54 protein-coding genes and 1 pseudogene (2 of these 55 running past the window's edge) are annotated in these 56751 nt (G+C 70.1%); 22 read left to right on the top strand and 33 right to left on the bottom strand.

Translation table 11 applies throughout. From position 1 onward, the window contains the following. Together BN1701_RS05960 and BN1701_RS05955 are read right to left on the bottom strand one after the other, a co-directional pair. Nucleotides 1-927, bottom strand: partial view of a Gfo/Idh/MocA family oxidoreductase gene (locus BN1701_RS05960; RefSeq protein WP_197672050.1) — the 5' portion only. It extends 105 nt beyond the left edge of the window; only the first 927 of its 1032 coding nucleotides appear in the window; the start codon lies at nucleotides 925-927; the stop codon falls past the left edge of the window. Between the two features lie 2 nt (nucleotides 928-929). Next, on the bottom strand, nucleotides 930-1922 hold the full coding sequence (locus BN1701_RS05955; RefSeq protein WP_054046247.1) for an IS4 family transposase: 993 nt from the start codon (nucleotides 1920-1922) through the stop codon (nucleotides 930-932). A 257-nt stretch (nucleotides 1923-2179) separates the two neighbouring features. Here BN1701_RS05955 and BN1701_RS05950 point away from each other — a divergent pair, with 257 nt between their 5' ends. Both BN1701_RS05950 and BN1701_RS05945 read left to right on the top strand, forming a co-directional pair. Then, nucleotides 2180-2563, top strand: coding sequence for an SSI family serine proteinase inhibitor (locus BN1701_RS05950; protein ID WP_054046245.1), 384 nt, complete (start codon nucleotides 2180-2182; stop codon nucleotides 2561-2563). A gap of 360 nt (nucleotides 2564-2923) precedes the next feature. After that, entirely contained in the window at nucleotides 2924-4195 is a 1272-nt protein-coding gene (locus BN1701_RS05945) for a nitric oxide synthase oxygenase (protein ID WP_369800498.1), read from the top strand. On the opposite strand, the gene BN1701_RS05940 is transcribed toward BN1701_RS05945, so the two are convergent. After that, nucleotides 4168-6105, bottom strand: coding sequence for a beta-propeller domain-containing protein (locus tag BN1701_RS05940; RefSeq protein ID WP_082859674.1), 1938 nt, complete (start codon nucleotides 6103-6105; stop codon nucleotides 4168-4170). The genes BN1701_RS05945 and BN1701_RS05940 overlap by 28 nt on opposite strands. Before the next feature lie 257 nt (nucleotides 6106-6362). Between BN1701_RS05940 and BN1701_RS05935 the strand changes: the two are divergent. The 3 genes and pseudogenes from BN1701_RS05935 to BN1701_RS05925 all read left to right on the top strand — a co-directional run bounded on the left by BN1701_RS05935 (nucleotide 6363) and on the right by BN1701_RS05925 (nucleotide 8496). Beyond that, nucleotides 6363-6943 (top strand): annotated as a pseudogene (locus tag BN1701_RS05935) (DNA-binding protein). A 33-nt stretch (nucleotides 6944-6976) separates the two neighbouring features. Then, complete coding sequence (locus tag BN1701_RS05930) at nucleotides 6977-7630, top strand: RES family NAD+ phosphorylase (protein WP_054046241.1); 654 nt, start codon at nucleotides 6977-6979, stop codon at nucleotides 7628-7630. An 11-nt stretch (nucleotides 7631-7641) separates the two neighbouring features. Beyond that, nucleotides 7642-8496, top strand: a complete 855-nt coding sequence (locus tag BN1701_RS05925; protein ID WP_054046239.1) for a patatin-like phospholipase family protein — start codon at nucleotides 7642-7644, stop codon at nucleotides 8494-8496. 86 nt (nucleotides 8497-8582) lie between these two features. On the opposite strand, the gene BN1701_RS05920 is transcribed toward BN1701_RS05925, so the two are convergent. From BN1701_RS05920 to BN1701_RS05910, 3 genes are all read right to left on the bottom strand, one after another. Continuing rightward, on the bottom strand, nucleotides 8583-10517 hold the full coding sequence (locus tag BN1701_RS05920) for a S9 family peptidase (protein WP_054046237.1): 1935 nt from the start codon (nucleotides 10515-10517) through the stop codon (nucleotides 8583-8585). Nucleotides 10518-10845: 328 nt separating this feature from the next. Next, a complete protein-coding gene (locus BN1701_RS05915; RefSeq protein ID WP_369800497.1) occupies nucleotides 10846-11175 on the bottom strand; it encodes a GNAT family N-acetyltransferase in 330 nt (109 codons plus the stop codon). 130 nt (nucleotides 11176-11305) lie between these two features. Beyond that, on the bottom strand, nucleotides 11306-12316 hold the full coding sequence (locus BN1701_RS05910; RefSeq protein ID WP_054046235.1) for a TerC family protein: 1011 nt from the start codon (nucleotides 12314-12316) through the stop codon (nucleotides 11306-11308). Nucleotides 12317-12728: 412 nt separating this feature from the next. Between BN1701_RS05910 and BN1701_RS05905 the strand changes: the two genes are divergently transcribed. From BN1701_RS05905 to BN1701_RS05895, 3 genes are all read left to right on the top strand, one after another. After that, on the top strand, nucleotides 12729-15581 hold the full coding sequence (locus tag BN1701_RS05905; protein ID WP_054046233.1) for a CocE/NonD family hydrolase: 2853 nt from the start codon (nucleotides 12729-12731) through the stop codon (nucleotides 15579-15581). 157 nt (nucleotides 15582-15738) lie between these two features. Continuing rightward, entirely contained in the window at nucleotides 15739-16620 is an 882-nt protein-coding gene (locus tag BN1701_RS05900) for an ABC transporter permease (protein ID WP_054055655.1), read from the top strand. A 50-nt stretch (nucleotides 16621-16670) separates the two neighbouring features. Beyond that, complete coding sequence (locus tag BN1701_RS05895; protein WP_054046230.1) at nucleotides 16671-17756, top strand: DnaJ domain-containing protein; 1086 nt, start codon at nucleotides 16671-16673, stop codon at nucleotides 17754-17756. On the opposite strand, the gene BN1701_RS05890 is transcribed toward BN1701_RS05895, so the two are convergent. Together BN1701_RS05890 and BN1701_RS05885 are read right to left on the bottom strand one after the other, a co-directional pair. Continuing rightward, complete coding sequence (locus tag BN1701_RS05890; protein ID WP_067520553.1) at nucleotides 17753-18541, bottom strand: hypothetical protein; 789 nt, start codon at nucleotides 18539-18541, stop codon at nucleotides 17753-17755. The genes BN1701_RS05895 and BN1701_RS05890 overlap by 4 nt on opposite strands. Beyond that, nucleotides 18538-18768 carry a hypothetical protein gene (locus BN1701_RS05885; RefSeq protein ID WP_231949500.1) on the bottom strand — a complete coding sequence of 77 codons (231 nt, stop codon included), beginning with the start codon at nucleotides 18766-18768 and terminating at the stop codon, nucleotides 18538-18540. Before BN1701_RS05885 ends, BN1701_RS05890 begins: the two co-directional genes overlap by 4 nt. A 282-nt stretch (nucleotides 18769-19050) precedes the next feature. On the opposite strand from BN1701_RS05885, the gene BN1701_RS05880 reads away from it, so the two are divergent. From BN1701_RS05880 to BN1701_RS33970, 4 genes are all read left to right on the top strand, one after another. Next, complete coding sequence (locus BN1701_RS05880; protein WP_054046227.1) at nucleotides 19051-20295, top strand: toll/interleukin-1 receptor domain-containing protein; 1245 nt, start codon at nucleotides 19051-19053, stop codon at nucleotides 20293-20295. A 21-nt stretch (nucleotides 20296-20316) separates the two neighbouring features. Continuing rightward, the gene (locus BN1701_RS05875) at nucleotides 20317-21489 is read left to right on the top strand and encodes a TIR domain-containing protein (protein WP_054046225.1); all 1173 of its coding nucleotides are present in this window, start codon (nucleotides 20317-20319) and stop codon (nucleotides 21487-21489) included. 180 nt (nucleotides 21490-21669) lie between these two features. After that, nucleotides 21670-22512 carry a helix-turn-helix transcriptional regulator gene (locus tag BN1701_RS05870; protein WP_082859671.1) on the top strand — a complete coding sequence of 281 codons (843 nt, stop codon included), beginning with the start codon at nucleotides 21670-21672 and terminating at the stop codon, nucleotides 22510-22512. A gap of 6 nt (nucleotides 22513-22518) precedes the next feature. Further along, nucleotides 22519-22698, top strand: coding sequence for a DUF397 domain-containing protein (locus tag BN1701_RS33970; protein ID WP_172803193.1), 180 nt, complete (start codon nucleotides 22519-22521; stop codon nucleotides 22696-22698). On the opposite strand, the gene BN1701_RS05865 is transcribed toward BN1701_RS33970, so the two are convergent. From BN1701_RS05865 to BN1701_RS05855, 3 genes are read right to left on the bottom strand one after another with little or no spacing between them, the layout of a single operon-like run. Beyond that, on the bottom strand, nucleotides 22672-24621 hold the full coding sequence (locus tag BN1701_RS05865) for a VWA domain-containing protein (protein WP_054046220.1): 1950 nt from the start codon (nucleotides 24619-24621) through the stop codon (nucleotides 22672-22674). The genes BN1701_RS33970 and BN1701_RS05865 overlap by 27 nt on opposite strands. After that, nucleotides 24618-26024: an ATP-binding protein gene (locus BN1701_RS05860; RefSeq protein WP_231949499.1), complete on the bottom strand. Its 1407-nt coding sequence runs from the start codon at nucleotides 26022-26024 to the stop codon at nucleotides 24618-24620. Before BN1701_RS05860 ends, BN1701_RS05865 begins: the two co-directional genes overlap by 4 nt. A gap of 52 nt (nucleotides 26025-26076) precedes the next feature. Further along, on the bottom strand, nucleotides 26077-27249 hold the full coding sequence (locus BN1701_RS05855; RefSeq protein WP_082859670.1) for a low temperature requirement protein A: 1173 nt from the start codon (nucleotides 27247-27249) through the stop codon (nucleotides 26077-26079). 84 nt (nucleotides 27250-27333) lie between these two features. On the opposite strand from BN1701_RS05855, the gene BN1701_RS05850 reads away from it, so the two are divergent. The 3 genes from BN1701_RS05850 to BN1701_RS05840 all read left to right on the top strand — a co-directional run bounded on the left by BN1701_RS05850 (nucleotide 27334) and on the right by BN1701_RS05840 (nucleotide 29598). After that, nucleotides 27334-27810: a YcxB family protein gene (locus BN1701_RS05850; protein WP_054046216.1), complete on the top strand. Its 477-nt coding sequence runs from the start codon at nucleotides 27334-27336 to the stop codon at nucleotides 27808-27810. A 39-nt stretch (nucleotides 27811-27849) separates the two neighbouring features. Further along, nucleotides 27850-28644: a hypothetical protein gene (locus BN1701_RS05845; protein ID WP_054055653.1), complete on the top strand. Its 795-nt coding sequence runs from the start codon at nucleotides 27850-27852 to the stop codon at nucleotides 28642-28644. Between the two features lie 384 nt (nucleotides 28645-29028). Then, the gene (locus BN1701_RS05840; protein WP_157367783.1) at nucleotides 29029-29598 is read left to right on the top strand and encodes a hypothetical protein; all 570 of its coding nucleotides are present in this window, start codon (nucleotides 29029-29031) and stop codon (nucleotides 29596-29598) included. Between the two features lie 365 nt (nucleotides 29599-29963). On the opposite strand, the gene BN1701_RS05835 is transcribed toward BN1701_RS05840, so the two are convergent. The 9 genes from BN1701_RS05835 to BN1701_RS05795 all read right to left on the bottom strand — a co-directional run bounded on the left by BN1701_RS05835 (nucleotide 29964) and on the right by BN1701_RS05795 (nucleotide 38311). Beyond that, nucleotides 29964-30986, bottom strand: coding sequence for a ferrochelatase (locus BN1701_RS05835; protein WP_157367782.1), 1023 nt, complete (start codon nucleotides 30984-30986; stop codon nucleotides 29964-29966). Between the two features lie 8 nt (nucleotides 30987-30994). Beyond that, nucleotides 30995-31762, bottom strand: coding sequence for an enoyl-ACP reductase FabI (gene fabI / locus BN1701_RS05830; protein ID WP_054046210.1), 768 nt, complete (start codon nucleotides 31760-31762; stop codon nucleotides 30995-30997). 27 nt (nucleotides 31763-31789) lie between these two features. Next, nucleotides 31790-32494 carry a 3-oxoacyl-[acyl-carrier-protein] reductase gene (gene fabG, locus BN1701_RS05825; RefSeq protein WP_054046208.1) on the bottom strand — a complete coding sequence of 235 codons (705 nt, stop codon included), beginning with the start codon at nucleotides 32492-32494 and terminating at the stop codon, nucleotides 31790-31792. Between the two features lie 627 nt (nucleotides 32495-33121). Next, nucleotides 33122-33601: a GtrA family protein gene (locus BN1701_RS05820; RefSeq protein ID WP_054046206.1), complete on the bottom strand. Its 480-nt coding sequence runs from the start codon at nucleotides 33599-33601 to the stop codon at nucleotides 33122-33124. Between the two features lie 49 nt (nucleotides 33602-33650). After that, nucleotides 33651-34496 (bottom strand): dienelactone hydrolase family protein, encoded by an 846-nt coding sequence (locus tag BN1701_RS05815; RefSeq protein ID WP_054046204.1) that lies wholly within the window; start codon nucleotides 34494-34496, stop codon nucleotides 33651-33653. 133 nt (nucleotides 34497-34629) lie between these two features. Next, nucleotides 34630-35613 (bottom strand): VWA domain-containing protein, encoded by a 984-nt coding sequence (locus BN1701_RS05810; RefSeq protein WP_054046202.1) that lies wholly within the window; start codon nucleotides 35611-35613, stop codon nucleotides 34630-34632. Nucleotides 35614-35683: 70 nt separating this feature from the next. Continuing rightward, nucleotides 35684-36565 carry a DUF58 domain-containing protein gene (locus tag BN1701_RS05805; RefSeq protein ID WP_197672187.1) on the bottom strand — a complete coding sequence of 294 codons (882 nt, stop codon included), beginning with the start codon at nucleotides 36563-36565 and terminating at the stop codon, nucleotides 35684-35686. 65 nt (nucleotides 36566-36630) lie between these two features. Further along, a complete protein-coding gene (locus BN1701_RS05800) occupies nucleotides 36631-37695 on the bottom strand; it encodes a MoxR family ATPase (RefSeq protein ID WP_054055652.1) in 1065 nt (354 codons plus the stop codon). Between the two features lie 70 nt (nucleotides 37696-37765). After that, nucleotides 37766-38311 (bottom strand): molybdenum cofactor guanylyltransferase, encoded by a 546-nt coding sequence (locus tag BN1701_RS05795; protein ID WP_054046199.1) that lies wholly within the window; start codon nucleotides 38309-38311, stop codon nucleotides 37766-37768. 44 nt (nucleotides 38312-38355) lie between these two features. Between BN1701_RS05795 and BN1701_RS05790 the strand changes: the two genes are divergently transcribed. Then, nucleotides 38356-38718 carry a DUF4180 domain-containing protein gene (locus tag BN1701_RS05790; RefSeq protein ID WP_054046197.1) on the top strand — a complete coding sequence of 121 codons (363 nt, stop codon included), beginning with the start codon at nucleotides 38356-38358 and terminating at the stop codon, nucleotides 38716-38718. Nucleotides 38719-38748: 30 nt separating this feature from the next. Continuing rightward, nucleotides 38749-39375, top strand: a complete 627-nt coding sequence (locus BN1701_RS05785; protein WP_054046195.1) for a VOC family protein — start codon at nucleotides 38749-38751, stop codon at nucleotides 39373-39375. A 184-nt stretch (nucleotides 39376-39559) separates the two neighbouring features. On the opposite strand, the gene BN1701_RS05780 is transcribed toward BN1701_RS05785, so the two are convergent. Then, complete coding sequence (locus BN1701_RS05780; RefSeq protein WP_082860273.1) at nucleotides 39560-40795, bottom strand: NlpC/P60 family protein; 1236 nt, start codon at nucleotides 40793-40795, stop codon at nucleotides 39560-39562. Between the two features lie 343 nt (nucleotides 40796-41138). Here BN1701_RS05780 and BN1701_RS05775 point away from each other — a divergent pair, with 343 nt between their 5' ends. Continuing rightward, nucleotides 41139-41600, top strand: coding sequence for a hypothetical protein (locus BN1701_RS05775; RefSeq protein WP_054046191.1), 462 nt, complete (start codon nucleotides 41139-41141; stop codon nucleotides 41598-41600). Continuing rightward, nucleotides 41597-43090 carry a hypothetical protein gene (locus BN1701_RS05770; RefSeq protein ID WP_067520550.1) on the top strand — a complete coding sequence of 498 codons (1494 nt, stop codon included), beginning with the start codon at nucleotides 41597-41599 and terminating at the stop codon, nucleotides 43088-43090. The genes BN1701_RS05775 and BN1701_RS05770 overlap by 4 nt, the downstream gene beginning before the upstream one ends. A gap of 92 nt (nucleotides 43091-43182) precedes the next feature. Here BN1701_RS05770 and BN1701_RS05765 read toward each other — a convergent pair whose 3' ends face one another. From BN1701_RS05765 to BN1701_RS05725, 9 genes are all read right to left on the bottom strand, one after another. Further along, nucleotides 43183-44622 (bottom strand): NAD(P)/FAD-dependent oxidoreductase, encoded by a 1440-nt coding sequence (locus tag BN1701_RS05765; RefSeq protein ID WP_054046189.1) that lies wholly within the window; start codon nucleotides 44620-44622, stop codon nucleotides 43183-43185. Between the two features lie 13 nt (nucleotides 44623-44635). Beyond that, nucleotides 44636-46360 (bottom strand): ABC transporter ATP-binding protein, encoded by a 1725-nt coding sequence (locus BN1701_RS05760; protein WP_054046187.1) that lies wholly within the window; start codon nucleotides 46358-46360, stop codon nucleotides 44636-44638. Beyond that, a complete protein-coding gene (locus tag BN1701_RS05755) occupies nucleotides 46353-47114 on the bottom strand; it encodes a methyltransferase domain-containing protein (protein WP_054046185.1) in 762 nt (253 codons plus the stop codon). The genes BN1701_RS05760 and BN1701_RS05755 overlap by 8 nt, the downstream gene beginning before the upstream one ends. Then, nucleotides 47111-47656: a hypothetical protein gene (locus BN1701_RS05750; protein WP_054046182.1), complete on the bottom strand. Its 546-nt coding sequence runs from the start codon at nucleotides 47654-47656 to the stop codon at nucleotides 47111-47113. The genes BN1701_RS05755 and BN1701_RS05750 overlap by 4 nt, the downstream gene beginning before the upstream one ends. Next, nucleotides 47646-49466: an alpha/beta fold hydrolase gene (locus BN1701_RS05745; protein WP_054046180.1), complete on the bottom strand. Its 1821-nt coding sequence runs from the start codon at nucleotides 49464-49466 to the stop codon at nucleotides 47646-47648. The genes BN1701_RS05750 and BN1701_RS05745 overlap by 11 nt, the downstream gene beginning before the upstream one ends. A gap of 78 nt (nucleotides 49467-49544) precedes the next feature. Next, nucleotides 49545-49772 carry a hypothetical protein gene (locus BN1701_RS05740; protein ID WP_157367781.1) on the bottom strand — a complete coding sequence of 76 codons (228 nt, stop codon included), beginning with the start codon at nucleotides 49770-49772 and terminating at the stop codon, nucleotides 49545-49547. Between the two features lie 53 nt (nucleotides 49773-49825). Beyond that, a complete protein-coding gene (locus BN1701_RS05735) occupies nucleotides 49826-50047 on the bottom strand; it encodes a hypothetical protein (RefSeq protein ID WP_054046176.1) in 222 nt (73 codons plus the stop codon). Between the two features lie 127 nt (nucleotides 50048-50174). After that, complete coding sequence (locus tag BN1701_RS05730; RefSeq protein WP_172803191.1) at nucleotides 50175-50414, bottom strand: hypothetical protein; 240 nt, start codon at nucleotides 50412-50414, stop codon at nucleotides 50175-50177. Between the two features lie 104 nt (nucleotides 50415-50518). Beyond that, nucleotides 50519-51499, bottom strand: coding sequence for a response regulator transcription factor (locus BN1701_RS05725; protein WP_054046172.1), 981 nt, complete (start codon nucleotides 51497-51499; stop codon nucleotides 50519-50521). Between the two features lie 96 nt (nucleotides 51500-51595). On the opposite strand from BN1701_RS05725, the gene BN1701_RS05720 reads away from it, so the two are divergent. Then, nucleotides 51596-51874 carry a hypothetical protein gene (locus tag BN1701_RS05720; protein ID WP_157367780.1) on the top strand — a complete coding sequence of 93 codons (279 nt, stop codon included), beginning with the start codon at nucleotides 51596-51598 and terminating at the stop codon, nucleotides 51872-51874. A gap of 107 nt (nucleotides 51875-51981) precedes the next feature. Here the strand turns inward: BN1701_RS05720 and BN1701_RS05715 are convergent, their stop codons facing one another. Continuing rightward, the gene (locus tag BN1701_RS05715; RefSeq protein ID WP_054046168.1) at nucleotides 51982-52341 is read right to left on the bottom strand and encodes a glyoxalase; all 360 of its coding nucleotides are present in this window, start codon (nucleotides 52339-52341) and stop codon (nucleotides 51982-51984) included. Nucleotides 52342-52487: 146 nt separating this feature from the next. Here BN1701_RS05715 and BN1701_RS05710 point away from each other — a divergent pair, with 146 nt between their 5' ends. Together BN1701_RS05710 and BN1701_RS05705 are read left to right on the top strand one after the other, a co-directional pair. Beyond that, nucleotides 52488-55298, top strand: coding sequence for an aconitate hydratase (locus tag BN1701_RS05710; protein ID WP_157367779.1), 2811 nt, complete (start codon nucleotides 52488-52490; stop codon nucleotides 55296-55298). Nucleotides 55299-55359: 61 nt separating this feature from the next. Further along, nucleotides 55360-56076 (top strand): sulfite exporter TauE/SafE family protein, encoded by a 717-nt coding sequence (locus BN1701_RS05705; RefSeq protein WP_231949498.1) that lies wholly within the window; start codon nucleotides 55360-55362, stop codon nucleotides 56074-56076. Here BN1701_RS05705 and BN1701_RS05700 read toward each other — a convergent pair. Together BN1701_RS05700 and BN1701_RS05695 are read right to left on the bottom strand one after the other, a co-directional pair. Further along, on the bottom strand, nucleotides 56051-56530 hold the full coding sequence (locus BN1701_RS05700) for a nitroreductase family deazaflavin-dependent oxidoreductase (RefSeq protein WP_054046164.1): 480 nt from the start codon (nucleotides 56528-56530) through the stop codon (nucleotides 56051-56053). The two genes, BN1701_RS05705 and BN1701_RS05700, sit on opposite strands and share 26 nt — an antisense overlap. Before the next feature lie 21 nt (nucleotides 56531-56551). Then, on the bottom strand, nucleotides 56552-56751 hold the 3' portion of the coding sequence (locus tag BN1701_RS05695) for an amidase (protein ID WP_082859668.1). 1297 nt of this gene lie beyond the right edge of the window; the window shows 200 of its 1497 coding nt (coding positions 1298-1497); its start codon lies beyond the right edge, outside the window; the stop codon is at nucleotides 56552-56554.

Here is a 56751-nt window from a genome sequence, read left to right as displayed (position 1 = left end):
GAGTACACACGCCGCGACGGACTGGTAGAACCCCAGGTAGGCGCCCGGCTGGGTCGGGACAGCGCGGACTCCCTCGTCCGTCACCAACTGTCCCCATAGCTCCTCGGGGTACTCGCCGAAGCCCGCGTCTGTCGGCAGGCGGCCCGCGACCGACGCTTTCTCCTGTGGGTCCAGGCCCCAGCTTCGGTAGCCCGCGTCCATTCCGGTGACCACGAACCGGGGCGCGGCGGGCGTGGTCACGCTGCTCATCCGCAGGTAGGACCGCACTCCGCCGGCGTGGGTCAGCAGGATCGTCGCGTCGTTGGCGACCGGGGACGGGGTGGCCTCGGCGTGCACCGACACCGGCCTGCCGAACAGCGCGATCGCCTGGTCGGCCACATGGCTGCCCAGGTCGTACCGGATATCAGCCAGGTCCGCCGGGTCCTGGCTGGCCTTCCACGCCGTGCGCGCGGAGCGGGAAGCGCGTTCGAAGCGGGACTCGAAGCGGGTGACCGCGCCCAGGGTGCCGTCGGCGACCAGGTCGCGCACCGTACGGAAGTCGCCGTCCCAGCGGCGGTTCTGGAACACCGTCAGCATCCGGCCCGCCCGGTCCGCGCGGTCGGCGAGGTCGCGGATCTCCGCGCCGGTGGCGGCGACGGGTTTGTCGACCACCACGTGCAAACCCGCGTCGAGAGCCGCGGCGGCCTGGGCGACGTGGTGGCGGTTGGGCGAGGCGACGACGACCAGGTCCAGACCCGACCGCCACAGTTCGTCCACAGTGGACACAACGGTGGCGTCCGGGTACCGCTCGGCCACGGCGGCGGCGCGTTCGGGCGAGCCCGTCACCACCGTCGTGAGCCGTAGACCCGCTGCGGCGGCGATGAACGGGGCGTGGAACGCGCGGCCCGCCAACCCGTAGCCGATGACGCCCACCTTGATCTCATCCACCGTCAGATCCTCCCAGCAAGCGCTTCCTTACCGTCCCATCGCCACGCTTGGACCGCTTGATAGACACATAACATCGCCCATAACTCCTGCCTGACCCCGTGCGGATCCTGGGACCGCAGCGCCACCGGACCGGCGTCGAGCGCGTCGAAAACCGACTCGAACCGCCAGCGCCCCTCGTGCAGGGCGACCAGTTCCGCGGCGGGGGCGCGCTCGGGGTCCAGCAGTGTGGTGATCAGCACCGTCTCACCGGACCGGACAACCCGGACCGTGACCGACCGGGACATCGGGTCGCACTCGGGCAGCAGTCTGGACACGTAGGACCCGTCGGCCAGCAGCCGCAGCCGGGGCAGGTCCACCGATTCGCTTGGCCGCCACAGCAGGTGCACCCCCTGCTCGGTGGCCGCCCGCCACTGCCGGTGACCCAGGCTCGCCCGATGGGCGACCACGAGCGTGTCCGTCGAGACCGCGCCGATCAGCTCGGCGTCGAGTTCGTCGTCGCCGGTGCCGACCGCGACATCGATCAGGGCGCCGTCGCCGGGTGCGGCCAGGGCGACCATCCGAACCTCGGCCTCGGTGAACGCGGCCAGGTTGGCCACCGTGTCCGGCACATCCATCACGCCCCCGTCGAGCGTGCACACCCGCAGCCCGCGCCACCGGGGCGGGGCGTCGACGGCCTCGACCGCGCGGCGCAGAAACAGCCTGCGCATGACCTCCGACCCCAGTCGCTTGCGCGCCTTGGTGATCGACCCGGTGCTGGGCTCGGCGCGTTTGCCGGTGCTGACCCCGGCCCAGCGCATGCCGGTGGTCAGTCGGGTGAGCACCGAGTCGTACCCGGCGCTGCCGAACAACCACATGGCGAGCGAGAAATACACCATCGTCCGCGCGGGCAGCGCCCTCGACCGCTGTTCTCGAACCCCTGCCGCGTCGATCGCGGCATCCACCTCCTCCGGGGGAAACGCCTTGATCAGCATCCCGATGGCGATGCGGTCGGACAAACGGTCACGCGACGCTTTCGACGCGCGTGTTATCCCTCCCACTTATGGACCTTTCCAGCCGTGTACCACTAAGGAAGTAAGCCTATCTCGCCGATGGCGGCGCTGATTGCCGGCGACATGAATAGCACTCACGACCGGTGCGGCGCGATACCCCCCTGGGTGAAAGCGAATTCTGTTCGTCCTAAGCTCGGATTCGCGTGACTCCTGGGTCCCCATTCGGCGCAAACGGCATCCACAGCGCGAAGGAGTGTTCATTCATGTTGCGAAAGTTCCTCGCAAGCGCATTTGCGGTCGCCGCCGCTGCGGCGCTCGCCACCCCCGCCGAAGCGACGCCGACCGAGTCCGCGTACCTTGTGCTGACCGTCTCCGGGTCCCAGGGACCCACCAGGGCAGGCACGCTCCGCTGCGGCCCCAACGGCGGAATCCACCACTCACCCGACGCGGCCTGTGCCGCGTTGACGCAGGTGGACGGGGACTTCGATCAGCTCAACGTCGCCCCGGACCGGGCATGCACGCTGCAGTACGACCCGGTCCACGTGACCGCGTTCGGCCGGTGGCGGGGCAAGCGGATCGACTTCGCCACGACGTACGGCAATCCGTGCGTGTTGGTCGTCACCACCGGACCGGTGTTCCGCGTCTGACCCGCACCGGTAGTTCGGGCCACCGACAAGTCACCGACTAGCCACCAGCAAGACACTGTCACCCATTCACCACATCGGTATCGCTGGATCGAACTACTCCCAGCAATAGCGTTACAGGATGTGGCGGGAAATTCAGAGTGACCAACGCCACGTCGGATCGAAATTTCCGTGCGCTCGGCGCCGAGTTCACCGCTCGGCGCCGAGACAATGCCCTGACCGGACGAACAGTCGGAACCAACTGTCGGTCATCCACCAGGGAATCCGGCCCGGGAATCCGCCCCCAGACGTACACCTTTCAGGTGACAGCCAAACGAGTGAGTGTAGGTCCGAACACGCTGTGCACCCGGTAGGTTCTCGCGGGTGACAGGAGAGATCTGGTCGTTACCCGGTGACGATGATCAGCCTGGCCCCCGCGGCGGCGTCGCCGATCTCGACGAGGCCGAGGAGTTCCTTGAGCTGTTCCACCGCGAGAATCCCGGCGCCGGGTCAGTCAAGGACCGTATCCAGTGGGTTCGCGCCGAAGTCGAGCTCACCGGCACCTACCGCCACTCCATCGCTGAGCTGGAGTTCGGCGCGCGGGTCGCCTGGCGCAACAGCGCCCGGTGCATCGGCAGGCTGTACTGGCGCAGCATGAAAGTCCGCGACCTGCGAGCGGTGCGCGCTCCCGCGAAGGTGGCCGCGCACTGCCTGGAACACCTGCGGTTGGCCACCAACGGCGGCAAGATCCGCCCGCTGATCACCATCTTCGCGCCAGACACCCCCGGCTCCCCCGCCCCGCGGATCTGGAACGAGCAGCTCATCCGCTACGCGGGCTACCGCCGCCCGGACGGCACCGTCCTTGGCGACCCGCGCTACGTCGGGTTCACCTCGGCGGTCACCGACCTGGGCTGGGCCCCGCCCGGCGCGCCGGGCGCCTTCGACGTGCTCCCACTGGTGGTCTCCGCCGCCGACAAGCCCCCACACGTGCTCCCGCTGCCCGCCGACGTGGTGTGCGAGGTGCCGCTGAGCCATCCCGACCACCCGTGGTTCGCCGAGTTGGGCCTGCGCTGGCACGCCGTGCCCGCGATCAGCTCGATGCGCCTGTCCATCGGCGGCGTCGACTACCCGGCCGCGCCGTTCAACGGCTGGTACATGGGCACCGAGATCGGCGCCCGCAACTTCGCCGACGCCGACCGCTACGACCTGCTGCCCACCGTCGCCGACCGGCTCGGCCTGGACACCTCCACCCCGGCGAGCCTGTGGCGCGACCGGGCGCTGGTCGAGGTCAACGTCGCCGTGCTGCACTCGTTCGCGGCGGCCGGGGTGACGATCACCGACCACCACACCGAGTCCGCGCGCTTCCTCACCCATGTCGAACGCGAGGAGAAGGCCGGGCGCAAGTGCCCGGCCGACTGGACCTGGATCGTGCCGCCGATGTCCGGCGGGATCACCCCGGTGTTCCACCGCTACTACGACACCGAGCACCTCAAGCCCGAGTTCGTCGCCGACGACAGCGCCGTGCGCACCGCGACGCTGGGCACGCCGCCGCTGTTCCCCGAGAAGACCGACTTCCCGGACAAGAGCGACGGCGTGATCCCGTGGTCGCGGCTGCGCCGGATGGCCCGTCAGGCGAAGGGCACCCACGCGAGCTGATTCAGCCCGCCAAGGTCGGTGGCCATGATCCCGCCGCCGGACACCGTCCACAGCGCGCCCGCGGCCACCAGCGACCGGCGGATCTGCACGTCGCCGTACTCCCCGCCCGTCGGGTGGCTGAGCCTGGCCACCTCGGTGAGGCTGTCGCCAGCCAGCCGCAGCACCAGCGCGCCCGGGATGGCCCGCCCGTCGAACGCGTTGACCACCGGGACCACGATCAGGCCCTTGTCGGCCCAGTAGAGGAAGGCGTGCGGGTCGAACTCGATCTCCGATGAGGCACCCTTGAGCTGGTACTGGGTGATCACCTTCGCCTGCGCCGACGACGTGTCGAACAGCGACACCTGGGTTCCGGTCACCCGGCCCTCGCCGGTGGCGTCCTGGCCGACGCCGAGCAGCCTGCCCGCGGCGATCGGGTGCAGGTAGGCCGAGTAGCCGGTGATCTTGAGCTCGCCGGTCACGGTCGGCTTTGCCGGGTTGGAGACATCGACGGTGTAGAGCGGGTCGGTGCGGCGGAAGGTCACCACGTAGGCGGTGTCGCCGACGAACCGGACCGACTGGATGCGCTCGGTCTTGCCCAGCCCGTCCACCCGGCCGATCTCGGCCAGTTCCGCGCCGCGCCGGGTGAGCACGGCCAGCGAGCTCTCCGACTGCTGGGACTGGACGCAACAGCGCTGATCGCCCTTGGTGGTGGCGATGCGCAGGTTGCCTTTGTGCTCCGACAGCGAGTACTGGTTCAGCAGCGAGCCCATGACCGTGCCCGACGCCAGGTAGACCGGCTTGCCCGCGACCTTGATGTCGAACTGGTGGACAGTGGTGGTCGCCTGCTCCGGCAGCCCCGGCGCGGGCTTGCCGCGTCCCTCCATGGGCATGATGCCCATGCGGCTCTGGCGGTCGTCGGCGACATACAAACTGGCCGCCGTGCCGTACACGGTGTCGCCGTCGGCCGCGAGCCCGACGCCGTCGCCGGTCCCGAGGTCGTCGCGCAGGTCGAAGGTGAGCACGCTGAGCACCGCGGTGCCGGTGTAGCTGGCCGACCGGCTCAGGGCGGTGCAGTCGTAGAGCTGGCCTTCAGCGCCGCTTCCCGGGTTGTAGCGCGGGATCCAGTCCTGGATCTTCGACTTCCCGATGACGTCCTTGTTGCGCCGCGTCGCCTCGTCGGGGCTGATTCCCTGCGTGGGCATGACGAACGGCAGCCGCGGCGTGGACCGGATGACGATGCGGGCCACGGAGCCGACCTGGCGGCCGTCGATGTAGGTGCCGTCCACCGTCAGCGAGCCTGCGACCCGCGCGCCGCCGTTCAGGTCGACCCGGGTGATCGTGAGCTGACTGTTGTACATCCCGGGATGCGCGGCATCAAAGGCGACGCCCTCGGGATGCGAGGTGATCAGCACGTGGTCGCCGTCGAGCAGCATCGCCGACGGGGCGCCGGAAGGCAGCGTGAGGGTGGCGGTGAGCTGTCGGGTCGCGGTGTCGACGACGCGCAGCTTGCCGTCGAGGATGCTGATGATCCGCTTGCCGTCGGTCTTGACCAGGTCGGGCTCGTCGGCGGCGGCCTCATGGTTGTTGGTCCCCGAGTAGTCCTTGCCCTTCTGGGTGGTGGTCTTGGCCTCCGGGGCCTGCGGCGCACCCGCGTCGGCGGCGACGCCGCGCTCCATGACCATCACGTCGCCGTCGAGGCCGTACGGCCCGACCTTGGCCATGCCCGCGGCCTTGAGGTCGGCCAGGGCCTTGTCACACGAGTCGAATGCGACCAGCCGGACCTCCGACACCGACGGGACCGAACCGGGGCCGGGTGGCTGGGTCGCCTGATCGTCCCCCACGAAGTAGGCCGTCGCGATGACAGCGGCCCCCGCGACCGCGATGGCCAGCGCGGCCACGCCGATCCGGGGAAGTCTTAAGTCGGTGCTCATGCCTCCAGGACGGACTACCTACTCCCGTAGGTTGCACCGCTGTTCGACAACTGTCAGTGTTTGAGCTTGAGCGGAAAGTGGCAGATCTATGTTAGTTTCTCCCCAAATGCGGTGAGTTGAGCCACAAATGCGCACGAACCCGCACACGCGCGATACATTAGGCGCATGACAGCCGTGAGCGAGCTTGCGAGCGAACCATTGACACAGTGCGCAAGCCGGGTACGGCTGAACACGTGCGCTTTGGGCGGCAGGTGACCATGACGATGCTAGAGACGGTTCTCGCCAAGGCAGGCCTGCGGATCAACGCCGCGGAGTTCCTCGAACTGGTCGAGGAAGCCGCGAGACGGCTCTCCCCCGCGACACCGGACCCGGCGGACTACTTCTCCGCCGAACAGCGCGACACCCTCGCCGACGTCGGGCTCGACCTCACGCCCCGGCGCCCCGACGAGATCGACTCCCGGGCCCGCGCCGTGGCCGCCCAGGCCGTGCTGCGCGACTCGGCGCTCACCGTCGCCGACGCGGCCGAGTCCGTCGGCGTGGACTCCAGCCGCATCCGGCACCGGCTGGCCGCGGGCAGGCTCGCGGGCTGGAAGGACCGCGGCGGCTGGCGGCTGCCCGCCTGGCAGTTCGCCCCGTCCGGCGTGCTGCCCGGCCTCGACGTGGTGCTGCGCTCGGTCCCGACCGACCAGCCCCCGCTGGTCGTGGCCGCCTTCATGACCACCCCCAGCCCGACCTGCGGGTCAACGACGAACCCGCGACGCCGCGGCAATGGCTGCTGGCGGGCGGCGACCCGACCAAGGTCGCGGCGCTGGCGTCGATGCTCGGCACCCCGGCATAACCCGTTCCCCCGACGACTGGATCACCGCATCACATGTCACGGCTCCCCCAGCCGCCGGTCCCCGCTGCGCTGAAGACCCTGCTGCGCGTCGAAGAAGATGTCGTCGCCATCCACAGCGCGACGCACCTGGTCCGTGTGTTCGCCGCCGCGGGCGCGCACCGGCAGCGCTGGAACTCCTTCCGCTACACCGGCCCGCTGCCGCACGCCCGCTTCGACCCGCACCAGGTGGACCGCCACGGCGGCCCGACCAGCGCACCCGGCCACGGCGCGCTCTACTTCGGACTGACCGTGCGCACCAGCGTGGCCGAGGTGTTCCAGCAGACCTCCGTCGTCGACCGCACCACCAGGCGCCCGCACCTGGTGGTGTTCCGGCCCAAGCGCACGCTGCGCCTGCTCGACCTGTGCGGGCTGTGGCCGACCAGGGCGGGCGCGTCGCAGGAGATCAGCAGTGGCAACAAGAGCGTCACCCAGGCGTGGGCGCGGGCGATCCGCTCGGCACACCCGGAACTGGACGGGGTCTGGTACAGATCGTCCATGGACAGCGGCGAACCGGCGATCTGCCTGTGGGACCCGCCCGCGCGCGGCGCCCTGCCGACGACACCGGACCTGCTGCTCCCGCTGGACTACCCTGGGCTGGATCTGCCGCTGGCCCGCATCTGCGAAGAACTCAATTACACGCTGCTGTAAGGAGACCGCCGATGGAACTGCCCCGCCCGGTCGCTTTCGTGCTCGGCGGCGGTGGCAGCCTGGGCGCCATCCAGGTCGGCATGCTGCGGGCCCTGGCCGAACGCGACATCACGCCGGACCTGGTGGTGGGCACGTCGGTCGGCTCGCTCAACGGAGCCATGATCGCGATGGAGGGCACGCCGCCGGTCGACCAGCTGACCAAGATCTGGACGTCGATGACCCGGCAGGCGGTGTTCCCCGGCAGCCTGCTCGGCCAGGTGCGCACCTTCCAGCGGACCAAGACCCACCTGTTCCCCAACAACGGCCTGGCCGCGGTGATCGACGCGGCCATCGGTCCCGACGCGACCTTCGCCGACCTGCGGCTGCCGCTTGGCGTGGTGGCGATGGATGTGGCCACCGCGCAACCCTGGCTGATGCGGTCCGGCCCGCTCCGCCCCGCGGTACTTGCCAGCGCCGCGATCCCCGGTATCTACCCGCCGGTCGCGCACGACGGCATGCTGCTCTACGACGGCGGCGTGGTCGCCAACGTGCCGATGCGACAGGCGGTCGCGATGGGCGCGAAGTCGTTGGTGGTGCTGGATTGCGCGTTCCCCGGGCGCCTGCCCGAGCAGCCGCAGACCATGGCCGAGATCGTGCTCTACACCGCGATGGTGACCATGCGCCAGCAGGCGGTGCTGGAGGCGCCGATGATCGCGGGCGACGTGCCGGTGGTCTACCTGCCGGGCCCGCCGCTGATCCGGGTCACCCCGCTGGACTTCACCCACACACCGGAACTGATCGGCGAGTCCTATGTGGTCGCCAGCACTTTCCTGCACGGGCTGGAGATCGACGGCCCGGGACTGTACGGCGCCCCAGGCCGCGTCTGATCACCTGTAAGGAAACTGCGGTAGGCATGCTGCGGGCCCCACGCTCGGCCGCGGTGACGAGCCGCCCGCCCGGAGGGCGGGCCATGTCACAGATACCTTGACCACCAGTCGAGAACGGCGTCGAAGCGCTGCTTGCGGTGGCGCGGCTGGCCCGACCGGGTCAGCTCGTGGCCCTCGCCGGGGAACAGCAGCATCTCCGCGGGCACGCCGTTGCGGCGCAGCTTGACGAACATGCGCTGCGCCTGATCGACCGGACAGCGGTAGTCCTGCTCGGAGTGCGCGATCAGGAACGGCATGTCGATCTTGTCGGCGTGCGTCAGCGGGCTCATGTCGTGCTGGGTCTCCGGGTCGGGACCGCAGTAGGAGTCGGCGAACCACCACCCGATGTCCGAGGCGCCGACGAAGGAGTCCCAGACGTTGACCGCACGCTCGCTCCACGCCGCCTTGAACCGCGGACCGTGGTGCGCGGCCAGCCAACTGGTCATCCAGCCGCCGTACGAACCGCCCATGATGCCGACGCGGGTGGAGTCCAGGTCTGGGCGCTCGAGGGCGGCGTCCAGCACGGAAAGCACGTCGTCGACGTCCACGGTACCCATCGCGCCGATGATGGCGCGGCCGTGTTCCTGCCCGTAGCCCGCCGAACCGCGCGGGTTGGGCAGCACGACGGCGTATCCGGCCTCCGCGTACACCTGCGCCTCGTCGAACAGGCCCCAGCCGTAGTACATGAACGGGCCGCCGTGCACCGACAGGATCACCGGGTGCGGGCCGTCGCCCTCGGGCAGCACGAGCCAGCCGTGCGTGCCGTAGCCGTCCGGCGCCGACCCCTTGATCTCGATCAGCGGGCGGATCCCGCGCTCCCGCAGCGGAGCGGACAGATCGGTCAGCCTGTTGGTCTCGTCGCCCGAGACCAGCACCACGTCACCCATGCTGTCCCAAGTGGACACCACGGCCACCGCCCGGTCGTCGTCGGCGGCGAATCCCTTGACCTGGCCCTGACTTCCGGCGACGAGCGTCAGGTCGGACAGAACCGCTTCCGCCGCACCGATGTCCACCCGGCGCAATTCCACCGCACCCTGGTTCCGGACGCCGACCAGGATCCCCCGCGACGTCACCACGGGCCGACCGGCGGCGATGTCGCAGTCGACGGTCTCCGGGTCGGTCAGCCTGCGCGACTCGCCGTGGACACCGTCGAGCCGCAGCGGAACCGCCCACAGCCCGGCGTTGTTGGCGACCGCGATCGACCCGTCGTACGCCTCACCCAGGTAGGCCACCATGCCGTCCGCGGTGACCACGGGGTGGGCGAGCGTGCCCGCGCTGCGCGCGACCAGTACCGGCGCACCGCCATCGGCGGGCACCGCGTACAAGTCGTTATACGTAGTGCCTTCGGCGCCCCAATCCCGCCGGGCGCTGACCAGCACATGCTGCCCGGACGGCGTCCACGCGGGGTCCCCTGGCTCGGCGAAACCCTCGGTGAGCGCGGTCGGCACCGCGTCGGCCTCGCCGGTATCCACCACGAACAGCTGCGCGCAGCGGTCGGTGACATAGCCCGCGTCGTCCTGCCGAAAATCCAGCCGAGTGATCAGCCGCGGCGCCTCGGACTGCGCGTCCACGGTCCCGTCGGGCCCCTCCGTGCCGTAGCGACCGGGCTCCGGAATCCGCGCGACAAAGGCGATCCGCCGCGAATCGGGCGCCCACACCGGCGCGCCCGCTCCCAGCGGCAGCCCGGTCACCGCCCGCGCGTCGCCGCCGTCGACCGGCATCACATAGACCTGCGGCTTGCTGCCCTGCTCGGCCACGCGAAGAAACGCGACCTTCGTCCCGTCCGGCGAGATGGCCGCGGCCAAGTCGCGGAACCCGTGCGTGAAGTCGTGGGCGGACGCACCATCGAGGGGGACGCGGCGAAGGCCGCCCCGATAGGCGTTCAGGCCGATATCCGGTGTGGAGACGCCAACAAGCAGCAGATCCCCACGCATGGCGGGCGCACCGGGCGCCGCCAGCAGTTCGATGTCCTCTGGGCGCACCCGCTGACCGTACCGGACTGTTAGCGGGCCTTAGGACCGTCGATTATTCCCACTAGTTGACCGATAAACTGTTTAGTACGGCTCTGACCAGGCAGTATGGAGTTTGTGACCTTGTCCGGCCGCCGTCAGGCCGCGTCAGCCGATATGGCTTTCCGGGCCGGGGCGAAAATCTTGTCTGATGCCGCACGCGCGCACTGGTGGCTTGTCGAACGTTTCATTGACTGTCGAGAGTGGAATACTCCGATCTTTCGCCGCATGGCCAAAGTGAGCACGTCGCCAGGTCCATGCCCGCAGCGCGACAACCCGCCGAGCAGATCAGCTCGGACCGTCAGCGCACCAGTTCGTTGGCCAGGAGGTCCATCAGGAGGCCGTCGTGCCAAGTGCTGTCTGGGCCACGCTCGTACTCCCGCATGATGCCGACCGGCCGGAACCCGACTTTGGTGCAGCAGCGGATCATTGCCGCGTTGTCAGCTGCCGGGTCGATGACCGGACGGTGATAGCCGTGGGTGTCGATGAGATGGCAGGCCAGTGTACGTATGGCGTCGGCGCCCAGCCCCCTGCCGTGCACGGTGGGATCAAGAAAGATGTCGATGCCGGCGTGCCGGTAGTCCTGGACAGTTGGGCGGAGGGCGACCGAGGCACCACGCAGCACGGTCATGACCATGGAACTTACGCGAGCCTGGCCGCACGGGTCGCGGAAACCACCACCCCGAAACACAGCAAGGCGGCCCAGGTTCCCCCGAAGGAGACCCGGGCCGCCAGGCCGTCTACAAGAATCCGCGCTGTTTCTAGAGCTTCTGCTCCGCGGGTTCGGTGATGTCGCTCGAATTGGAGTCGTCGCGGCGGGTTTTGATGAGGCTCGCGACGGTGGTGATCACGAGGACGCTGACGATCACCGAAAGCGACACCTCGATGCCGATAGTGGGCACCGAGAGCGCCTCGCCGCCGTTGATGAACGGCAGGGTGTTGGTGTGCAAGGCCTCAAGGACGAGTTTCACGCCGATGAAACCAAGGATGACCGCCAGGCCGACCGACAGGTAGACCAGCTTCTTGAGCAGGCCGCCGAGCAGGAAGTACAGCTGGCGCAGGCCCATGAGTGCGAAGGCGTTGGCGGTGAAGACCAGGAACGGTTCCTTGGTCAGACCGAAGATCGCCGGGATCGAGTCCACCGCGAAGAGCAGGTCGGCGGTGCCGATGGCGATCATGACGATGAACATCGGGGTGACGAAGCGCTTGCCGTCGAGCTTCACGAAGGACTTGGCGCCGTGGTAGTTGTCGGTGACCGGGAAGACGCGGCGCGTCAGCTTGGTCATCGCGTTCTCCTGGTACTCCTCGTCCTCGCCCATGCCGGTACGAGCCAGCTGCCAGGCGGTGTAGACCAGGAAAAGACCGAAGAGATAGAAGACCCAGCTGAACTTCGCGATCGCCACCGCGCCGACGGCGATGAAGATGCCGCGCATCACCAAGGCGATCACAATGCCGACCAGCAGGACTCGGTGCTGGTGGATCTTCGGCACCGAGAAGGCCGACATGATGATCAGGAAGATGAACAGGTTGTCGACCGAGAGGGAGTATTCGGTGATGTAGCCCGCGAAGAACTCACCCGCGTACTGCGCACCGGAGAAAGCCCAGATCGCGGCGCCGAAGGCGATCGCGCAGGCGATGTAGAACCCGACCCACCGCCCGGCCTCACCGACGGTGACCTCGTGCGGTTTGCGGTCGACGATGAACAGGTCGATCGCGAACAACACGATCAAGCCGCCGATGGTGGCGAGCCAAGCCCAGGCAGGGACTACCATTGATCAAACCTCCGGTGTACGGGCGCATGCCGACAACCGGAGGTCTCTTCCGCCGATCCGCCGACTTGCGGCTGGATCGACCACCGGCCCCGGGATCCCGAGGGATCCGTGCTGACGAGACCGGTGCGAAGGAATACTCCCCTCCGACACTTGCTGTGGGTCGATTCTTCCCTGTCCAGGTCAAACGCACCAGACGGGCCCCCTGTTCCACCCATTGGTGTACGTCACAGTCCCGCTGTCCCGCCTCCCCGGAATTCTTAGGCCGGGTCGCCTACCAGGGTCCAGGCTGCGATAGGTGGGCAACCGTGGTCGGCTGCCGTCACGGTCCCCTTAGGTGACGGCTGGATGCGCGCATCCGCTGGTCAATAGGCTGCTGGGAGCGTTCTCAGGTTGGGTCCAATACGGTTCTGACGTGCCCAGTCTTCCCCGAATCCGGCCGCGCCAGGCGATCACCGCCGTTCTGGTCGTCGCCGTCGCCGTCGCAGGCGTTGTCTGGCTGAATCGGACGGACGAACCACCCGCCGTCCGCACCAGCGACGCCATGGTCGACCTGCCGTCCGCCCAGGCGGGCGTCGCCGCTGTGTCTCTCGACACCACCCTCTACCTGCCAGAACAGACCCCCGCCCCGGCGGTGCTGGTCGCCCACGGGTTCGGCGGCAGCAAGCAGAGCGTCGACTCCGACGCCCGCGAGCTGGCCCAGCGCGGATTCGTGGTGCTGGCCTGGTCGGCGCGCGGGTTCGGCCGCAGCGGCGGCCAGATCGCGCTGAACTCCCCGGACGCGGAGGTCGCCGACGCCCGCGGTCTGGTCGACTGGCTGGCCAAGCGCCCCGAGGTGCAGCTCGACGGCGCCGACGACCCCAGGGTCGGGGTGACCGGCGGGTCCTACGGCGGCGCGCTGTCGCTGCTGCTCGCGGGCACCGACAAGCGGGTCGACGCGCTGGCCCCAGTGATGACCTACAACGACCTGAGCCAGGCGCTGCTGCCGAACTCGGCCACCACCGGCGCGGTCGCGGGCTCGCCGTCGGCCAACGCCTTCGCTGCCGACGGGGTGTTCAAGCGGTCCTGGGCGGGCATCTTCTTCGCCGCGGGCATGGGCGCGGCCGGGCTGGCCAACCCCACCACCGAGGCCACCGAGGCGGGCACCGACGAGGACCGCGAAAGCGGCGCGGTGCCGGGCGCCGCCCCGATCGACACCGGGGCGAGCGAGCGCGGGCCCCGGATCCAGGGTGACGGCAACCCGTGCGGGCGGTTCGTCGAGGCGGTGTGTCGGGCATACGCGCAGGTCGCGACCACCGGGCGGGCCAACCAGCAGACCATCGACCTGCTCAAGTCGGTCTCCCCCGCCTCCGTCGCCGACAAGATCACCCAGCCGACGATGCTGGTGCAGGGCGAGCAGGACACCCTGTTCGGCCTCGACCAGTCCGACGCCAGCGCCCGGCAGATCAGCGCGGCGGGCGGCAAGGTCAAGCTCGTCTGGTTCACCGGCGGCCACGACGGCGGCAGGCCAGGCAAGGACCTGCGCGCCGAGATCGCCGACTGGTTCGACTTCCACCTGCGCGGGCGCGGCACCGACCCGGGCACCCCGTTCGAGTACGCCGTCCAGGGCGCGCTGCGGGCACAGGGGGCGCCGTCGGTGCGCACCGTGACCGCGGCGGCCTACCCGGGGCTCGGCGGCGACGCGAGCACCGAGCGGCGGCGGATCGCGGTCAACGGCGAGCCGCAGACCGTGGTCAACCCGCCCGGCGGCAATCCGGCCTCGATCAGCAGCATGCCCGGCCTCGGCGCGGTCATCAGCGGCTCGTCGCGGCTGTCCGGCCGGGTGTCGATCGACCTGCCCGGCCAGTCCGCCCGGTTCGCCAGCGCGCCGCTGTCGCAGCAGTTGCTGATCGCGGGCGCGAGCACGGCCAAGCTGCGGGTCTCGACCATGCCGAACCTCCCCGCGCCCGACGGCGCGGTGCTGTTCGCCAAGCTCTACGACGTCGGCCCGGACGGGATCCGCACGCTGCCGGGGTCGGCGGTGTCGGCCTTCCGGGTGCCGAACCTCCCCGCCGACGGCACGCCGGTCGAGGTGACGGTGTCGCTGCCCGGCATCGTCCGTCCGATCGAGACCGACCACCGGATCGAGCTGGTGGTCAGCACGACCGACCAGGCCTACGCGACGCCCGCGCAGCCCGCCGCTTACAAGATCGAGATGGCCGACCCACAGCTGGCGGTGCCGGTGGTGCCCGGCGCGCGGTCGAGCACCGCGCCCCCGTCCGGGCCGCTGATCGGGATCGCGATCGTGCTCGGGCTCGGCGTGCTCGCCGCCATCGTCGGCGCGATCCGCAGACGGCGTGAGGACGACGTCGACGCCGAGCTGACCGACGTGCCGCTGGTGATCGAGAACCTGTCGAAGTCCTACCCGGGCGGCCTCAAGGCGGTCGACTCGCTGTCGTTCCGGGTCGAGCGCGGCCAGGTCCTTGGCCTGCTCGGGCCCAACGGCGCGGGCAAGACCACGACCCTGCGGATGCTGATGGGCCTGATCTCGCCCAGCGGCGGCCACATCCGGGTGTTCGGCCACAAGATCTACCCCGGCGCCCCGGTGCTTTCGCGGATCGGCTCGTTCGTCGAGGGGGCGGGCTTCCTGCCGCACCTGTCCGGCCGGGCCAACCTGGAGCTGTACTGGGCGGCCACCGGGCGCCCGCTGGAGCGGGCCCACTTCGGTGAGGCGCTGGAGATCGCGGGCCTGGGCGGGGCGGTCGACCGCAAGGTCCGCACCTACAGCCAGGGCATGCGGCAGCGGCTGGCCATCGCCCAGGCGATGCTCGGCTTCCCGGACCTGATGGTGTTGGACGAGCCGACCAACGGACTCGACCCGCCGCAGATCCACCAGATGCGCGAGGTGCTGCGCCGCTACGCGTCCACCGGGCGCACGGTGCTGGTGTCGAGCCACCTGCTGGCCGAGGTCGAGCAGACTTGCGACCACGTGGTCGTCATGCACCGCGGCAAGCTGGTCGCCTCCGGCGCGGTCGACGAGATCGTCGCGGGCGGCGGCGAGGCCACCTTCCGGGTCGACGACCCGGCGTCGGCGTCCGAGGCGCTGCGCGGGGTCACCGGGGTCAACGCGGTCACCATCGAGGGCGACCTCGTACACGCCGACCTCGACGGCCTGCCCCGCTCGGCGGCGCTGACCGTGCTGGTCAAGGCGGGGGTCGCGGTCGAACAGGCCGGTCCGCGCCGCAGACTCGAAGACGCGTTCCTTCAGCTGGTCGGAGATGGGTCATGAGCGAGCTCGCGAGCGAATCAATGTCACAGTGTTTGGAACGCGACCGAGCGCGCGAGGTGACCCGATGACGGATAACGGCCATAAGGAAGGGCCTGTGGTGGTGAGCGGTCGGGAGACGGTCAGCACGGTCCACACCGACCCTGGCGCGATCGACGACATGGAGGTGGCGGCCGGACTGGAGTCCACGTCGTTCGGTGCCGACGGCGCCGTCGAGGGCTTCACCTCCCGCCGCACCCTGCCGCTGCGCGTGGAGCTGGTCCGCCAGCTCCGGCGCAGGCGCACGCAGTTCCTCATCGGGTTCCTGGTGCTGCTGCCGTTCCTGCTGTGGGCGGCCTTCGAGTTCGGCACGTCGTCCAACGCCAACCGGTCCGGCGGGTTCGTCGACCTGGCCACCGCGTCGGCGCCGAACTTCGTCGTGTTCGTCCTGTTCGCCACCGGCGGCTTCCTGCTCCCGATGATCGTCGCGCTGTTCTTCGGCGACACGGTGGCGTCCGAGGCGTCGTGGTCGAGCCTGAAGTACCTGATGTCGATGCCGGTCCCACGGCACCGGTTGCTGCGGCAGAAGGCGATCTCGTCGGGTCTGCTGTCGCTGCTGTGTCTGGTGCTGCTGCCCGCGGTTTCGCTGGTGGTCGGCATCGTCTTCTACGGCACCGGCGAGGCGGTCAGCCCGATGGGCGACGCGGTGTCCTTTGAGGACTCGCTGCTGGCGATGGTGTTCGCGGTCATCTATATCTCGATCAACCTGCTGTGGGTGGCCGGCCTGGCCCTGTTCCTGTCGGTCACCACCGACGCCCCCCTCGGCGCGGTCGGCGGCGCGGTCCTGGTCTCGATCCTGTCCCAGATCCTCGACCAGATCACCGCGCTCGGGAACATCCGCGACTACCTGCCGACGCACTTCTCGTTCGCCTGGTCGGACCTGATCTCCACCGACATCGACTGGTCGAACATGACCAAGGGCGCGTTCTCCGCGGTGGTCTACGCGGGGGTGTTCTTCTTCCTGGCCTCGCGCCGCTTCCGGACGAAGGACATCACGAGCTGATTCGGCACGCCACGAACGCCGCTGCCGGGGCGGTCTGAAAGGATCGCCCTGTGGCAGAGGTCGACTACTACGAGCTACTCGGCGTCCGCAGGGACGCGTCGGTTGGGGAGATCAAGTCGGCGTATCGGGCGCTGGCGAAGGTCATGCACCCCGACGCGGGTGGCACGGCGGGGACGTTCCGGCTGTTGAAGGCCGCGTACGAGACGCTGGTCGACTCGCGCAAGCGGGCCGAGTACGACCTTGGCGAGCCCGCGGCGGCGCCGGAGTCGCCGCGGCCGCGGGCGCGCAGGCGGATGTACCGCGACGAGCCCGCGTATACCCCGCGCGGGTGCGACCTGCCGCCGTCATCGCTGTCGTGGTGGCACCTGACCAAGCACCAGCCGCGGATCGGGTATGTGCGGACGCCGGGCCACGCGCCCGCGGCGGCCGCGCTCGTCGGGGGTGCGCTGCTGGCCATCCCGCTGCTGCTGCCGCCACTGTCGACACCCGTGCTGGTGACGTGGTTGACGCTCTTGGTCGGCGCGCTGGCGGCGACAGCGGTCCTGCTGCGCGCCTATGTGACCGCCGCGCGCGGACACAAGGCGGCCCTGGCCGAGTTCGGCGAGCGGACGGTGTTCGGCGAGGCCGACGAGGAGCCGGTCGGCGAGCGGCTGACCGCCGAGCTGCTGGTCAACTACCTGGCCCGGCTCCCCGGCGCGCGGGTGTTCCACGGGCTGTCGCGGCCGGGTTCGGTGTTCGCCGACATCGACCATGCCGTCCTCTGTGGACACAGGCTGGTGCTGGTCGAGTCGAAACTGTGGCTGCCCGGCCACTACGAGATCGACGAGGACGGTTCGATCTGGCGCAACGAGCACCCGTTCCGCGGCGGCACGACGAACCTGTTCGCCGCCGTCGCCGCATTCCAGGACCACCTGCCCGACGTGGACGTTCGCGGGGTGCTGCTGCTCTACCCCAACCGGCGGGGCCGGCTGACCGCTGACGACACGCCAGGACTCGGCGTCAGCGCGATGGTGCCCGACCAGTTCGTCCGCGACATCGGCGACTGGCTGTCGGTGGACTGCGCGACCGTCGACCAGCGGGTGCTGCGGGCCGTGCGGGCCCGCGTGATCCGCGAACCCGACGCCGCCACCGCTTAACCGTTTAGCGCCTCGGCGAGGGGTCCGAGTCTGTCGAGCACTCCAACTCGCTCAGCGATCGCGGCGAAGTGGGCCCGCTGCTCGGGCGAGTGCTGCCGCACTTCGGCGGCGAGCCTGGTCAGGCCTGCCTTGTCCAGGTTCCTCAGCACCGGCAGCACTGCCTCGCCCAGTTCGTCGGACGCCTCGGCGAAGACGCGGGCGACCTCGGCGACCTTGGCGTCGGGGATCATCGCGAAGATCTCGGCGAAGCGGTCCTCGACCTCACTGAACGCGGCCGTGCGCAGGATCGCCTCGGTGTCGAGGGCCTCGACCGTCGCCTTGAGCGCCGACGCCGGGAGTTCGCCGATGAAGCGGCCCATCGTCACGTAGTCGCCGCGGCGGGCCAGTTCGGTGCCGACCGCGACGACCGGGCCCGCGGGCAGGGCGGCGAGCACGCCCGCGGCGCGGCGGGGGTCGAGTTCGGCGGCGACGTCGGCCAGGAAGTCGACCGGGAGCCTGCCCGCGATGTCGATGGCGCGCTCGGGCTCCAGGACCCCCGCGACCCGCGCGCACAGCAGCGGTCCGAACGCCTTCTGCGCCACCGCGGCCGTCACCCCGGTCGGGACCAGCTTGCTGGCCGCCGCGATGCGCTCGAAGACGGCACGGTTGGCGTCGAAGAGCACGTCGGTGGCCTTCTCCCGCAGCACGCGCAGGTCGGACACCGGCAGGTCGGCGAGGTAGGCGAACCGCTCCGGCTGGTCGCCGAGGAGGCGGGCCAGCTTGGCGATCTCGGTGGCGGCGGTCACAGCCCGATCACCTTCCGCACGACCGGCCGGATCAACCGCGGCACGTGGCTCAGGGAGGCCTCGGTTGCCTGCATCAGATGCTCGGTCTGGCGCCTGCGCGCGGTGCGCACGGCCCCCGCCAGGTCCCAAAGAGCGTCGGCGTCGAGCTCCTCGACGCTCGCGGGCAGGGTCCCGCGCAGCTGCTTGCGCAGTTCGGCGACCGCGTCGTCGCCACGTTCATCAGTCACTTCGACCTCCATTGGCGTACCAACGGTACGTCATGGTGGGTGGTCACAGACCGCGACGCTCCGGTCGTTACCAACGGTTACATTGCAATGTGAGACATATTTGTGTCACCTCGGCGCAAAAATCACACACTGTTGTCACAACCGCCTCCGGCCTGCGATATGTCTGCGACGGACCGAAGCGATCAGCGGGGCGCTAGGGCCTTTGGTCCCTGTCCGTCGAACAATTACACAAATAGCGTGCGTGCACTTCCGCATCACAGCCAGTGAACGTGAGACCCCCCGATGCATGTATTCATCAGCTACGCCCGACGCGACCAAGCATCGATCTCGCAACTGCGCGCGGACTTCGAACGACTCGGCCACTACGTCTGGTTCGACCGGGAAAGCCACGGCGGACAGGACTGGTGGGACGACGTCCTGGCCCACGTGCGCGGCTGCGTGGTCTTCGTCTTCGCCATCTCCCCCGACTCGGTCCGCTCCAAGGCCTGTCTGGCCGAGCTGCGCTACGCCGAGGCCCTCAAGCGGCCCGTGCTGCCCGTGGTGGTCCGCCGCGTGCCCAAGTCCGAGATCCCCGATGGGCTGACCGCCGGGCTGGTCGACTACTCCGACCGGTCGGCCGAGACCGCGATCGCCCTGCTCAAGGCGTTCAACGCGCTGCCGATGGCCAAACCGCTGCCGCAGCGCATGCCCGCCGAACCCGAGATCCCCACCTCCTATCTCAACGCCTACCTCGACCGCATCGACGCCGACGAGATCGCCGACGCGGACCAGGTCGAGCTGCTCGCCGCGCTGAAGGTGCGACTGGGCGACGAGCAGGAGCGCGCCGACGTCTGGGACCTGCTGGTGCGGCTGCGCGGCAGGCCGGGGCTGACCCGCCAGGTGGCCGACGAGATCGAGCAGGTGCTCGCCCCCGGCTGGCAGCCCGACCCGCACGAGCGGTTCGAGGCCCGCTACTGGGACGGCCAGGTGTGGACGACGCTGGTCGTGCAGAACGGACAGGAGTTCAACGACCGGAGCAAGCCGCCGCAGGTCAACCCGCCGCGCCCGCGCGGCGAGAAGACCGACGAGCTGGTCATGCCCTCCGCCCCCGTGCGCCGCGAGCCCGCCGCGGTGGCGGTCAAGGCCAAGCGCCGGGTGCTGCCGTGGGTGGTGGCCGGGGCGGTCGTCGCGGCGGCCGGAGGGGTGACGGGCGGGCTGCTAGTGTTCGGCAGCTCCTCGGCCGACCCCGAGGCCGCGACCCGGATCGCCCGCAACTTCGTCGACGCGGTCAACACCCGAGACGACAAAGCGATGCAGCGTTATGTCTGCGCGCGGGACCTCAAGGAGAACAGCCACCTCTACGGCGCGTTCTTCGACACCGCCAATGTCACGCTGGAGAGCGTCAACATCGACGGTGCCGATCCGAGGTTCACCATCCTGGCCGCCCGCACCACTGGCAACTCGTCGGTAACATTGAACATCCCACTCGCCGACGAGAACGGCGAGTGGCGGGTGTGCGACATCAGTAAGGCGCTCTCTGGGCGCTGACGCGCGGTGGGCGGAGTAGTCATGCAGGTGTTCGTCAGCCACGCTGAGCCGGAGCGGGACCTCGCGGCGAAGCTGCGGGCCGACCTGGCGGGCATGGGCAACCAGGTCGCGTTCGACCGCGGCGTGTCGACCGGTCCGACCTGGTGGGACGGCGTCCTGCGGCGAATCCAGCGCTGCGACGCGGTGATCTTCGTGCTCTCCCCCGACTCGCTGCGCTCGCCCGGCTGCATGGCGTCGGTGCGCTACGCCCGGCAGCTGCGCAGGCCGGTGCTGACGGTGCGGGCACACCCGATGGCGGTCCCGGCCGAGCTGGTCGACACCGAGGTGTTCGACCCCGTGGTCGCGGGCGCCGACCGGGCCCGCGCGCTGCGCATGGCCCTGCTCAGCCTCCCGCCCGCGCCGCACCTGCCCGATCCGCTGCCCCGCCCGCCGCTGGTGCCGTATCTCGACGCGTACTTCGAGCTGCTGGACCAGCCCTCGATCGAACGCGCCGAGCAGCACGCCATGCTGGCCGAGCTGCGCCAACGCATGCGCGACCAGTCCGAACAAGCCGCGGTGTGGAGCCTGCTGGCCCAACTGCGCGGCCGCTCGGACGTGGCGCCCGGGGTCGCGGAGGAACTGGAGAAGATGCTCGCCCCCGGCTGGCGCCCGGACCCGGAAGGCCGCGTCGAGCGCCGGTACTGGGACGGCCAGGCGTGGACGACCCTGGTCCGCCACGACGGCCGCGAGTTCAACGAACGCCGGGTCCCGCCGCCGGACGCGAGCTGGCCGAGCCAGAGGATCCCCGCGGTGACCGGCACGTCCGCGGTGGCAGGCGCGGCGAGTCGGATCGACCGACGCAAACTGCTCGCAGGCGCGGTGGCGCTCGTGCTGGCGGCCGGTGTGGTCGTCGGGAGCGTGCTGTTCTTCCGCGAAGAGCCGGTGAGTCCGATCAGGACGGCGCGGGTGTTCGTGGACGCGGTGAACGTCCAGGACACCAAGGCGTTGGCGGGGGTGACGTGCGCGTCGGACAAGAACCGCACGGATCAGGTGTTCCTGGCGGGCGGCTTCCGGCTCACCCTGGAGAGTGTGGACGGAGAGTCCGACCGGCCGACGTTCACCGTCCTGGCCACCGACATGAGCACCGGCGGGGTGGACCGGCGGACGTTCCCACTGATCCAAGAGGACGGCGAATGGCGCGTCTGCTCGCTGTAGTGGATCACGCGCAGCGGGTGTCGGGCGCGGGCAGGGTCAAGGAGATCAGGTAGTCGTCAAGGATCCCTGCCAAGGTGGGTCGGTGAGCCGGTATCAGGTGTTACGGCCGTTTCGTCACCTGAAACGCGTCAGCCGATTGTGCGGGTTGCGGGTCGCGGGGGTTGAGGGTCTCATTGGGACATGATCAGCAATCGGCAGCCCGCCCGGATGCGGGCCTTGGGCATGGAGTTGGCGGCGGCTCGGGTCCACACGGGCAAGACGACAAAGCAAGCGGCCAAAGGAATCGGCACATCGCCATCGACCGTAAATCGCACGGAGAAGGCAAACCGTGTCGCACCTGCCACTGATGTGGCTGGCCTATTGGCCCTCTACGGGATAACCGGGCCAGACCGACAGAGAATCCTTGAGTTGGCGGAGAACCTGGACGCCAACGAGTGGCTGGAAACCGGCGACCGCCTTCCCCGGCTGCTGCCCGTCTTGGCGGGCTTCGAGTCGCAGGCGAGGACGCTACTCGAGTTCTCCCCGAGCCTGATCCCTGGGCTGCTGCAGACGCCCGCCTACATCAGGGCCCTTCACGCAGCCGCAGGCGTCTTCGGCGCGGAGCAAGACGCGAAGGTTGAGGCACGGCTCGACCGGCAACAGATCCTGGCCAAACTTGCCGCGCCCCACTACACCGCGATCATCGATGAGGCGGCGCTTCGGCGCCCGTGCGGCGGACCCGAAGTCATGGTCCAGCAGATCAATTGGCTGATCGGCCGGGCACAGCTGCCACACATCCGCATTCATGTCATCCCGTTCCGGCACGGGACTCACCCCAACCCCGGCCCGTATTTGTGGATGGGATTCGCGAGCCAGTCACCTATCGTCTACGTCGAGCACTTCGGCGTGGCGGGGTTCATCGATGCGCCTGATCGCATCAAGAAGTTCGAAGATCTGACTGCTACCCTGATGGGGTTCGCGCTGGGGTCCGCCGATACGGTGAACTTCCTGACCAGGATGGCGGCCGATTTCGAACGGAGCTGAAACAGGGTGCACGCAGTGTGGCGGAAGTCGAGCTTCAGCGAACCGAACGAAGCCAACTGCGTCGAGATCGCCTTCGCCACGGATGTCCGGGTGCGGGATTCCAAGAACCCTGATGGCGGCACGCTCCGCATTCCTGAGGCCTCGTGGTCGCCCCAGGCCCTAGTGGCGAGGTTTCCTGTTGCCTAGGTAGTCCCCCACCACCGCCGCTCCCAGCCCGTCCAGGTCCGGATGGATCACCCGACCCCGGCCGCGCCTCGCGATCATGTCGACGAACTTGGCGAGGTTCTCGTCCTCGCCCAGCATGAAGACCGTTACCGATGCGCCCAGTTTGGCCAGTGCGTCGACTTCCGTCAGGGTCTTGGACAGCGTCCGGGGGGTTGTGGGGTACATGAACTCGGCGTGGCCGTCGGGTTCCAGGTGTGCCGTGGGCTCGCCATCGGTCACCACCAGGACCACCGGGTTCGCGTCCGGGTTGCGGCGCAGGTGTCTGCCCGCGAGCAGGAGCGCGTGGTGCAGGTTCGTGCCCTGTTCCCACACCCCCTCCATCGCCGTCAGCTCATCGATGTCCACTGTGGACGCGTGGCGACCGAAGGTGATCAGCTGGAGCTCATCCGAGCGGAAGCGGGTGCTCACGAGGTGGTGCAGCGCGAGCGCCGTTCGCTTCATCGGGACCCAGCGGCCGTCCTGGACCATCGACCACGACGTGTCGACGCACAGTGCGATCGCCGCTCGCGCGCGTTGCTCGGTCTCGATGACCTCGACGTCCGACACATCGATCCGGACATCCCCGCCGGTCGACGCCGTCCGCAGCACGGCGTTGCGGACGGTGCGGGAGACCTCCCAGGGTTCCGAGTCGCCGAACGTCCACGGGCGGGAGGCACCGGTGGGTTCTCCGGCCGCGCCCGCGCGGGCGGTGTCACGTTCTCCCCGACGCGACCGCAGGGTTCCGATCACATCGGACAGTGCTGTCTCGCCCAGGCGACGCAAAGCCTTGGGGGACAAGTGGAGTGAGCCGTCAGCCGCACGTTCCAGCAGGCCCTGGTCGCGCAGTTCGCGCTCCAGCTCGGACAGGCGGCGGGCGTCGACGCCTGCGTCGTCGCCGAGTTGGCGGGACAGGGCCTCCAAGTCGATGTCCTCCAGGCGGGCACCCGGATAGGACTGGGCCAGCTGTTCGGCCAAGGCGTCCAACTCGGCCAGGTCGGCCATCGCCTGCGCGCCCTCGCCGAGGCCGAGCGGGTCTTGGCCGCGGAAGCGGGCCGACGACGTCCAGTCCTCCCCCGGACGCAGCGCGCGCAGGTTGGCATCCAATGTGGACACTTGGTCGGCGAGGCGCGGGTCGCCGAAGGCGGCGGCCATCAACTCGGACAGCTCGGCGCGCTGCTGGGCGCTCATCGAGTTCATCATGCGCTGGGCGGCGGCGGCTCGGGCGGCCAGCGCGTCGATCAGTTCTTCGACGGTGCGCGGGTTCTCGGGGAAGAAGTCGCCGTGGGCGGCCATGAAGCGGTCGAACTTGTCGGTCGTGTCCTCGCCGCGCAGGTGCGACAGCAGCAGGTCGTTCAGGTCGGCGATCATCCGGCGGATGCGTTCGGCGTCCTCCGGAGTGACGTCGCTGAGCGCCTGTTTCATCCCCTGGAACCGCGACTCCATCAGCTCTTGGCCGAGCTTGTCGCGGATGCGCTGATACGCCTGACGAGCCTGCTCGGACCGCCAGTCGTAGTCGGCCAGTTCGCGCACGGCCGCCGCCGTCCCCGGGGGCAGCGCGTCAAGCTGGGTCTCGCGGAAGCGGGCGTCGTCGGACGGATCGGGGAACAGCGCCGTCCGCTCGGCCGCCAGCGCCTCGTCGAGCAGGGCGCGGACCTCGCTCAGTGTGCCGTCGAGGTTGTGGCGGCGCTGGATGCGGGCGCGGCGCTCCCAGAGCCTGCGGGTCAGCTCGTCGAGGCCCGCGGTGTCACCAGTGCCCCGGCGCAGTAGCTCCTCGAGGGCGGACCGGGGCGACGAGCCGTCCATGACGTCGCGGCCGAGCTGTTCGAGGGCCTCGCGCAGGTCGACCGGCGGCGCCAGTGGATCCGGGCCATCGTGCCACGGTCCATAGTGGAATCCGCGGGTCATGGCCCATACACCGCCGCGCCCGCGGTGGCGTCCTTGGCGACCTTCCGCGTCAGGAACAGGTATTCCAGGGCCAGCTCGACCGCCGAGGCGATCCGGCCGGGGCTGTCGTCTGGCCGCACGTCCACCCGGCCCGCGACCTCGTGCAGCAGCGGCAGCTCCGGCAGCGCGGCGAGCACCTCCGCGCCCGGCACCCGCTCCCCCGTGGCCACCAGCGTGCCGTCGGCGATGACGTCGACCAGCGGCCGCAGGTCGAGTCCGGCGAAGCGGTCGCGGGCGGTCTCGGCGACCGCGCGGCGCAGCAGGTGGGTGAGGTGTTCGGTCTCGCGGCCTTCCTCGCCGGACTCGAACTCCAGCTTGCCGCGCAGCACGTCCGGCACCGAGTCCAGGTCGATCGGCCGGGCCACCGCGGGCTCCTCGCCGATCAGGGCCGACCGGCGCAGCGCGGCGGCCGCCACCGTCTCGGCCGCGGCGACGGCGAAGCGGGCCGACACCCCCGAGCGCTGGTCGATGGCACTGGAGTCGCGCAGGTTGCGCACGAATCGGGCCAGCACCTCCAGCAGCGGGTCGCCCACCTCGGCCACCAGGTGCGCCTCCTGGCGGACCATGGCCACCTCATCGGCGACGGTGGTCGGGTAGTGGGTGCGGACCTCGGCGCCGAACCGGTCCTTGAGCGGGGTGATGATCCGGCCGCGGTTGGTGTAGTCCTCTGGGTTGGCCGTGGCCACCAGCAGCACGTCCAGCGGCAGCCGCAGTGTGTAGCCGCGGACCTGGATGTCGCGCTCCTCCATGACGTTGAGCAGCGCGACCTGGATCCGCTCGGCAAGGTCGGGCAGCTCGTTGACCGCCACGATGCCCCGGTGGGCGCGCGGGACGAGTCCGAAGTGGATGGTCTCGGGGTCGCCGAGGGTGCGGCCCTGGGCGACCTTGACCGGGTCGACGTCGCCGATCAGGTCGCCGACGGAGGTGTCGGGGGTGGCCAGCTTCTCGGTGTAGCGCTCGTCGCGGTGGCGCCACGTGACCGGCAGGTCGTCGCCCAACTCGGCGGCGCGGCGGATCGAGGCCGGGGTGATCGGGGCCAGCGGGTGCTCACCGAGTTCGGCGCCCTCGATGACCGGGGTCCACTCGTCGAGCAGGCCGACGAGGGTGCGCAGCAGCCGGGTCTTGCCCTGGCCGCGTTCGCCGAGCAGGACAATGTCATGAGCCGCCAACAGCGCGCGTTCGAGCTGGGGCAGCACGGTCTGGCCGAAACCGACGATGCCCGGCCACGGGTCGCGGCCCGCCCGCAGCGCGGCGAGCAGGTTGTCGCGGATCTCGGCCTTGACGCCCTTTGGCTCGTGCCCGGCGGCGCGCAGGGCACCGGCGGTGCGGGGAAACTCTTTCGAAGACAGAGCGGGGACGGTCACACCCCGACGCTACGCAGAATCGCCGGGTTGGTCGACATGGAGCCGCTCCAGGTCAGTGCCCGGCGCGGATCTCGGCGCGCTGTTCGCGGTACTTGACCCATTCGTACACGATCAGTGCCACCAGCAGCGCCGCCAGAACCGCCAGCGAGACCAGGGCGGGCAGCAGCGCCATCAGCGGTACCACCGCCACGAGCAGCGCCCCGAGCGCGATCCGGTGGGTCTTGATCATCCGGTTGCACCGCCACGACACCGCGGCCTGAGCCAGCAAATACAGCGCCGTACCGCCGAACATCGCCCACAGCGGCGGGCCGTAGAGCGGATCGGACAGCGTGTGCCCGCTGTCGCCCGCAACGTAGTTGAGGACCTTCTTCATCCCCAGCGCGAGCATCACGATGCCGACGACCATCGGCAGGTGCAGGTAGCTGAACGCGCTGCGGCCCATCCGCGTGCGCTCCTCACCCGCCGCCTCGTGCAGGGCGTGCTCGGACAGGTGCGCGTGGGTGTCGAAGTAGGCCCACCACAGGCAGGCCGACACGGTCAGCCCCAGCGCGGCGGCGATGACGATCGGCAGCGAGATCGGCAGCAGATTGACCCCGACACCGATGGCCACGATCGACTCGCCAAGCGCGATGAGCAGGATCAGCCCGTGCCGCTCGGCGAAGTGCTTGGCCGACTCGATGCGCCACCCGCGCACGCCGATGGCGACGGTGCCGCCGTAGTCGGCCACGATCGCGGCGACCCACAGCAGCGCCTGCGCGGTGCCCGAGGTGTGCGCGGCGATGAGCAGCAGGACCGTGCCGCCCGCCATGGTCGCGCCGAAGCGGACGAGCTGGGCGCGCAGAGCCGCGTCGCCGTGCGCGACGATCCAGAACAGCCACAGGTGCACCAGCCGGACCAGCAGGTAGCCGAAGGCGAACACGGTCGGCCCGTGCAGCCCGCCGGGCAGGTCCGCGAACGACTCCGGGATGGCGATGGCGACGCCGAACATGGCGCCCATCGCCACGAGCATCGCCGTTCGGGCCAGCCCCTCGTCGGCCTGGACCAGATTGGACAACCACGAGTAGCCGACCCAGCACCACCAGACCACGGCCAGCAGCAGCGCGCCGCGGCCCAGGCCTGACCAGGTCGGTTCCTGGGCCATGAACGCGGTGACCTGGGTCAACGCGAAGACGAAGACCAGGTCGAAGAAGAGTTCGAGGTTGGTGGCCGTCGAACTCTCAGCCATCCTCTTCATCCCCGTGGACCTTGCGGACTTGCTCATGGGGGCAATAGTGCACCGGACGGGTGTCGTAAATTGGTCCGGGTGTTGATGAGACTGCGATGGGATCCCGAACCCGCGGACTGGGCCGACGGGATCCGGGCCACCGTGCCGTTCGCCCGCTGGAGCCGGTGGTTCGCGCTGGCGCTCGCGGTCGGCTCGGTCGTGCTGTTCCTCATCGGACAAACCGGACCCGCGGTGTTCGGCCTGGCGAGCGCGCTGGTCATCGCCATGCTGCCCGCCCTCGACGTGTGGCTGGCGTTCCGCCGCGACCCGATCGCGGGTCGGACGGTCACCGCCGATGTCGATGGTCACACCATCCGGATGATGACCGCGGACGGCACCGCGTACAGCGACATCCAGCTGGCTGAGCTGACCGGCTGGGCCGAGACGGAGCGGAACTTTGTCTTGCGCACCGGATCTCGCGGCTTCCACCCGCTGCCTGGCCGCGCGTTCGACAGCACCGAGGACCTCGACCGCTTCCGGGACCTGCTCGTGAGCACCATCGGACCCGCGGGCGGGAGCTGAGAGTCCGGGCCCTGGAGCCGTCGCGTAGCCTTGGGCACCGTGTCAACTCCGAGTGCGACATTCGCGGTATGGGTTTCCGCTTGGCTCAACGGTTCCGCCGCCCCTGACGACGTCCTCGACGCCCTGCTGCACTGGGCCGAACTGCACGACGTGGTCGCCGTCGACGAACCCACCGCCACCGCGCTCGACGTCCCGGTCCGCGGCGAGGCGGGCGGGCAGGTGGCCGGGCTCCTCGCCGCGCTGCGCCGGGCCGACGTGACCGGCGGCAGGCTGGTCCTGCCGGTGGCGGGCGACGTGCGCGGCCTGGGTGGCCGCAGCGAGTTCGCGGGCACCGCGCTGCACGCCGGTGAGGCCGTGGTCCTGCACGGCGCCGCCCTGGGCCTGGTCCCTGAGCCGGTCGCCGACGGCGTCCTGCGCTGGACCGTCTTCGACATCGGCGACGCCCCCGCCGCCGAGCACCTGCCCCTCGGCGAGGCCGAGCACGAGCTGACCGGCGCCATGCGCGTGGCCGCGGGCGTGCTGACCGAACTGGGCGTGGCCAAGCACCGGGCGGGCGTGCGCGAGGAGATCACCGCGCGCGTGGCCCACCGCTCCAACGCGCCATGGCCGGAGGGCACTCCCCCGCGTGCGCTGCGGGTCCTGCAGCGCGCCAACGAGGTCTCGGCGATCCTGGACCTGGCCGCCGAGGACGCCCCCGGCAACGCCGTGTCCGGCTCGGCCGCCCGCCGCCGCGCCGAGGCGCTGCGCCCCCTGAACGACGCGGTGCGCGTCGCGCGGCTCGCGGCGGTCGAGGAAGCGGTGCGGGTCTTCTCCGACCACGCCGACAAGCACTGACCCACCGCGTTCGGCTGCAGGCGGCAGGCGGCCGCCACCCCGCCGACCCGTCCACTGGTTTGGGTCTGGTGAAGGGCGATCCGGAAAACGCCGAATCAGCCGTGAAACGCGGCTTCTCGGACACGGAGCTAATGCCGGGGTCGCCGCGGAAGATTCTTGCGTGCACGAAGCAAATGTCGAAGATCGACGCTTATTGCCATCACACCCATGATCCTGTCCGTTCAACCGAGCGGCACACACCGGCTCCCACCTGGCCTTAAGGGTTTTACCGCGACACGCGGGGCGATCCATAACTCGGTGCTATGGGATGTTGAGATGAGCGATCCCGTGGCGGTTCGCCCAGGATGGGCACATTGAACCAACCGCTGTTACCGGAGTCACACCATGACCGCTCAACTAGTCGATCGGAAGTCGGGGCCTCGACCGCTCGCGCTCGATACCACCCATCTCGGTGCGCTGCAGATGGTCGCGCGCGGTGAAGTGGGCGCGTACGGCACGACATCGGCGCTGCGCCACCGCACCGACGACCTGAGCGCGCTCATGGTCAGTGCCCTGTTCACCCTGCGGCGGGACGGTTTCATCGGGTTCGCCGCCACGGCCGACCCGCGCGACGGCTGGGTGGTCGCGGAGCTGACCTCGGCGGGCGATCGCCTGCTCGACATCTGGCTGCGCCGTGGCCGCCGCTCCCCCGCCGACGCCGCCCGCACCCGCGACTGGTTCGTGCTGCTGCGCTGCGCCCAGCGCGGCGATCTCGGGATGACCGAGACCAATGAGGTCACCGACCGGGGCGAGCCGATCAACAGCAGGCTCACCACCCGGCTTCGGGAACTGATCAACGCGGGCCACCTGGTCATCGGTGCCACCCGCCTGCGCGACTGCCGGCTGGTCACGCTCAGCGAGACCGGCCGGGTGCTCCACAACAGACTCGACATATCCCAGACGACGAGCGGGTGATGATCATGTCGATCATCCCCGACCCTCGCGGCGATGTGTGCTGGGGAACCAGCGCGACATATCGCGGACGGGCACATCTGGTTCCGGTAAGCCGCACGGTGGGCCTGTGCGGCATGCCGGTGGACGCTCGCTTCCGCGCGCGTCCAGGCGAACCACTGATGTGCCCGGAGTGCGCGATCGCGTATGTCACGGCTGTGTTCCCAGCCCGGGCTGCCGCGTCAGACCTTCGGCACGAGGTCCGACTGCGCGCCTAGCCGCCAACCGGGGTGGCGCGGCGGATCCCTGCACCGCCGCGCCACCCCATTTTTTTGATCTGTGGATCCCACCAACTTTGGCATGCCCACATAGCGATGGTGCGTACCCAACTACGTCGGCCGCTTCGGCGGTTCGCAGCACGCCACCGCGCACGGTTCGCCGTTGCGGGTGCAGCCCGCGATCGTGAAGTCCGACAGCTTGCGGACCGGCGCGTCCGCCGTGTGCTCGCGAATCAACTCGACCACCAACTCCGCGAAGCGCGGGTCGGCGCTTGGGGTCGCGGCGCGGGCGAAGTCGATGCCCAGTTCCTTGGCTTTGTCCCTGGCCTCGGTGTCGAGGTCCCACACGACCTCCAGATGGTCGCTGACGAACCCGACCGGACAGACCACGACCGCCTTGGCGTCGAGGGTATCCAGATGCTCGACGATGTCCGGGGCCAGCCACGGAATCCGCGGCGGTCCGGACCGCGACTGCCACACCACGTCGTACTCCGGCGCGCCCAGTTCGGCGGCGACGAGGCGGGCGGCCTCGGCGACCTGGCGGGAGTACCGCCGTCCGCCTTCCTCCGGCGGGCCGCCCGCGCGGTCGGCCGAGTCCGGAACCGAGTGCGCGGTGAAGACCAGCCGGGTCTCGGCGGGCAGGCTCGACGCGGCTTCGCGGACCGCGTCGGCGAACGCGCCGATGAACAGCGGGTGGTCGAAGAACTGGCGCAGCTTGACCAGCTCGGGCGCGTCGGGCACCGCCGCGCGGGCCCGGGCGATGTCCTCGTCGTACTGGCGGCAGGCCGAGTAGCCGCCGTAGGCGCTGGTCGGGAACACCAGGGCGGTCTCGACCCCGTCGGCCTTCATCTGGGCCAGGGTGTCCTCGACCAGCGGGTGCCAGTTGCGGTTGCCGAAGTAGATCGGCAGGTCGATGCCCTGGCGCTCCAGCTCGGCGCGGACGGACTCGATGGCCTCGCGGTTGAGCCGGTTGATCGGGGAGACGCCGCCGAAGTGCTGATAGTGCGCCTCGACCTCGTCGAGGCGCTCGGGCGGCACACCGCGGCCCCGCGTGACGTTCTCCAGGAACGGGCGAACGTCTTGCGGGGCCTCGGGGCCGCCGAACGACAGCCAGAGCAGTGCGTCGACCATGATCGTTGAGGTTAGAGCCCCAGCGCGTGCACGCCGCCGTCGACCCAGACCATCGAGCCGGTGGTGGCGGGCAGCCAGTCGGAGAGCAGCGCGCAGACCGACTTGGCGACCGGGGTCGCGTCGTCGACGTCCCAGCCGAGCGGGGCGCGGTCCTTCCAGCCCGACTCCAGGTCGGCGAACCCGGGAATCGACTTCGCGGCCATCGTGCGGACCGGGCCCGCGGCGACCAGGTTGACCCGGATGCCCTGCGGACCGAGTTCACGCGCGAGGTAGCGGTTGATCGACTCGAAGGCGGCCTTGGCTACGCCCATCCAGTTGTAGGCGGGCCACGCGACGCGCGCGTCGAAGTCGAGGCCGACGACCGACGAGCCGGGGCCGAGCAGCGGCAGCAGCGCCTTGGTGAGCGCCTTGTACGAGTACGCGGAGACGTTGACCGCGACACTCACGTCCTCCCACGGCGCGTCCATGAACGGGGCGCCGAGGCAGGACTGCGGGGCGAAGCCGATGGCGTGCACAACGCCGTCGAGCCCGTCGACGTGCTCACGAACCCGGTCGGCCAGCGTGTCGAGGTGCTCGGCGTTCTGCACGTCAAGCTCGATCACCGGCGCGGGCTGCGGCAGCCGCTGCGCGATGCGCTGCACCAGGCTCATCCGGCCGAAGCCGGTGAGGATCACGGTGGCGCCCTGCTCCTGGGCGGCCTTGGCGACGTGGAACGCGATCGACGAGTCGGTGATCACGCCGGTGATCAGCAGCCGCTTGCCTTCGAGCAGTCCGGACATCGGGGGTCTTCCTCCTGGGGTTGTTCGTCAGTGGCCCATGCCGACGCCGCCGTCGACCGGCAGCACGGCGCCGTTGATATAGCCCGCGGCGTCGGAGGCCAGGAAGGTGACCGCGGCCGCGACCTCCTCGACCTGGCCGTAGCGGGCGGCGGGGACACTGCCGAGGATCTGCTTCTTGCGGTCATCGGAGAGCGCGTCGGTCATGTCGGTCTGGATGAACCCGGGCGCCACCACGTTCGCCGTGATGTTCCGCGAGCCGAGTTCACGGGCGATCGACCGGGCCATCCCGACCAACCCCGCCTTGCTCGCCGCGTAGTTCACCTGCCCAGGCGCGCCCAGCAGGCCGACGACCGAGGAGATGTAGATGATCCGCCCGAACCGCGCCTTGAGCATCCCCCGCGTCGCCCGCTTGGTGACCCGGTAGGCCCCGGTGAGGTTGGCGTCGATGACCCGGGTGAACTTCTCCTCGTCCATGCGCATGAGGAGGGTGTCATCGGTGATACCGGCGTTGGCCACGAGAATCTCGACGGGCCCATGCGCGGCCTCGACCTCAGCGAACGCGGCGTCGATGGCGGCGGTGTCGGTCACATCGGCCTGAACCCCGAGCATCCCCTCCGGCGCCCCCGACCCCCGGTGCGTGATCGCGACCTTGTCCCCCTGCGCGAGGAACGCCTGCGCGATGGCGAGGCCGATGCCTCGGTTGCCACCGGTGACCAGTACCGACCGTGCCATTCCGCTCCCCATCCGCCCACTCACCATGTCGTCCCGTGGAGGCTATCTGGCTACCGTCCCGTAGCCGTCGCTGGCCTATGGGCTGTTGGTCACAGCTCTGACCAGGCACTGACGGCTAGGACAGGTCCCGTTCCCGCACAAGTGTGGACACCGCCAACCTCCGCCGCACATCGTTGTTCGCCAACGCGTCCACGATCACCGCGACCCCGTCAGCGGGCAACGAGCGCACCCTGGTGGAGCTCGCGACTGGACGCCAAGTTCGACGGTCGGCACCGGGTGCGAGATCAACCTCGACTCGGGGCGGGACATGGAAGCGATCGTTCAGCCGCAACAAGCCACCGTCAAACGCACGCCGCGAACCCGTCCCGACGCCGCGGACCTGTCACAGACGCCCGGGATGACCGACTCGACCCGCAGCGAACGCAAGGGCCCGAACGGAACGGCCTGTTTGGGTGGTTCGCCTTGATTCGGGGTAAATGGGCCTAAACTCGCGGTGCGGGTGAGGCTCCGTGACCTCGCCTTTTGACCCGCACAGGCCCATTTTCGGGGTCCCCGAATCAAGGCGAACCACCCAAACAGGCGCCCACCAGCCAAACCGGCCACACCGGCCAACCAGGCCAACCAGGCCTAGTCGGGTTTCACATCCCGAAACACGATCCAACGCATCGCGCAGTACATATAGACCGCCTCACACGCCCCCGCAGCCATGCGGGCCAAGTGATACTCGACGCCCAAAGCCGCCAGACCGCTACCCACGCCAAGGATCCACAAGAGGTAGTTGATGATCACAACCACCACATAGGTCACCGCCTGCGGCCCCATCGGCGCGTGGGAGCGGAAGTTGAAGGCGCGGTTGAGGACATAGCTCAGTCCGAACGCGACCGCGTAGCCCACCGTGATACTCAGCCACAGTGCCCAACCCAGTCCACTATGGAGCACCGTCAACAGCGCCAAGTCCACCAGAAACGTGAACCCGTTGATGACGCCGAAGCCGAGCAGGCTGGGCGGCACGAGACGCGAGAGGCCGAAGGGCAGGCGGCGGACCGTGGCTTCCATGAGGGTGTGGAAACGCTCGCCGCGAGACACGGCGGGTGAAGCGGGATGCATGCCGCCAGCCTCCCAGCCAAAGGTGGCCGGGAGGCGTCCTGCGGGTTGCTCAGACGTGGGGGCAGGTGTCGCGGTACTCGGAGATGACTCTGCTCGGTTGCGGCGGCGGGCACAGGAACGGCTCGTAGCGGGTGTCGTCGTCGATGAACCGCTTGAGCCACGACACCGTGAACTTTCCGACTGTCGGCGTCGCCGAGTTCGTGACGAAATGGTTCGCGTCGTTCATTTCCAGATACGCTTTCTCGCCGCCCAATGACTGATAGAACGGCTCGGAATGCGCGCTTGGCGGCGCGACCCCGTCGTTCTCGGCGCCGATGACCATGGTCGGCACGCGCACCGACGACCAGTTCTTGTTCCTGCTCCACCCGGTCAGCGGCACCGCCGCCCGGAGGCTGGGGCGCTGGGCCGCGGCGTGGAGGGCTCCGCCGCCGCCCATGGAGTGGCCCATGACGCCGAGGCGGGTCGCGTCGATCCGGTCGCGGACCGGGCTGGACTTTGTCAGGTAGTCGAGCGCGGCGAGCAGCTGGGCGCCGCGGGCGTCTGGCGAGTCGAAGATGCCGTTGGTCTTGATGGTGATCACCACGAACCCGTGCGACGCCACGCGGGGGCCGAACCAGGCGATCGCGCTCTCACCCTCGGTGAAGCCAGGCGCGACGGCGATCGCGCCGAACCTGCCCTGGCTCATATCGGTCGGATAGGTGATGGTTCCGCCGCCGAACCCGCCGCTGGGCCTGGCCGCCGTCTGATTCACCGCGAACGGACCACGCGCGGCCTCCAGCACCGCCACCGTCGGGTCCGGCCCGCGCTGATAGGGATTGCCCGCGGCCGAGGCTTCGAGTCCGATCACGCCTGCCGCGACGACCGCTCCCGCCACGGCGACAATTCGCAGTTTCACGCAACCACTCCTTACCCGGTGAAATGAGGTTTGAGCGGAGCGTATTGACGAAATCACCTTCCGGAAACAATGGGAAGAAAAGCCATAACCCAAACGACAAGTAATCGATCGACGGTTGTCGCGGCCTGATGAATCAGGGCAGGCGCTGACCGATCATCAGGGCACTGCCTGCCGCGATCAACGCGGCCAGAGTCCCGAGCATCATCCACGGTCGGCTCGCGTCGGCTTCCTTGATCTCGTAGCCGATCTGCTCGCCCAGGGTGTCGTAGACCTTGCGGAGCTGCTCGGCGGTCGCGGCCTTGTAGAAGTCGCCGCCGGAGAGGTTGGCGATCTCCTCCATGGCGACGTCATCGACCGGCACCGCCTGGACACGGCCCTCGATGTCGACGGTGCCGTCCTTGGTGCCGAACGAGATCGTGGTGATCGGGATCTTGCGCTCTGCGGCTGCCTTCGCGGCGGTGTAGGAGCCCCGGGGATCGTCCTCGTTCTCGGTCGGGATCGTCTGCTTGCCGTCCGACATCAGCACGATACGGGCGGGCGGCGGTCCCTCCGGACCGCCCACGACCTGTGAGAACCCCTCGATGGCCTGCAACGCGGCGAAGATCGCCTCGCCGGTGGCGGTCGACTGGGCCAGCTTGAGGTTGTCGATGGCCCTGGCCACGCCCGTGCGATCGGTCGTCGGGGCGACGAGCACCGTCGCGGTCCCGGCGAAGGTGATCAGCCCGAGGTTGACCCCCGGGGTGAGCCCCTCGGCGAACGACTTGGCCGCGACCTGGGCGGCCTTGAGCCGGGTCGGCGCGACGTCGGTGGCCTCCATCGACAGCGACACGTCGATCACCAGCAACACCGTGGCCCGGTTGCGCGGCACCTTCTGCTGCGCGGTCGGACCGGCCATGGCCGTGGTCAGCAGCATCAGGCCGATGATCAGCACGATGGCGGGGACGTGACGGATCCAGCCCTGGCGGGCGGGCGCGACCTTCTCCAGCAGTTCCAGGTTGGTGAACCGCATCGTCCGCTTGCGCAGCGCGCGCTGCAGCAGCACATAGCCGACCACCAGCGCGGCGACGCCGACGAGCAGCAAGAACCACCACGGATGCGCGAAATTGCGAAGACTCATGACGCCCCCTCGCAGGCTCGGTCACGCCGCTCGCGGTCGCCCTGTGTCAATGATTCGCTCGCAAGCTCGCTCATGCCACGCCTCCCGACCAGCGGCGCTTGCGCGCGACGACGAAGCGGACGGTGTCGGCGATCCAGTCGGAGTCGGTGCGCAGCACCAGATGTCCCCCGCCCGCCTTGCGGATGCCCCTGGCCACGGCCTCGCGGTGTTCGGCCGCCGCCGCACCGAACTCCTTGCGCAGTAGGGCTGTCGCGGTGACCTCCCGCTGCCGTCCCGTCTCCGGGTCGGCCAGCACGACGGTGCCGACATCGGGCAGATCGATGTCGCGCGGGTCGACCACCTCGACGCCGATCAGCTCGTGGCGCAGCGACAGCGCGCGCAGCGGGCGCTCCCAGTCGGTGGAGCCGAGGAAGTCGGAGATCACCACGGCCAGCCCGCGCCTGCGCGGTGGCCTGCGCAACTGCTCGATCGCGTCGCTGAGGTCGCCGCGCACGCCCACGGCCGCGCGAGGGGTCTCGGCGACCTTACGCACCAGGCTCCGCGCGTGGGCCAGGCCGCCGCGCGCCGGGATGCGGATCATCTTCTCGCCGGTGGAGATCAGCGCGCCGACCCGGTTGCCACCGCCGCGCGTGAGGTGGGCGATCGCGGCGACGGCGGCCACGGCGAGGTCGCGCTTCTCGCAGGCCGCCGTGCCGAAGTCGAGGCTGGCGGACAGGTCGACCACCAGCCAGGTCTCCAGCTCGCGGTCGGCGACGGTCTCGCGGATGTGCGGGACCGTGGTGCGCGCGGTGACCGCCCAGTCCATCCGGCGCACGTCGTCGCCGGGCTGGTAGGGCCGGGCCTCCCCCGGCTCGGAGCCGGGACCGGGCACCAGGCCCAGGTGGTTGCCCTGCAGCAGCCCGTCGAGCCTGCGTCGCACGTCGATCTCCAGCAGCCGCAGGCCCGCTTCCATCCGGTCGCCCTGCAGCACCGGCGGCGCCCAGTTCGGGCGCTCGCCCTCAGCGGCCTTGTGCCTGCTCACGGCCTGCCGGCCACCCCGGCCGGTGCCGGGTGCCCGCTGGGCGCCTGCGGCCGAGCGGAGACCTGCGGGAGCGGCACGGTCTGCAGCACCCTGGAGATCATGTGGTCGATCGGGACACCGTCGGCGAGCGCGTCGTAGGACAGCACGAGCCGGTGGCGCAGCACGTCGGGCACCACGTCGACCACGTCCTGCGGCAGCACGTAGTCGCGGCCGCGGACCAGCGCCAGCGCGCGGGACGCCGCCACGATGCCCAGGCTGGCGCGCGGCGACGCACCATAGGCGATCCAGCCCGCGACGTCGGTCAGGCCGTGCTCGGCGGGCGTGCGGGTGGCCAGCACGAGCCGGACGGTGTAGTCGACCAACGCGTGGTGGACGAAGACGCGGGAGGCCACGCCCTGCAGCCGGACCAGTTCGGCTGGGCTGAGGATCTGGCTGGCCTCCGGCGGGTTCACACCCATCCGGTAGACGATCTCGCGCTCCTCCTCCGCCGTCGGGTACTCGACGATGATCTTGAAGAGGAAGCGGTCCCGCTGCGCCTCGGGAAGCGGGTAGACGCCTTCGTTCTCGATCGGGTTCTGGGTGGCCAGCACCAGGAACGGGTCAGGCATCGGAAAGGTCTGGCCGCCGATGGACACGTGCCGCTCGGCCATGACCTCCAGCATCGCCGACTGGACCTTGGCCGGGGCGCGGTTGATCTCGTCGGCGAGGACGAAGTTGGCCACGACCGGGCCGAGTTCGACGTCGAAGCGCTCGTTGGCCTGGCGGTAGATGCGGGTGCCGAGGATGTCGGCGGGCACCAGGTCGGGGGTGAACTGCACGCGGGAGAACGAGCCGCCGACGACCCTGGCGAAGGTCTCCACGGCGAGGGTCTTGGCCACGCCCGGCACGCCTTCGAGCAGCAGGTGGCCCTTGGCCAGCAGGCCGACGAGCATCCGCTCGACCAGCCGGTCCTGCCCGACGATGACGCGCTTGACCTCGAACACGGTGCGTTCGAGCAGTTGCGCGTCGCGCGCGGGCGTCGCGCCCTCGGTCGCGAGCTCGACCTGCCCTGGCTCGGTCACCAGCAATCCTCCCCGTTAGTCATTCCACCGCCGTCCAGCCAACCCCATCAGCGGTATGAGCCCTGTGAACTCACTCGCCGAACCGCGCCAAGTCCGCCGGGGTGTCCACATCGGCCGCCTCGGCGCCCGCCGCGGGCAGCCGGGCCGGGTCCAGTCCGCTGAGGACACGGCGCAGCGCGGCCCCGGCGGGGAACTCGGGCATCGCGGCGCGCAAAGGGCCCAGCGGCCACGCGCTGAGCAGCCATTGGTCGCGGCCGTCGGCGTCGACCAGCACCACGCCGGTCGACCCGACGGCGGCGAGCAGCCGTGCGACGGTCTCGGCTGACACCAGTGGCAGGTCGGCCGCCAGGACCACCACGACATCGGCCGTATCGATCTTGGACAGTCCGGCGGCCAGTGCGGCGACCGGACCGGAGCCGGGCTCGTCCTCCAGCGTCCAGACCACTGGCACGGGCACCGGCCGCTCCGGGCCGACCACGACGATCCGGTCCGCGCCCGCCACGGCGGTGACGGCGGCGGCCAGCATGCTGCGGCCGCCGACCTCCAGCGCGGGCTTGTCCACCCCGCCGAGCCGGGTCGCGCGCCCGCCCGCGAGCACGATCGCCGCCCAGGTCATAGCGTGACCCTAAATCAGTAGGCGGCACTGGATACCGTTGATCCATGCCGACCTTCACCACGATCCACGATGTCCCGATCGCGCTGCTCGACGAGCACGGGCCCGAGTTGGCCACCGATCGCGACGTCACAGACCTGTTCGGGGAGCTGTGGGAGCACAAGCCCGACGTGGTCGTGGTGCCGACGAGCCGCCTGGCCACCGACTTCTTCGAACTGCGCACCCGGGTCGCGGGCGAGATCATGCAGAAGTTCGCCAACTACCGCCTGCGGTTGGTGGTCCTCGGCGACATCACCGACCACGTCACGGCGAGCAAGTCGCTGGCGGATCTGGTCCGCGAGTCCAACCAAGGCGAACACATCTGGTTCCTGCCGACGCTCGATGCTCTCACCGAGCGGCTGGGCCGGTAGCTGTCGGTGGGGCCTGCCACCCTCAGGCGCATGGACATCACCCGCGCGGAAGCCTCGGCCGCCGTCGGCGCCCTGGGCTGGCGGCACGTGCTGAACACCCTCACCACCACGGTCACGGTCGGCTCGCTGGCCGAGGCTGCCGAAGTGGCCGTCGCCGTGGCTGGGGTTGGTGACCGGCTGCGCGTGGATCTGCGACCGGACCGGGTGATCTTGCGGTTACAGACGCCGGAGACCATGTCGGTGACCAGTGCCGACGTCGAAGCCGCCCGCCGCATCTCCCGCGCGGTGGCCACCGAGCCGCACGCGGGCACACAGTCGCTGGAGTACGCGATCGACGCGCTCGACATCGGTGCCGTCCGCCCATTCTGGCGCGCGGTCCTCGGCTATGTCGACGAGCCCGCGCCGGGGACCGGGCTGCTGGACCCGCTCGGACAGTCCCCCGCCGTCTGGTTCCAGCAGATGGACGCGCCGCGTCCGCAGCGCAACCGGATCCACCTCGACATCTCCGTCGCCCACGACGAGGCCGAGGCGCGCATCGCGGCGGCGCTCGCCGCGGGCGGCCGACTGCTCTCCGAAGACGAGGCCCCGGCGTTCTGGGTGCTGGCCGACGGTGAGGGCAACGAGGCGTGCGTGTCGACGTGGCAGGGACGGGACTGACGGGAACATTGTCCTGATTCTCAGCCGCGGATGCCCCAAGGGCTCGACTCGACGAGTACTGCCGCTCCGGGTCGCCTTTCGCTGTGCTGACCTCATCCGACCCGCTCTGGCTCGTGAGGTCTACCAGCGCACGGCGGGATTCCTCGGTCTCGCACCGCTCTGATCTACCCGTCCGACGCCGAGGTCAGAGCAATCTGGTGGCATAAGGGACGATGCCGCCGTAACGGACCGGGGCGATGCGCACCCGTGAACCCGAGTACGGCGCCTCGACCATCTGGTTGTTGCCGATGTACATGGCGACGTGGTGGATGCGGCCACGGGTGGCCCAGAACAACATGTCGCCGGGGGCCATCTGGTTGAGCGGGACACGACGGCCTGAGGTGGCCTGGTAGCCGCTGTAGTGCGGCAGGCGAATGCCGACACCTGCGAAGGCGTAGATCATCAGGCCGGAGCAGTCGAAGCCGACCTTGTTGTAGTCGCCGTAGGAGTCGGCGACGCCGCCGTCGTGGATGCCCCTGGTCGGGCCGTTGCCGTTGCCGCCGCCCCACGCGTACTGGACACCGAGTTGGGACAGGGCGCGGTTGATCACGATCTGCGCGCGGTCGCCGGACGGGCGGTTGATCACCGGCCGTGGCTGACCGGCCACCGCGGCGTTCGCGGCGTCCTCGCGCTGCTTGGCCGCGAGCCAGTCCTGGTAGCGCTTGCGCTGGCTCTCCAGGCCGCCGACCTTGGCCTGGGCGTCGTTGAGTTGGCGCTCGTAGTCGGCGCGGGCGGCTTCCAGCTGCTCGGACTTGGCCGCCTGGTCGCGCTGGGCCTGCTGGGCGGTCGCGGTGGCCGCGTCGGCGTCGCGCTTGGCCTGCTCGGCCTCGGCTTGGCGCTTGTTCGCCTCGTCCAGGGCGGCCCTGGCCAGCGAGTCCTTGTTCGCCTTGACCGTGCGGGCGCGCTCCATCGACTCCAGCGCGTCGAGTTCGCTGCCACTGACGGCGTTGAGCAGCTGGGCCCTGGCCAGCAGGTCCTCGGGGCTCTTGGCGCCGATATAGGCCGACATCGAGCCCATCGTCGTGCCCTGTTTGTAGCTGCCCGCGGCGAAGTCGTCGAGCTGCTTGCGGGCGGTGTCGATGTCGCGGCCCGCGCCGTCGGCCTCCCGCTTGGCGGCCTCGGCGTCGGCCTTTGCCTTGGCGGCGGTGTCAACCGCGGTCTCTAGGTCGACGAGGGCCTTGTTGGCGTCCTCCATCTTGGCCTCGACATCGGCCTGCAGATCCATCAGCCGGGCCTCGGCCTGGGCGAGCTGGTTGGTCAGCTCACCGACCCTGCCCGCCTTGGCCTTGGCGTCGGCGCGGCTGGTCTTCAGCTCGGAGTCGCTGGGGTTCGGCGGTGGCGGCGGCACGGCCGCGGCCACGCCGGTGGTCGCGTTGAGCATCACCAGAATGAGCGAGGCCAAGATCAGGCCCAGACTGCGGCCTCTGCGTACCGGCACGGCTCCCCACCTCCCAGCGCGGGCGGCTCCCCCCGCCCACTTCGTCGATCAAGTTCGATCTCCGCCGAACCGGCGGAAAACGGACTGAATACACGAGGACTGTGCCAGTTGGACACCACTGGCACCAGTCGCAACACGCGGAACATACTTACCTTCGGCAACTTTCCCGTCAGGGACACGCCCAGTAACACTGACATCAATCGAACGGCCAGACCTTGCACACAATGGGTGACACGACCGGCGGGGCGCTGTGACTGCGCGTGCCCAGGACTGGGACGATGGTGCGGTGACCAAGGGAACCAGGACCGCGGCGGCGGTCGCGGGCGTCGGCCTCGCCGCCGTCGTGGCGGGCATGTTTCTGCCGTGGTTCCGGTCGGGCACGGTGCTGCGGGACAGCTTCCAGATAATCGGCGTGATCAAGTCTCTCGGGTTCCTTCGCGGGGATACCCTGGAGCTGCTGCTCTACGCCTGGTTCGCGATCATCCCGGTGGTCACGCTGAGCGTTGTCGCGTACACGCTCGGGTTGTCCCGGACGGCCGCAACGATCTGCGCTTTCCTGGCGATATTCACCGGAACCATTTCGGGTGGCGCGACCGTCGAAAGCGGTGGCGGGGAAACCTCGCTCGGCATCGCAGGCACCGGACCGACGGTCACCTTGATCGGCTCGTTGGTGGCTCTCGTCGGAGCCGTGGGCATCTTCGTAGGCCGGCGCAGGAGCGCACGCAGGATCGCAGGAGGGGAACCGTGACCTATCCAGGCTCGGGCGGACAATGGCCGCCGAACGACCCGTATCAGCAGGGTGGCCAGCACCCGCAGCAGCCGGGTGGGTATCAGCAGGGGGGATACCAGCAGCCGGGCTACCCGCAGCAGGGCGGCTACCCGCAGACCCAGGGCTACCCGCAGACCGGCCCGCAGCCGACGCAGGGGTACCCGCAGACGGGCCCGCAGCCGACCCAGGCCTACGGCGGGTACGGCCAGCAGCAGGCATACGGCCAGCAGCCCTACGGCTACCCCGTGCCGCCCGAGCAGCCGAAGAAGCGCAAGGGCCTGGTCATCGGCATCGTGGCCGCGGTCGTCGCGGTCGCGGCGGGCGGCGGCGTGACGTGGTGGGCGCTCAACCGGGGCAGCACACCCTCAGGCGCCGAGAGCCCGACCGCGGCGGCGACCAGCCTGGTCAACGCCATCGGCCAGGGTGACGTCGCGGGCCTGCTCACGGGCCTGGCGCCCGCCGAGCGCGACCTGATGACGACGCTGAACTCGGAGACCACCAAGGAGCTGCAGCGCCTGGATGTCTACAAGAAGGACGTCGACCCGAACAAGATCCAGGGCTTCGAACTCAAGACCGAGGGCCTGAAGTTCGATGAGGCGGGCGCGGAGAAGGTCAACGACCACCTAACCATCACCAAGCTGATCGAGGGCAAGGTCACCATCAGCTCCGACGCGAGCAAGCTCCCCTTCACCGAGGAGTTCATCGAGCTGGCCTTCCCGCGCGGGATGAACGCCAAGCCGGAGACCGAGACCATCGACATCGCCGATGTGGTCAAGGACAACGACGGTGAGCCCATCCGGATCGCCACGGTGAACGTCGACGGCGAGTGGTACCCGAGCCTCTTCTACACGATCGCCGACTACGGCCTGCAGGACAGCAAGAAGAAGTGGCCCAAGACCTCGATCCCGGCCAAGGGCGCCGACTCCCCCGAAGCCGCCGTGCGCGGGCTGGCCGACGCCGCGCTCGACGCCGACATCGCCCGGGTCATCGAACTGCTGCCGCCCGACGAGATGGCCGTCATTCACGACCTCGGCCCGATGATCGTCGACATGGCGAAGGGCGAGGCCGAGCCGTCCGGGGTCAAGATCACCAAGTTGGAGACCGAGACGGTCGACGTCGAGGGCGCCACCAAGGTCCTGCTCAAGGAGTTCGAGGCGGAGAAGGACGGCGAGAAGGTCCGCGTCACCAAGGACGGCGAGTGCTACGCCGCCGAGGTCGATGGCGAGAAGGAGCAGTTCTGCGCCGACGACGCCGCCACCCAGATCGGCGGCAAGCGCATGGACCCCGACGCCAAGAAGGCACTCACCAACCTGGTCAAGGGCATGATCGCCAACACCGGCGTGGTGACCACCAAGGTCGACGGCAAGTGGTACGTCAGCCCGATCCGCTCGATCACCGACATCCAGGTCACCGCGCTCAAGAGCCTGGAGCCCGAGGACATCAAGGCCCTGTTCAAGCTGGCCGAGTAACGGCGGCTTACTTGACCGGACAAGAATCGCCCCCGGCCAGGTAAGGCGAGTCGCGCGTGGAACCCCTGCCACCCGGCGGGGGTTCCTGCGTTTCAGCCTCGGATCAATGCCAGCGGGTCGGCGCGGATGCCGAACCGCTGCCGCAGCACTCGGCGGGCCGCGTGAACGCCGCACATGCCGTGCACGCCCGGCCCCGGCGCGGTCGACGACGAGCACAGGTACACGCCGGGGATCGGGGTGCGGTACGGATCCCAGCGCGGGACCGGCCGGAACACGGTCTGCCGCAGGGTCACCGCGCCCGCGGCGATGTCGCCGCCGACATAGTTCGGGTTGTGCGTGCCCGCGTCGGCCGCGGTGATCACGTTCCGGGCCAGGACCAGGTCGCGGAAGCCAGGGGCGAACCGCTCGATCTGGGCCGTGACCGCCTCCCCGAGATCGCGCGTGGACCCGTTGGGGACGTGGGCGTAGGACCACAGGGTGTGCTTGCCCTCGGGCGCGCGGCCTGGATCGACGACGCCGGGCTGGCCGACGAGGACGTATGGCCGGTCCGGGTGGGTGCCCGCCGCGACGGCACGCTCGGCCGCGACGGCCTCGGCGCGGTCGCCGACCAGGTGCAGGGTGCCCGCGCGGGCGAGATCCGGCGCCGCCCACGGAACCGGGCCGGACAGGGCGTAGTCGACCTTGCACGCTCCCCCGCCGTAGCGGAACGCGGTAAGCCACCTCAGGTACCGCGCGGGCAGCGGCGCCATCCTGGCCAGCGCGGCCGGTGCCACGTCGAGCACCACCGCGTGGGCCCGCACCTGGTCGAGACTCTCGATCCGGCTCCCGGTGACGATCTTGCCGCCGCACGCGCGCAGCTCGGCCGCCAGCGCGTCCACAATGGACTGACTGCCGCCGCGCGGGATCGGCCAGCCGACGGCGTGGCCGAGGGTGGCGAGCATCAGGCCCGCGCCCGCGGGAGCGAGAGCGCGCGGCGGCGCGATGGCGTGGGCGCTGACCCCGGTGAGCAGCGCGGGTGCGACGTCGCCGCGGAAGCGCGCGCCCCACAGGGCCGAGCCCTGTTCGGCCATCCGCAGACCGAACCGGGCCGCCGTCACCAGGCCGGGCGGCACACCACGCAGGTCGGACATGCCTACATCGACCAGGCCCGGCCAGTCGCGCACGAGCGGCCCCAGCAGCGACCGCCACGCCCGGCCGTCGCGGCCGAGGCCGTCCGCGGTGCGGTCGAGGTCGCGCCACGCCACGCCCGCCCGACCGCCGTCGAGCGGGTGCGCGTAGGACACCTCGGGCACCAGCAGCTCGACCCCGCGCGCGGCGAGGTCGAACGCCCGGAAGAACGGCGACGCCAGCCCCATGGGATGAGCGAACGAACACACGTCGTGTCTGAATCCGGGCAGGGTCAGCTCCGCGGTCCGGGCGCCGCCGCCGACGGTGTCGGCCGCCTCGTGCACCTCGACGGCCAGCCCGGCCTTGGCCAGCACCAGCGCGGCGGCCAGTCCGTTCGGCCCGGCACCGACGACGACGGCGTCCATGTCCCTCGATTCCTCAGACCAGCGCCTGCTCGGCCGCCAGCTTCGCGTAGAGCGGGTCCGACCGCAGCAGTTCCCCGTGCGATCCCACCCCGGTGGCCGCGCCGTCGGCGAGCACCACGATCTGCTCGGCGGCCAGCACGGTGGAGAGCCGGTGGGCCACGACGACGACCGTGGTGGTGGCCGCGATGTCGCGCACCACCTCTCGCAGCGCCGCCTCGTTGACCGCGTCGAGCTGGGACGTCGCCTCGTCGAGCATCAGCAGCCGCGGCTCGCGCAGCAGCGCGCGGGCGATGGCCACCCGCTGCCGTTCCCCGCCGGACAACGACACGCCACGATGGGCGATCGGCGCGTCGAGATCGTCGCCGAGCCTGCGCAACAGGGGTTCCAGACGGGTGATCCGCAGGACGTCCCGAAGGGCTTCCTCGGTGGCCTCCGGCGCGGCGTAGGTCAGGTTCTCCCGCAAGGTTCCGGCCAGGACGGCGGCGTCCTGCTCCACGTAGCCGATCTGCGCCCGCAGCTCGGCGAGGTCCCAGTCGCGCAAGTCGCGGCCGTCGAGCCTGATGGTCCCCGCGGTGGGCTCGTAGAAGCGCTCCACCAGGTTGAGCACCGTGGTCTTCCCGGACCCGGACGGGCCGACCAGTGCGGTCAGCGACGCCTTGGGCACATCGAGGCTGAACCCGTTCAGTGCCGTGTCCGCCCGGCCGGGATAGGCGAAGGTGACCTTCTCGAACGTCAGCGCGGCCGGTGTCCGGCCGCCCGCGCGTCCACTGTCCTCGATGTCCTCGATGGGGAGCTGGGTCACCTCGCCGATCCGGGTGACCGCGGCGCGGCCCGCCTGGATGTAGGCGCTCGCGTTGACCAGCTGCGACAGCGGCGCGGTCAAGTAGGCGACATACAGAAGGAAGGCCACCAGGTCGGCGACGGTCATCGAGCCCGCAGCGACCCTGGCGCCGCCCACGCCGAGCACGACCAGGAACGCCACCTGGATGGCCAGCCCGGTGGTCGTGCCCGCCACGGATCCCCACTTGGCCAGCGCGACACCCTGTTCGTAGGCCGAGCGGGAGGCCCGGTCGACCCGCTCCTCCTCGGCCCGCTCCGCGCCGGACGCCTTGACCGTGGTGAACGCGCCGAGGCCGCGTTCGAGTGCGGCGCCGATCTCGCCGACCGACGCCTGAGCGCGCAGCGCGGCCTCGCGGATGCGCGGCATGATCAGCCACACGATCCCGCCGAGCACCGCCACCACGGCCGCCGTGGTGACCAGCAGGATCAGGTCCACCACACCCATGAACACCAGGGCGCCCACCAGCAGCACGGCCCCGGTGAGCACCTGCACGGCGACCTGGGCGGCGACCTGGCGCAGGACGGCGGTGTCCGAGGTGACCCTGGCCAGCAGATCGCCGGGCTGCTGGGTGCGCATCCCCGGCACCGACAGCCGCAGGACATGGCGCACCAGCGAACGGCGACCGGACAGCGTGACGTTCTCCGCCGACCGCATCAGCAGGTAGTTGCCCACACCCAGCATCAGCGCGGCGACCAGGACCAGCACGGTCAGCTTGACCAGCGCGCCGGTCATCCCGGCCTGTGCCGCAAGCGCCTCGATCACGAGCTTGGCGGCGAGCGGCTGCAGCAGACCGAGGGCACTGGATCCCACCAGCAGCACCGTGCCGATGATCAGCGGGACGCGGTGCGGGCGCAGGTGGTCGGCGAAGAACCGGAACGTCGACGGCGGCTCAGACATCGCTGGCCGCCCGGTACACCGACACGGTCATCGGCTCGGCGCCGGTGAAGGGGTTGCCCCAGAAGTCGGCGTGCCTGTCGACGAGTTCCAGGCCCGCCGACCGCGCGTAGTGGTCGGTCTCCTCCGCGGTGGTCAGCCTGCTCAGCTCGGCGGCCACGCGGGCGCGGCCGTCGTCGAAGAAGATGTGCGCCAGGTGCCAGAGCCGGTTGTCCAGGTCGACGGTGGAGTAGGACAGCAGGCCCGTGTCCGGTGCCGGGTACGGCACGAAGAACGAGTCGCGCGGCTTGCCCTGGTTGAGCGCCTCGGCGATCGCCGGGTTGTGTGTCTCGATCACCAGCCGCCCGCCTGGGGCCAGGCGCCGCGCGGCGGCCTTCACGGCGCGGCGCTGTTCCTCGGGGTCCAGCAGCATCGACAGGGTCCCGCACACGCAGTAGACCAGCCCGTAGCTCCGCCCGTCGGTGTAGTCGCGGATGTCGGCGTGGACCGCCGCGACCGGCCGGTCGCCGACCGCGGCGCGCAACACGTCGAGCATCTCGGGCGAGGAATCCACCCCCACCACCTCGCCGACCCGCTCGGACAGCGGTACCGCGACGCGACCGGTGCCGACGCCGAACTCCAGCGTCGGCGAGCCGTCGCCGGGGTGCAGGGCGGCCAGGAAGGCCACCGCCTGGTCGACACCGGCGTCGGCCGGGAACAGCCGGTCGTAGAACCCGGCGAACTGCCTGCCGTAGCCGATGTCGGGCACCGCGGTCATGCTTCCTCCTCAAGCGAGACGAACTGGGACACGAGCAGGTACTCCGGTTCAGGTGTGTCGTCGTAGCCGGTGGCCCTGGCGATCACGAACTGGAACCCCTTGGGGGTGACGGGATGCTCGCCGCGCACCGCGAGTTCGACCGAGTCGCGCAGCACCTGGTACGCGGCGGTCGTGGTGATGTCGAAGTCCTTGCGCGCCAAGTAGATGATCAGCTCGTTGCACACGTCGAACATCGCCTTGTCCTGCCTGCGGTCGGGGAACCACAGGGCCTGCACCAGCCGCCTGCGCGGGATCCGGGTCGTTTCCGACCACGAGGTCTGGTCGCCGTCGGCGGTGAGCACCCGGTGCAGCACATGGAAGTCGTGCTGGGCGGGCTCTGGGGCGAAGAACCGCCAGTTCGCGATCACCAGGCCGGTCAGGTCGTAGCGGCGGAAGCGGTCGAAAATCTGGTGCGGGTGCTGGCTGAGCACCGTCACGCCGAACCACGCCGCCAGCGCGCCGGTCAGCGCGGTGCCCGCCAATCCCTTGCCATCAGGACGCATCGTCGCCCTCCAGGCCGTCGATGAACCGCTCGATCAGCCCCGCCACGGTGCCCGCGCCGGTCTCGTCGCTGAGCATCTGGTCGTGGTCGAAGCCCTCGATGGTGTGCCGCTCGGCTCTGGGCGCCGCGGCGGCCATCTCGTCGTGCAGCTCGATCTGCACCGGGTCGGTGGCGGCGGTGTGGCCCGCGGTGATCACCAGCATCGGCGCGCCGACCTCGGGAAGTTCGCCGTCGAAGTTCTCGAACTCGCCCTTGATCACCTTCCATTCCCGCGCCGCGCCGCTCCACAGGCGGTGGTCGCGGTACTGGGCCAGGGACAGCTCCCGCACGTGCGCGGGCAGCGTGTCCACCCACTTGGGCGGCTGCAACAGGATGCCGAGCCCCGCCTTCATCGACGCGGGCATCAGCGAGAGCGCGTTGGTGAGCCCGTCTGCGCCCTGTGCCTGCCTGGCGGACCGGCGCAGTTCGGCGGGGTGGCTGGAGTCGACCAGCCCGACGCCGATCACCGTGGCGCCCAGGGTGTGCGCCGCGCGCATGGCGAGGTAGCCGCCGAGTGAGTGTCCGATGAGGACGACCGGCCTGCCGTCGGCGACGGCCTTGGCCAGGTCGACCAGGTCCGCGACCGCGGTGTCGGTGGTGAAGTCGGCCTTGGCCCGGCTGGGTCCATAGCCCGCGCGGTGATAGGTGACGGTGGTGAACCGCTCGGCGAGCCGGGTGGTGATCCACTCCCAGTGTTCGGCCGTGGCGCACAGGCCGTTCTCCAACACCACCACCGGGCCGTCGCCGTCGCCGATCCGCCGGTAGGACAGCACGTTCCCCGAACTCGCGTCGAGCGTGCGCTCATCGCCGCGGCCCGCGACGACCATGGCCGCGCGGCGGGCGCGCACCACCTGGGCGGTGGTGAGGAAGGCGCCGATCAGCGCCGCGCACAGGGCGGGCAGGGTGTCGTCCCGCCGCTGTCCTCGCGCGTCGGCGCGCGGACCGGAGGCGTAGAGCACGGCGGGATAGGTGGAGGTGAACGACCAGAAGAACCGGCCGAGTCCCATGACCCAGGCGTTGGCCAGGTGGAAGGCGCCCGCCGAACCGAGCACCAGCGGCGCGACGCGACCGCGCGCGGCGAAGACCAGCGGGAATCCGCATTCCATGGCCAGCACGCCGTGCGCGAGCAGGCGCGTCGCCTTGGGATGGCGCTCGAACAGACGCCAGACGTTCGGCTCGCCGTAGGTCAGGGTGCGGGTGATGCCGGGCAGCGCGCGGCCGGTGCGCCAGGTCTGGCTCGGCAGCTTCGCCCAGCCGGAGACGGTGTAGGACAGCACCGACTGCAGCGCGATGAACCACAGGCAGGAGTCGACGACGGCGGGCCTGCGGTCGCCGATCCTGGCCACGGTCGCCAGCGACTGCACCAGGAACGACACCTGGTCGGCGCCGTCGGTGCCGTAGAGGTGGCGAGCGTACAGGGCCAGTTGCGACCCGGCGAGCACCCCGTTCGCGGCCACCTTGGCGCCTTTGGGCAACGGCAGCCACAGCGCCGCAGCCGCGGCGACCCTGGCCACGTGCAGCGCCCGCGTCACGTCGCGGCGCGCGACCAGGTCGAGCACCTTGGTCAGCCGGGGTGAGCGGGTCACGAACCCCGTGCGGGTCACGTCCCAGTTGTTGGGTCCGCCCCAGTCGCGGTCCTTGGCTCTGGCCAGGTATTCCAGGCTCGACACCAGGTGGGTGATCGAGCCGAGTCGCTCGGTCGCGGTCAGCACCGCCGCCCGCGGCATCGCCGCGCGCAGTCCCGGCCGCAGGTATTTCGACAGTCCTCGCACGACGAATCAGCTCCTCAGGTCAGCGGGAGTGGAAGAGTCGAGTGGGCCGGTGCGCCGCGGACGCACCGGCCCGGCCCGTTACTGCGGCAACGGGTTCTGGTGGCCGATCGCGCGGCCGATCTGGTACCCGGCGTAGAACGCGCCTGCCACGCCCGCCACGACGGCGACGCCCGCGGCGATGCCGACGATGGTCGCGGGCGTCGCCAGGACCGGCGACGCCGCACCGACTGTCATCGGGACGTCGGCGCGCAGCGGAATGTCGGCGAACACCGCCGACGCGTTGACCTTCTCAAGCACAGAGGACACACTTCACCCCCTCTCGGAATTCGTCTCATTGATTCGGAAAGCGAAGGAATCGCCTACTGCGGCAACACGACCGAGCCTTCGGCCATGTTGCGGGCGATGCCATACATGTATCCGGCGTGGAACGCGACCGCCGAGATGGCGATGCCCAGCGCGACGGCGGTCGGCGTGGCCATGACCGGGGTCATGCCCGACAGGGACCGCGCGCCGGTCTGCGCGTCGAGGTCGCCGAACAGATCAGGCGAGATCTCGTTGGCGTGGCGAACGAGCGTGCTCATGTGTCACCTCCTTTCGTGGTTCCGGTGCGTCACCTTGGAACGGGGACGCGCTCGGCGGCGGGCGTCCGCCAGCCGCCCACGCGGCACGATGGCCGCGCGAGCCGGGGAGAGGATGCGACTGGGTCGGTCAGTGCCAGACGAGGAAGTCGGGCACGGTCGCCACGACGGACGGGAGGACCGGATCGGGCACGGGCACCGGCCCCTGGCACACGCATCCGCCCCACATGAACGCGCCGGTCGTTCCGCCACCGTCCGGCGTGGTGGGGTCCGCGGGCTCGTCGGCCGAGGCGATACCCGCGCCGACCAACGTCGCCAGCGCGGCGGCGGCGAGGCCGAAGGTCATCCGGCGCATGGTCCCTGCATTCATAGTTGGCCCTTTCCGGTCGTCTACCCGAAGTCTGCGCGACCGAGCGCGTCGAGATCCGGGTTCAGGACGTCAACAAGCGGACCGGTCCTTGTCAGCAAAGGGACTCAGATCCAGCCGCGGCGCGCGGCCTCGGCCCCGGCCTCGAACCGGCTGCCCGCGTCGAGCCGGTCCATCAGCCGGGCGATGCGCCGACGCAGGTGCCGCACGGACACCCCGAGCATCCTGGCCGCGCCGTCGTCGGTGCCGCCGGAGGCCATGTGCGCGAGGACCTGCCGGTCCTCGTCGGTGAGGTCCGGCTCGGTCGTGCGCTCGACCCAGGGCAGTTCCCGCGCGTCGTCCCAGATGCGCTGGAAGAGGCGGAGGAATCCGGTGATCAGGCCGGGCTGGCGCACGATCAGCGCGCCTTTGCCGCTGTCGGCCGGGTCGATCGGCACCACCGCGACCTTGCCGTCCATGACGATCATCCGCTCAAGGGCGACGTCGCTGACCCGGTACTGCGCACCCGCCTCACCCAGTTCCCGCAGGTAGGCGCGGTTGACCTCGTCGGAGAGGACGGCGGCGTCGTAGATCACCCGCATGTCCAGCCCACGGCGCAGGCCGCGCAGGTCCAGCGGCTTGCTCGCGGCCAGGGCCTCAGCGGACTGCGGTCCCCCCGGCTGGACGGCGAACACGCTGATCCTGGTGAAGAACGACAGGTCCTCCAACGCCGCGCGGACCGCGCCGAGGTCTTCGATCCGCTCGATTCCGTTGTCGGCCGAGGGGCCAGCGCGCCGTTCGTGGCGGGCCGCGAGTTCGGCCACCTCCGCGCGGGTCGCGCCGACCCTGCGGTGCTCGCGCAGCAACGCGTCCTCGATCCGCTCGATCAGTTCGCCGAGCGCGGCACCCGGACTGAGCAGCGCGACCGGCCCGGCACCGTCGCGCCGCGCGACGCCGAGCGCGACCAGCGCCGAGATCGCCTTGTCCACCACCTCGACGTCGATGCCGAACCGCGCGGCCAGGTCGGCCAGTCCGCAGGCGGGCTCGTCCAGCAGCACCCGGTACACCTGCTCGGTCCGCTCGTCGAACCCCAGATCGCGCAGTGTCATAGGTCACCTCTCGTGTCCGCCCGATGACATCCCGTGTCAGCAACAGGCCATCGCGGGCCATGGAGCGGCAGCCCCGCATGGTCGAAAGTGGAGGGCGTGACTGGTTCTCGGGCGGCGCTGCGGCGAACCGCGCCCGGCGGTAGCGCGCCGATCATGATCGGCGCCCGGCTGGCCGCGGAACTTGGTCCGTCGGCCACCGTCGTCGTCTGCGAGGACACCGCCGAACTGGTGATCGAATCGACCGAACTGTCGCCTGCCGAGTTGGTGGCCCGGCTGACCGCGCTGCTGACCGACCACCGCTTCGCCGCCTGGGAGCTGACACGCCGACAGCATGGGCGACAACCAGCGGATTCGTCGGCGATCCCGGATAAATAGTCGGATCCGACTACCGACCCTCAGGCCGGTCCGCCCCATCACCCTTAGCCCGCCCGGCCCAAACAGCACCGTCCGGAATCGAGCGAACACACATCCGTTCGGCCGTGTCAGCGCTCGGCCTCGAGGAATTCCAGTCGGTTGCCCACCGGGTCGTCGGTGTGGAACCGCCCGCGGCCGGGGATCTCCGCCGGATCGGCCCACCGCACGGGCGACCCCGCCTGGATCAGCGCCGAACCGACGGCGTCGATGTCCACGACGAACGCGGGATGAGCCTTGCGCGCGGCGCGGAAGTCGGACTCGACGCCGACATGCAGTTCCCCGCCGCCGGGCACGGCGAACCAGCAGCCGCCTCTGGCGGCCAGCAGGGGCGGTTTGGGCAGCTCATGCCACCCGAGCACGCCGGTGTAGAACGCGCGCATCCGGTCCTCCGCGCCCTCCGGACACGCGATCTGGACGTGATGGATCACATTCGACCTCCCTGGCGTGCCCACTTGAACCGGCTAGCAGGACAAGCGTACTGTTTGTCGCGTGGGCCTGTCGATGCGCGCTCCGAGCGGGTGCGCGAGACTCAGGGCCCGAACCTGACTGACTTGCGCCGCCACTGGAGTTGGACGTGACTACTGCTAGCAAGGACAGCTTCGGCGCCCGTGCCACGCTGACCGTCGGCGATGCCTCGTACGAGGTGTTCCGGCTCGACGCCGTGGAGGGTGCCGAGCGCCTGCCCTACAGCTTGAAGATCCTGCTGGAGAACCTGCTCCGCACCGAGGACGGCGCGAACATCACCGCCGACCACGTGCGCGCCCTGGCGGGCTGGGACCCGGCGGCCGAGCCGTCGACGGAGATCCAGTTCACCCCCGGCCGCGTGGTCATGCAGGACTTCACCGGCGTGCCGTGTGTGGTCGACCTGGCCACCATGCGTGAGGCCGTCACCGCGCTGGGCGGCGACCCGTCGAAGGTCAACCCGCTGGCCCCGGCCGAGCTGGTCATCGACCACTCGGTCATCGCCGACATCTTCGGCCGCCCGGACGCCTTCGAGACCAACGTGGACCTGGAGTACGAGCGCAACAAGGAGCGCTACCAGTTCCTGCGCTGGGGCCAGACCGCCTTCGACGAGTTCAAGGTCGTCCCCCCGGGCACCGGCATCGTCCACCAGGTCAACATCGAGCACCTGGCCCGCGTGGTCATGGTCCGCGACGGCATCGCCTACCCGGACACCGTGGTCGGCACCGACTCGCACACCACCATGGTCAACGGCCTTGGCGTGCTGGGCTGGGGCGTCGGCGGCATCGAGGCCGAGGCCGCCATGCTCGGCCAGCCGGTCTCGATGCTGATCCCGCGCGTGGTCGGCTTCAAGCTGCACGGCGAGCTGCCCGCGGGCGCCACCGCCACCGACCTGGTGCTGACGATCACCGAGATGCTGCGCAAGCAGGGCGTCGTCGGCAAGTTCGTCGAGTTCTACGGCTCGGGCGTCACCGCCGTCCCGCTGGCCAACCGCGCCACCATCGGCAACATGAGCCCCGAGTTCGGCTCCACCGCGGCGATCTTCCCGGTCGACCAGGAGACCATCGACTACCTGCGCTTCACCGGCCGTAGCGAAGAGCAGGTCGCGCTCGTCGAGGCTTACGCCAAGCAGCAGGGCCTCTGGCACGACCCGTCCTTCGAGCCGGTCTTCTCCGAGACGCTGGAGCTGGACCTGGCCACGGTCGTCCCGTCCATCGCGGGCCCGAAGCGGCCGCAGGACCGCATCGAGCTGACCGACGCGAAGTCGGCTTTCCGCGCCGCGCTCGGTGCCTACATCGCCCACGAGGAGAGCGCGCCGCTGTCCGCTGTGGACGAGTCTTCGGACGAGTCGTTCCCCGCCAGTGACGCCCCCGCGCACGGCTCGGGTGGCAACGGCGACGGCAAGCCGTTCGACTACCACTCGGCGGCCGCGGGCGCCGAGGGCCGGGTGTCGAAGCCGACCACGGTCACCTTGGACGGCAACACCTTCGAACTCGACCACGGTGCCGTCGCGATCGCCGCGATCACCTCGTGCACCAACACGTCCAACCCGTCGGTCATGATCGGCGCTGCACTGCTGGCGAAGAAGGCCGTCGAGCGCGGCTTGGCCCGCAAGCCGTGGGTCAAGACCACGCTGGCGCCGGGTTCCAAGGTCGTCATGGACTACTACGACCGCGCGGGCCTGACCCCGTACCTGGACAAGCTGGGCTTCAACCTCGTCGGGTACGGCTGCACCACGTGCATCGGCAACTCCGGTCCGCTGCAGGACGAGATCTCGGCCGGTGTTCAGGAAGCCGACCTCGCGGTGGTGTCGGTGCTGTCCGGCAACCGCAACTTCGAGGGCCGGATCAACCCGGACATCAAGATGAACTACCTGGCCTCCCCGCCGCTGGTGGTGGCCTACGCGCTGGCCGGGTCGATGGACATCGACATCACCACCGAGCCGCTGGGCACGGGCTCCGACGGCGAGCCGGTGTTCCTGGCCGACATCTGGCCGACGCCGCAGGAGATCTCCGACACCATCACCGCGGCGCTGTCGGCGGAGAGCTTCGCCGACAGCTACAAGGACGTCTTCGCGGGCGACCAGCGCTGGCAGTCGCTGCCGACGCCGACCGGCAAGACCTTCGAGTGGGACGCGGAGTCGACCTACGTCCGCAAGCCCCCGTACTTCGACGGCATGACGATGGAGACCACCCCTGTCACCGACATCGCGGGCGCCCGCGTGCTCGCGCTGCTGGGCGACTCGGTCACCACCGACCACATCTCCCCCGCGGGCGCCATCAAGCAGGACACCCCGGCGGGCAAGTACCTCACCGAGCACGGCGTCGAGCGCAAGGACTTCAACTCCTACGGCTCGCGGCGCGGCAACCACGAGGTCATGATCCGCGGCACCTTCGCCAACATCCGGCTGCGCAACCTGCTGCTCGACGACGTCCAGGGTGGCTACACCCGCGACTTCACCAAGGATGGCGAGCAGGCCTTCATCTACGACGCGGCGCAGAACTACGCGGCGGCGGGGATCGGTCTGGTCGTGCTGGCGGGCAAGGAGTACGGCTCGGGCTCGTCGCGCGACTGGGCGGCCAAGGGCACCTCGCTGCTGGGTGTGCGCGCGGTCATCGCGGAGTCGTTCGAGCGCATCCACCGGTCGAACCTGATCGGCATGGGCGTGCTTCCGATGCAGTTCCCGGAAGGCCAGACCGCGGCGTCGCTTGGCCTGGACGGCACGGAGACCTTCGCCATCTCGGGCGTCACCGGGCTGAACGAGGGCACCACCCCGCGCACGCTCAAGGTCGTCGCCACCAAGGCGGACGGGTCCACTGTGGAGTTCGACGCGGTCCTGCGCATCGACACCCCCGGTGAGGCCGACTACTACCGCAACGGCGGCATCATGCAGTACGTGTTGCGCAAGATGGTCACGAGCTAGCACAGCTCACCGAGCGGGGGCCGTCCGTCGGGCGGCCCCCGCTTCGCGTCTGGGGGAAACATTGACTACCGCACTGGTGATCGCGGGCCTGATCATGATGGTCGGGGCCGCAGTCCAGGGCACCATCGGCTTCGGTCTGAACCTGATCGCCGGGCCGATCCTGGCTCTGCTCGACCCGATGCTCGTCCCCGTCCCGGTCCTGTTCGCGGGCACCGCCTTGGCCGCCATGATGATGACCCGCGAACGCGGTCACATCGAGTGGTCCGGCGTCGGGTGGGCGATGCTGGGCAGGCTGCCGGGCAATCTGCTCGGCGTGCTGGCACTGGCGACGCTGCCCGCGAGCGGGTTCAACCTGGTGATCGGCACGAGCGTGCTGGTGTGCGTGGCACTGTCGGTGATCACCTGGAAGCCACAGCCGACCCGCCCCGCGCTCGTGGTGGCGGGCACCGCCTCGGGCGCCTTCGGCACGATCGCGTCGATCGGCGGCCCGCCCATCGCGCTGGTCTACCAGAACCAGTCCGGCCCCACGATCCGCTCGACGCTGAGCGCGTTCTTCCTGCTCGCCTCGATCTCGTCGCTGATCACGCTCGCCGCGGCCGGTCACGTCGAGGTCAGACACCTGACCGCGGCGGCGTTCCTGGTGCCGTTCCTGTTCGCGGGCTTGCTGATCTCGGGCCCACTGCGCAAGCACGTCGAGGGCCCGCGCCTGCGCGTCGGCGTCCTCGCGGTCGCCAGCGCGAGCGCGCTGCTGCTTATCGGGCGGAGCCTGCTGGGCTGAGCACGAAGATCTTGATCTCCCGGTCGGTCCGGGTGGCGTAGAGGTCGTAGGCGGGCCACGTTCGGGTCATGACCTGCCAGAGCGCCTGCCGCTCCTCGCCTTCGGCGACCCTGGCCGTCACCGCGTGCTGCCGTCCGCGGATGTTGACCGAGGCGGCGGGGTTGGCGGCCAGGTTGAATGTCCAGACCGGCGGCTTCGGTTTGCCCCAGTTGGAACCCGCGATCAGGTAGTCGCCGTCGTGGGGGACGTAGAGCAGCGGTGTGGACCGCGGCTGCCCGGACTTGCGGCCCGCGACGGTGAGGACCAGTTCCGGCAGTCCCGCCATGCCGAGCATGGTCACGCGCCCCTTGGTCACCTTGCCCAGGAACCGGTCGAAGCCAACGATGGCGGGCGCGAGCCTCGGCAACCATGGCTGCTTTCCGAGGCCGCGGGCGATCGGGGTGAGCGGGTTCATGACCGCAACCTACCCACAAGATCAGGCGAAGGTCAGCCCCGGCGTCGACATCGGTGGCCAATCGGTGGCCCAGGGGCGGGCCTGTTCGAGTTGGGCGGCCAACCGCAGCAGGGTCGCCTCCCCGCTGCCCAGCAGGTGGACGCCGATGGGGAGGCCGCCCGCGGTTCGGAACAGCGGCACGCTCATCGCCGCCCGGCCGGTCAGGTTGGCGGTGATCAGGG

The organism is Alloactinosynnema sp. L-07 (assembly GCF_900070365.1).
GTDB lineage: Bacteria > Actinomycetota > Actinomycetes > Mycobacteriales > Pseudonocardiaceae > Actinokineospora.
Note: the sequence above shows the minus strand (reverse complement) of the source record. Positions and strands in the feature narration are given on the sequence as shown.

Coding starts and splice junctions, on each gene's coding strand:
- BN1701_RS05820 (WP_054046206.1), bottom strand. CDS start 33,601: ATGCATCCCGCTTCACCCGCCGTGTCTCGCGGCGAGCGTTTCCACACC.
- BN1701_RS05755 (WP_054046185.1), bottom strand. CDS start 47,114: ATGACCGCGGTGCCCGACATCGGCTACGGCAGGCAGTTCGCCGGGTTC.
- BN1701_RS05925 (WP_054046239.1), top strand. CDS start 7,642: ATGGAACTGCCCCGCCCGGTCGCTTTCGTGCTCGGCGGCGGTGGCAGC.
- BN1701_RS05765 (WP_054046189.1), bottom strand. CDS start 44,622: ATGGACGCCGTCGTCGTCGGTGCCGGGCCGAACGGACTGGCCGCCGCG.
- BN1701_RS05910 (WP_054046235.1), bottom strand. CDS start 12,316: ATGGTAGTCCCTGCCTGGGCTTGGCTCGCCACCATCGGCGGCTTGATC.
- BN1701_RS05880 (WP_054046227.1), top strand. CDS start 19,051: ATGCATGTATTCATCAGCTACGCCCGACGCGACCAAGCATCGATCTCG.
- BN1701_RS05735 (WP_054046176.1), bottom strand. CDS start 50,047: ATGAGCACGCTCGTTCGCCACGCCAACGAGATCTCGCCTGATCTGTTC.
- BN1701_RS05780 (WP_082860273.1), bottom strand. CDS start 40,795: ATGCTCAACGCGACCACCGGCGTGGCCGCGGCCGTGCCGCCGCCACCG.
- BN1701_RS05840 (WP_157367783.1), top strand. CDS start 29,029: ATGACCGCTCAACTAGTCGATCGGAAGTCGGGGCCTCGACCGCTCGCG.
- BN1701_RS05850 (WP_054046216.1), top strand. CDS start 27,334: ATGAGACTGCGATGGGATCCCGAACCCGCGGACTGGGCCGACGGGATC.
- BN1701_RS05940 (WP_082859674.1), bottom strand. CDS start 6,105: ATGAGCACCGACTTAAGACTTCCCCGGATCGGCGTGGCCGCGCTGGCC.
- BN1701_RS05795 (WP_054046199.1), bottom strand. CDS start 38,311: ATGACCTGGGCGGCGATCGTGCTCGCGGGCGGGCGCGCGACCCGGCTC.
- BN1701_RS05750 (WP_054046182.1), bottom strand. CDS start 47,656: ATGCGTCCTGATGGCAAGGGATTGGCGGGCACCGCGCTGACCGGCGCG.
- BN1701_RS05870 (WP_082859671.1), top strand. CDS start 21,670: ATGATCAGCAATCGGCAGCCCGCCCGGATGCGGGCCTTGGGCATGGAG.
- BN1701_RS05915 (WP_369800497.1), bottom strand. CDS start 11,175: ATGACCGTGCTGCGTGGTGCCTCGGTCGCCCTCCGCCCAACTGTCCAG.
- BN1701_RS05865 (WP_054046220.1), bottom strand. CDS start 24,621: ATGACCCGCGGATTCCACTATGGACCGTGGCACGATGGCCCGGATCCA.
- BN1701_RS05805 (WP_197672187.1), bottom strand. CDS start 36,565: ATGGAAGCGGGCCTGCGGCTGCTGGAGATCGACGTGCGACGCAGGCTC.
- BN1701_RS05785 (WP_054046195.1), top strand. CDS start 38,749: ATGGACATCACCCGCGCGGAAGCCTCGGCCGCCGTCGGCGCCCTGGGC.
- BN1701_RS05875 (WP_054046225.1), top strand. CDS start 20,317: ATGCAGGTGTTCGTCAGCCACGCTGAGCCGGAGCGGGACCTCGCGGCG.
- BN1701_RS05950 (WP_054046245.1), top strand. CDS start 2,180: ATGTTGCGAAAGTTCCTCGCAAGCGCATTTGCGGTCGCCGCCGCTGCG.
- BN1701_RS05855 (WP_082859670.1), bottom strand. CDS start 27,249: ATGGCTGAGAGTTCGACGGCCACCAACCTCGAACTCTTCTTCGACCTG.
- BN1701_RS05810 (WP_054046202.1), bottom strand. CDS start 35,613: ATGAGTCTTCGCAATTTCGCGCATCCGTGGTGGTTCTTGCTGCTCGTC.
- BN1701_RS05700 (WP_054046164.1), bottom strand. CDS start 56,530: ATGAACCCGCTCACCCCGATCGCCCGCGGCCTCGGAAAGCAGCCATGG.
- BN1701_RS05725 (WP_054046172.1), bottom strand. CDS start 51,499: ATGACACTGCGCGATCTGGGGTTCGACGAGCGGACCGAGCAGGTGTAC.
- BN1701_RS05790 (WP_054046197.1), top strand. CDS start 38,356: ATGCCGACCTTCACCACGATCCACGATGTCCCGATCGCGCTGCTCGAC.
- BN1701_RS05760 (WP_054046187.1), bottom strand. CDS start 46,360: ATGTCTGAGCCGCCGTCGACGTTCCGGTTCTTCGCCGACCACCTGCGC.
- BN1701_RS05730 (WP_172803191.1), bottom strand. CDS start 50,414: ATGAATGCAGGGACCATGCGCCGGATGACCTTCGGCCTCGCCGCCGCC.
- BN1701_RS05900 (WP_054055655.1), top strand. CDS start 15,739: ATGGAGGTGGCGGCCGGACTGGAGTCCACGTCGTTCGGTGCCGACGGC.
- fabI (WP_054046210.1), bottom strand. CDS start 31,762: ATGTCCGGACTGCTCGAAGGCAAGCGGCTGCTGATCACCGGCGTGATC.
- fabG (WP_054046208.1), bottom strand. CDS start 32,494: ATGGCACGGTCGGTACTGGTCACCGGTGGCAACCGAGGCATCGGCCTC.
- BN1701_RS05930 (WP_054046241.1), top strand. CDS start 6,977: ATGTCACGGCTCCCCCAGCCGCCGGTCCCCGCTGCGCTGAAGACCCTG.